Genomic DNA, 57,671 nt, shown 5'->3' on the forward strand with positions numbered 1-57,671 from the left:
TGGAGTGTTAAAGAACTATTGTTTACCGTTCCTTTACCAAGTGCTAAAAACACTTATTAGGGAGACTATCGCTAGCAATGGTGGCCTTATTCGGCGTGGATAAGGTGAACTTGGCTTTCGCTTTGGGAGCGCTTTATATTCTGAATAAGGTGCTTATGCTTGTTTGGAAGCAGTAAGTGTATCTGGTAACACCTTTTTGATCAAAGATCATTCCTAAGCGTTGCTTCTGTTTGGTCAATGTCTCGGTTAGGGGGTAATGCCTCAGAACCTGTGGGTTGCCTTGGATGAAATTGTCGTAGTCGGTTGGGGAGCAGGGTCATGTAACGTTTATGGGAAGGGGACACCTGCGAGCAGGTATTGGGTTTGAAAAAGGTGGACGGTTACTCGAAAGATAACTAGAGGCTAATCACAAAAGGAAGCAATTATTAGATCCGATTCACCAAAACAGAACCGGATCTACGGTGGGACGGAACGACAACAGCTCCGTAAGCGCTAATTATTTTGATATTGTGCTTGACTGCAAAAGTATTTTTTTACTGTAACCGCTATATGCGGTGTTTTAGCAAAATAGGCCGCTATTCTTTCTCATAAGGAATGCCATCGGCTGCAGGTGGGCGGGCACGCCCGATCACGCCTGCCAGGACGATCATCGTGGCAATGTAGGGGGCCATGAGCAGGAATTGGGAAGGAATCGCAATCCCCAGAATGGCTAAGCGTGAAGCCAACGCATCTGCAAACCCAAAGAGCAACCCGGCCCCAAAGGCGCCGAATGGATTCCAATTCCCGAAGATCATTGCAGCCAAGCCAATGAAACCACGTCCGGCAGTCATAACTTCATCGAAGCGACCGGCAGAACCCAAGGTGAAGTACCCCCCAGCAAAACCGGCCACCATTCCCCCTAGTACCACCGCCATGTAGCGTGTCTTGAAGACATCAATACCCAGGGTGTCGGCGGCTTTGGGATGTTCTCCCACGGCGCGCAGACGCAGTCCCCATCGCGTTTGGAAGAGGGCAATGTTTAAAATAACCAGCAGGATGAACATGACGTAGACGAAAATGCTGTTGCTGAAAAGCACCGGCCCCAGGATGGGAATTTCGCTAAGTAGAGGAATGGGGGTGCCGCCAAACGTAGGTGGATTGTTCAAGGCCTGATTAACTTGGAGGAACTTAGCAGATATATAAGATGTTACCCCGGTCGCGAAGATGTTAATTACTGTCCCGGACACGATTTGATTGGTCTTGTACTTGATGGAGAGCACGGCATGGACGAGGGCGAGCAATGCACCGGCGATAATAGCAGCCAATAATCCTATCCAGGCATTTTGGGTGAGGCTTCCCACCAAAGCACTTACCATGGCACCGGTCAGCATCATACCTTCGATGGCAATGTTGACCACACCGGCGCGCTCACACAGAATTCCAGAGAGAGCACCTAAGGTGATAGGGACGGAACGGCTGAGAGTGGTGTTGAGCATGCCAACTAGATTAAGAGATTTGCCGGCAGCAGCCCAAACCAAAAAACCAAAGACAAAAAGCCCAGCGACCAGACCTAACATCCAGTTAGTATAACGCCCGAATCCACGGGCAAGTTGAATCCCCCCCAAGATAGCGCTGACCACGGCTAACCCATAGAGGGTGGAAAGGGTATGCACCTGCCAAGGTGGAAGTTGCACCTGAGAGGTGGCCAGCGATAAACCAAAGGTCGTGGTCTGCTCCTGCGTCAAACCTGGGGTGAAGAAGAAGACCAATGCCAGGCCGAGCAGAATGAATAACACGCCCATCACCCGCTGGCGGGCGGGGGATACAATCTCGATTTTGCGATGAAAAGCGCTGCTTGTGGTTGCCATGGCTTAACCTCCCCACCCCTTGATGGTGATTAAACCTTCGCCTTCGGCCGGTTTGCGCAGGCGGTAAAGTGAGCGAATAATTGCCGGTGCCGCGATAAATGCCAAGATAACCGCTTGTAAGACCGAGATAATATCAATGGGAATGTCGGCGGAAAGTTGCATGCGAGTGGCACCGTTGCGCAGTGTACCAAAGAGCAACGAGGCTAGAACAACACCGACCGGATGATTATTGCCCAGGAGCGCCAGGGCAATGCTGTCAAAGCCATAACCAGAAGAGAAGGCCATGGCCAAAAAATGGTTGACGCCCAAAACCTCATTAGCACCAGCCAGACCGGCCAGCGCACCTGAAAGGGTCATGGCTAAAATAGTATTCCTGGTGACGTCCATGCCAGCATATTTGGCGCCAAAGGGGTTGCTCCCTACCGTGCGTAATTCAAACCCCCATGTGGTTTTGAAGAGGAACCAGTAGATAACATAGGCGAGGCCCAGCGCCAGGAAAAATCCCAGGTGAAAACGGATGGGGTCGTCAAAGAAGCGTGGCAACCAAGCTGAAGGTTGGATTTCAGGGCTGACGGGATTGTAAGAACCCGGACGTTTCATGGGGCCGGTCAGTAACCATTCGCTTAGACGAAAGGCAATATAGTTCATCATGATGGTGTTGATGACTTCATGTCCCCCGGTTTTGGCCTTTAACCACCCGGGAATGAATCCCCACAGGGCGCCTCCCAGAGCACCGGCCAGTAACGCCAGGGGCAAATGAATGATCATAGGTAATCCCACCAGTTTGTAACCGATATAGGTCGAGGTAATAGCCCCGATAAATAACTGACCTTCGGCGCCGATATTGAAGACACCAGCGCGGAACCCCAGTGCTACTGCCAAGCCGGCGAAAATGTAGGGTGTGGAAGTGACCAGGCTTTCCAGAAAGGGATTAAAGGCGCGGCGAATCTCCAACGCATTGCCTGATTGGAGTGCGTTGATCATGCGCACAGGATCCCCCAAGGCCCCTGTAAAGAGAGCGGCATAGGAACGGGCGACCACATCCCACATTGCAGCCAAGCCAGACCCGAAGGATTGTCCGAATCCAACGTATACTTCTTGGCTGGTCAAGATGATAAAGATTGCTCCAAAAATTAGGCCAGTTACGACCGCTAGCAAAGGAATAAGAACGCTTTGAGGAATGCCGCGTTTATGTTTTTCGGGCGGTTGTGGCGGGGTGTGGTTTAATTCGTTGAGGATAAGTTTTCCAAGATCCGGCTTCTGGGATGTTTCCTCAGGATTCAACGGACTCCCTCCCTGAATGGATTAGCCAATTTCTACCGGTTTACGCCCGATCCGCTGGCGGGCTTCCTCGGGTGGCACGCCGGCCATAAGTAAACCAATGTAATCTTTACTGGCTTCGGCGGCAGGGACGATGGCCACAATTTGCCCTCGGTACATGACCGCTACCCGATCTGAGAGTTGAAGGATTTCATCCAACTCCGTGGAGGCAAGAAGTACTGCTACCCCTTGGCTGCGTTTTTGTAAAATCTGTTGGTGAATGTATTCAATGGAACCCACATCGAGGCCACGGGTAGGTTGGGCAGCTACCAATAGGCGGATAGGGCGCGAAAGTTCACGAGCAACAATAACCTTTTGCTGGTTTCCCCCCGAAAGCGCACTACACAAGGTGAGCACATTGGGCGTGCGGATGTCATATTGTTTGACCAGGGCTTCAGCATGCTGGCGCACGGCTTCCCATTCCATGCGCCGACCCCGCGCAAAGGGGGGCTTATAGTAGGTGCGTAAAATAAGATTGTCCATAACCGGAAAAGGCAACACCAGACCATCACGTTGCCGATCCTCGGGGATATATCCAGTCCCAAGTTCGGTGATGACCCGTGGGGGGGCATTGGTGACATCCTGTCCCAAGAGGCGCACTTTTCCCTCCAGGATGTGCCGATGCCCCGTGATGGCTTCGATGAGTTCGGTTTGTCCGTTACCTTGCACCCCGGCAATGCCGAGAATTTCTCCGCCTCGAACGTTGAAAGAGACGTGATCTACTGCTAATTGGCCGAGTTCATCGGCGACCAGAAGGTTCTCTACCTCAAGGACGGGTTCGCCGGGTTCGCTGGGTGGACGCTCCAGTTCTAGTTTCACGTCACGCCCAACCATCATTGAGGCGAGGCGATATTGATCAGCTTCTTCGGGACGCACGCTGCCTACCACCCGCCCGCGGCGTATCACGGTGATCAGGTCGGCAATTTCCAGCACCTCGCGTAATTTATGTGAAATGAAGATGATGGATTTACCCTGGTCAACCAACGAGCGCATAATGACGAATAATTCATCAACCTCTTGAGGGGTGAGCACTGCGGTTGGTTCGTCTAAAATGAGAATGTCCGCCTTGCGGTAAAGCAATTTGATGATTTCAACCCGCTGTTGAACACCAACAGGCAGATCTTTGACGTATGCGTACGGGTCAACGGCGAACCCGTATTGCTCGGATATAGCACGCACCCGAGCTGCAGCCGCTTCACGATCCAAGAAACCGTCGAAGCGGGTGGATTCTTCTCCCAACATGACATTTTCAGTAACGGTGAATACGGGGATCAACATGAAGTGCTGATGCACCATGCCGATCCCTTGAGCAATGGCGTCTGCAGGGGAATGGATGATTGCCTTTTGTCCTTTGATGAAAATCTCACCCTCATCTGGTTGGTAGAGACCATAGAGGATGTTCATCAACGTTGTTTTGCCCGCGCCATTTTCCCCCAACAGCGCGTGAATTTGACCTTTTTCAAGAGTCAAATGAATATGATCGTTGGCTAGAACACCGGGGAAACGCTTGGTGATCCCACGCAATTCGAGAATCGGGGTCATTGGAACTCCAAGCCAGAAAGATTGTTACCATTTTACCATATTGTCAGAGGATTTTTTTCTGAAGATACATGAAACTTGTCTATTTTGATATAACAACATTTTGGCTCTGAGGAGAAATGAAGAGGGGCTGAGGATCCTCAGCCCCTCTCGCAAGCGCCTTGCTTGGATTACGGCGTGGTCTTGATTTTGCCGGCGATGATGTCGGCCTTGACCTGATCCAATTCGGCTTTCAATTGGTCGGAAACCACACCTGCAGGGAAGTTAGCAATTCCAACGCCTTCGTTCTCTAGCGTGCCGACATAGACCCCACCCTTGAAGGTACCATTCAACACCTGCTCAACAGCGGCGAACACAGCGTTGTCCATGCGCTTCATGATCGAGGTGAGGATAATGGGGGTGTATTGGGAAGCACTTACCGTCCAGTCGGTGTCCACGCCGATGATCCAGGCGTTACCTCGTTCCTGAACAGCGGCAGCCGTACCAAGACCAACCGGGCCGGCAACGGGCAGGATGATGTCGGCGCCTTCATCCATCAGGGTCAAGCCCATTTGGCGACCATCATCAGTGCTTTCAAAGTTGCCGGTGAAAAGACCAGTTTGTTTCTCGGGGTCCCAACCCAGTACTTCCACCTTGGTGCCGTGCTTCTCGTTGTAGTAGCGTACGCCCAGCGCGAAGCCATCCATGAAAACGGTAACCGGTGGGATCTGGATGCCGCCAAAGGTTCCCACCTTGCCAGTCTTGGTCACGCCCGCGGCGGCATAGCCAGCAAGGAAGGCTGCCTGGTCGGTGGCGAAGGTCAAGCCCAGGACATTGTTCAGCGGGGGATCGTAAGAGAAGTCTACGATGGCGAATTTCTGATCCGGGTTCTTTTCTGCGGCGGCTTTCGTGGCATCGCCGAGCAAGAAACCTACCGTGATAATGAGATCGCACTTCTCTTCAAGGAACGCATTGATATTTTTCTCGTAGTCGGTTTGTTGCTGGGATTCGAGGTATTTGCCCTCAACGCCCAGTTTAGCAACGGCGTCTTCAACACCCTTCCATGCGGTTGCGTTGAAGGATTTATCGTCAATTCCACCCACATCGGTGACCTGGCAGACTTTCACCTTCTTCGCTGCGGGAGTGGGGGTGGCGGCAGGTTGGCAGGCTGCCAAGACCAGCGCGAGCACGATCAGTGCGGAAAAAATGAGATATATCTTCTTTTGCATGTGGATTTCTCCTCCTTACCAAATTATGGGATTTTGTATTATGGGGAGACAAGTAAATGCTCTTTCCCTCCCCAAGGGCTGTTTTTAGTATATGCTTGATTATAAAAGGTCGCAAGTGACTGATGTCATGGATTAGGTCTTATCAAAGGGTATCGTCAATGGTGGTAACATCCAAATTCCAGTGCAGCATTCACCATAGCCAGAATATTCTGTGGCGGCACCTCGTTGGTGATGGAATGGACAGCGGCGAGGAGATAACCACCACCTTCCCCCAGAATCTCGATAACGCGCTTCACTTCCTGCCATACCTCATCGGGTCGCCCTGTGGAAAGCACGGTTTGGGTATCAATGCCACCACAGAAGGTGAGATGTTTTCCATAACGGCGCTTAAGGTCGCCCAGATTTCCCATTTGCCCTGCGCTGGTTTGAATCGGATTGAGGATGTCCACGCCGATCTCAACGAAATCATCCAAGAAGGCACTGACGTCGCCGTCGGAATGAAAGAAAATCTTTGCCGGGCTATGAGCTTTGGCAAAGGCAATGATCTCGGCGTGAATGGGCTTAAGGATGCGGCGATATAGGCGTGGGGAGATCAAAGGGCCATTTTGAGCACCGAGATCGTCACCGAGGATAAGGATGTCAACGTTTTTTCCCAACGCCGCGAGGAAATGTCCCAGATGAGTCAAGCATAACAACTTGATCTTTTCAAGCAGGGCTTGGGCCAAATCCGGGTGTTCGATCAGATTGACCAAAAAAGTTTCCATTCCTTGTAGTTGGCACGCGCGTTCCAGAGGGGCAATGAGCCAGGGGGCGGCAACAATGGCGTAGTAATTGTCTTGTGCAAGTTGGGCAGCCTCTTCAGAGAGATGGGCGTAACGCGAAGGATCATCCATGTCCGGCCAGTAAGGATAAGACAGGATATCTTCCGGGGTCTGGGCTTGGGCGAGGGGATGAATGCTGGGGTAGTAAAAGTCCGGTGCAATTTCGGTTTGTCCTACTCCCCAATCATCCCAGTAGGGGCTGCCCGGGGGACGGGCACGATTGCGCTGATATGTAGAGGCTGGGAAACGATCTTGAATACCTCTGACATCGCTGTGTAGGCGTTCGAGCACCACCTCTTCAATTCGTGGTGCACCCAGTTCGGGCCAATCGTAAAGATAGGCATTGATGGTGGGCGCTAATCCCAGATATGTTTTGAGGTTGAGATAGGCTTGGAATAAAATGCCGGTGGTGAGATCAGCTCCGATAAAAATCGGTACTCGATCCGGTGTCTCGTGGGCTAAAACGGTTAGCACCCGCTCACGTGGGGTCAGGGGCATGAAAACAGATCCTCCCCAATGGGATACACCGCAGGTCAGTCGGCTGGAACCGGTTGAGGGCGGTGGGCTTTAGCTTCACCGCGGCGCACACCCAGCATCATCAGCAACGCCATCAGCATGAAGATAGGAGCCACAATCATGATCAGGGCGTAATTCTCGCCGCTTAATTGAATGATCCAGCCATTGAGGTTGGGGCCGACAATGGCGGCAAGGGTGGAAAACAAGTAGTAAAGACCGGTGTAGGTGCCAATATGTAGGTCGTCGGTCATGTCCACCACCATGGGCAACGAGTTGATATTGATGAGCGCCCAAGCGATTCCCGCAACCATAAGCGACAACCCGGCGACGGGTACATTGCCGACCACAGGTAAGCGGAAAAGAGAGGTGTTTAGCACCGCAACCGGGGTGAAGAAAAGCACCAACATGACTGTGGTTAACAGGATAATCCCGCTGATAATCGTATTGCGGCGTCCTAAGCGACTACCCAAGAAACCCGCCGGAAGGGCAAAAAGGACAAACAAGAGGGAGAGTTGTCCCAAGAGACGCGCGCCATCCGCTTCTGAGATGCCCAAGTGGTTGACGGCGTAAAGGGTGAAGAAAGCTTCGATGGCATTATAGGCCACAAACCAGAAGAAGATTGCCAACAAGATGCGCAAGGCGCTCTTTTCTTCCGCTGCAATCACTTGACGTAGGCCATGCCACAGGCTGGGTTGGGTTTGGTCGGTGACCTCATACTCTTGGGGTTCGCGAATGAAAGCAAAGACCATGAGCGTAGCCAGGATCACCAGTGCAGACCCTAGCCAGAAGGGGTAGTTAGGATTCATCTCATAAAGGGTTGCGCCGACTAGAAAGGCGATAATTGCGCCTACGCCACCCATAAAATTGATGATCCCATTAGCCTGGGAGCGATACCGGGAAGGGGTGATATCTGGCATGAGGGCAACCACCGGAGTTCGCCAAAAGGCCATGCTGAGGATAAGGGTGATGGTGCAAGCCATAAAGAAGGGGAGAAAAGTTTGTAAGGGGATTAAACCGAAGGCTAAGGCTGAGATTGGGGCTCCGGCCAGGATGAAGGGCAAACGCCGACCAATCGGCGTGCGTAAGCGATCCGACCAGGCGCCGACCGGGGGCTGAATGAAAAGCGCGGTTAGGTTATCCAGCGTCATAAAAAATCCGATAATACCAGGAGGGATATGAAAACGATTGTGTAGAAAGATGGGGACGTAAGCGTTGTAAACGCTCCAAATGACACTGACGCCGAAGAAACCAAAGCCGAGCAAAAAGATTTTGCCGAAAGAGAAGCGCGGTTTCATGGATTTTGGGTTTCCTTTCCGGGTGAGGGGTATGTGGAATCGGGTTGGTCAGATGTGAGAAATGACGAACCTGCTTGTTGCTCTAACCGCTCAAGAAATTGGCGGTCAGCGTCACTGAGAGAGGCTTTTTGAAGTAAATCGGGGCGACGTTGCCAGGTACGCAAAAGGGCTTGCTCTCGCCGCCAGCGGGCAATTGCGGCATGGTTTCCGGAGAGAAGGATTTCCGGTACTCGCCAGCCGCGGAACTCGGCCGGGCGGGTGTACTGAGGGTATTCTAGCAAACCACTGGCAAATGAGTCGTCAATGGCGCCATTGGGGTCACCAAGCACGCCGGGGATCAAACGGCTGACGCTATCAATAATGACCAGTGCAGGCAACTCCCCACCAGTTAGCACATAGTCTCCGATTGAAATTTCATCCGTCACCAGGTGCTCACGAACTCGCTCATCTATCCCTTCGTAATGACCACAAAGGAGAGCAATTTGAGGTAGACTTGCTAATTCTCGCGCGATATCCTGGTTGTATGTGCGCCCCTGAGGAGATAGCAAGATTAATGGGCAGGATGGTGGAATCCCCAAAACGGTCTCTACGGCGCGAAAAATGGGCTCGGGCTTCATCACCATACCACCCCCGCCCCCAAAGGGGGTATCATCGGCAGTGCGGTGCTTATCCGTGGTGTAATCACGGATGTTGTGGATATGAACTTCGATTAAGCCACGTTGAATGGCCCGTTTGAGAATACTTTCCTCGAGATAAGGTTGAATGAGAGTAGGAAAGAGGGTGAAAACATCAAACCGCATAACCTGATTTTATATCTAGCCCCATAGAATGGGCAAGCCTAGGCGTGAGTTGAAGATCAATGCTTATTGCCCGTTCACTGTTCAATCCTTGACGTTAATTTTAGGGCAAGGTAAGATGAAAACATGTATTTGCGAGGAAGTCGTTTTAATCTAAATCGGCGGCGACGTCGTTCTAATCCGGTGCGAGTCGTGGTTTTGATGATTTTGGTGGGCGCAGCGCTGTACTTTAATCAGTTTGTGGTTCCCCAAACTCCACCGCTTTTCGTACCCACTCCAACCCCGACCCGTGCTCCTGAATCCTATGCCCAAGAGGCTGAACAACTGGTTAACCAGGGCAAGTTTTTGCCTGCAATTCAACTCTATCGTGAAGCGCTTTTCGTAGACCCGCGTAATCCCGCCTACTATTTGGCGCTAGCCCGCCTGTATATTTACACGAAAAACTACCAGCAAGCCCTCGAAACAGCAGGAAATGCCTTATTGCAGAATCCCAATAATGCTCAGGCGTTGGCTTTGCGCGGTTATGCTTTGGGGCTAATGGGTGATTATCTTCAAGCCGAGGCAGCACTCAATCAGGCGATTGAACTTGATCCGAATAACCCTGTTCCCTACGCTTACTTGGCAGAGGTGTTAGGGCTAAAGGTGCAAAGCGGTGAGGGAGATTTAGTGACCTTGAACCGCGCCATAGACCTTTCGCGCAAGGCACAAAGTTTGGGGCCAGATTTACTCGAAACGCATCGGGCACGAGGATTGGTGCTGGAGTTGACTGCCAATTATGCCGATGCGGCGCGTGAATTTGAGGCAGCGATTGCCCAAAACAAGTACATTGCAGATTTGTATCTTGCGCTGGGGCGAAACTATCGCGCTATACCCGATTATCCCAAAGCCATTCAAGCCTTTGGAAATGCTATTCCGTTGATGCCTACTGACCCCTTGCCTTATATGTACCTTTCGAAAACCTATTTGGCAACTGGTGAACTCACGCGAGCACTACAGTATGCCGAACAGGCGCTGAGCCATGCCCCTACCGATCCCTATCTCTATGGCAACCTGGGGGTGATCTACTACCGCACCCGGGATTACGTGCGTGCAATTCAATATTTACGCATTGCCGTGCGCGGGGGCACCAGCGAGGATGGAGAGGCTGTTCAGGGGCTGGCTTTGGATTATTATCCTATTTCGGAATATTATTACACCTACGGGTTGGCTTTAGCCCGTACGGGTGAATGTGAGGAAGCCGTGCAGATTGCTCGTGCCTTACTACAAGGTGTGAGCAACGAAGATGTTGCTGTGAGCAACGCGCAAGAAATAATTAATATTTGTGGCGGTCAGGTGAGTGGAGCGGCTGCACCTACGCCCTCTGCCACCCGGTGAAGGTGAAATAAGAATTATGGTGCTCAAAATAGAAGAAAAAAAGCCGCTATTTCGACGGCGGCGTCTCCAAGATAACCCCTACCGGGTAGTGGTTTTGGCTTTCCTGATACTAGGAGGAATGTTGCTCTTGCGTGCTTATGATGCACGTGCGATTCAGCCCTTATTTATGCCTACACCCACTCCCACGCGTGCGGCTAATTCTTACGCTTTGGAGGCCGAAACGCAGTTTTTAGCCGGTAACTTAGGTGCGGCTATTGAAGCCTATCAAAAGGCGGCCCAAATTGATCCTCAAAATGCGCGTTTGTATGCTGAACTGGCCCGCATCCAAACCTATTCATCCAGCCTGTTAACTACTGACGCCGAACGCAAAACGCGACTTCAAGAAGCCTTACAAAACATCAACAAGGCGGCAGAACTGAATCCGGATGATACTTTGGTTCATGCGATCCGTGCGTTTGTGCTGGACTGGAATGCCAACCCGGTGCTAGCAGGTGAGGAAGCGCCGCGTCTACTAGTGGAGGCCGAGCAGGCTGCTCTACGCGCGCTGCAATTGGATAGCCAAAATGCGCTGGCGTTAGCCTATTACGCTGAGGTGTTGGTGGATCAGCAAAAGTGGGGGCAGGCTGAAGAGTACATCCAGATTGCGTTGCAACGTGATCCATCTCTCATGGATGTGCATCGGGTGAGTGGATACGTACAGGAATCTTTGAGCAATTACGAAGGGGCAATCCAGGAGTATCTCCAAGCCATAAAGATAACCCCTAACTTTACTCCGTTATATATCGCCATTGGGGCAAATTTGCGTCAGCTGAAACGCTACGACGAGGCGCTTGAATACTTTGCGAAAGCCGTGGAAATTAACCAGCGCCTTGGAGTTAAGGATCCTATTCCTTATCTCTCAATCGCGAAAACCTATTCTCAAAAAGGGGAATTCTTTGCAGCGGCGCTGAATGTGCGGGCGGCGTTGGAGATGATCCCGGACAATCCGGATGTATATGGCCAGTTGGGGATGGTCTATTTCAAGTCACGTAATTACGAAAGCGCGATTCCAGCGCTGAAGTGCGCGGTGCGCGGATGCTCGGCGGAAGAATCGTGTGAGGTGCGGCGCTGTAACCCTGAGACTGACCGTCCTGTGGCAATTCAGAGGTTGCCACTTAGCGATAGCACCGTGGTGTACTACTACACTTATGGGGCAGCGCTGGCGGGAATGCATCGCCCTTCGAATAATTACTGTGCAGAGGCCATGCAAGTGTTGGCCGAGGTGCGGCAGGCTTATGCGCAGGACGCGGTGGTCATGGGCATTGTTGAGCCGAGTGAACGCATTTGTGGGTCATTTGGTTACACCCGTCCTTAGAGGGCGCCATTGAGTATCAGAGTTTTATAAGAATCGCTTAAAACCTCTTGACTTCTGCTCTGAAGATGAGTATGATACAGGGCGGTTTAGCACTCTCGAGCCATGAGTGCTAAAATGTCGGATCAATCAACCCAATTCTCGAACGGGAGGTATCTATGAGTGTCAATCTCAAGCCGCTTGGTAGCCGTGTCGTTGTTGAACCGATCGAAGAAGAAGAAGTAACTGCTGGAGGTATTGTACTGCCCGAAACGGCAAAAGAGAAACCGCAGAAAGGCAAAGTACTTTCCGTTGGCCCGGGTGATCGGGATGAATCGGGCAAGCGCATTCCGTTGGATGTCAATGTTGGGGATACGGTGCTGTTTGCCAAATATGCGGGCACCGAAGTGAAGGTTGAGGGCAAGAAACTCCTCATCCTGCGCGAAAGCGATATTCTGGCCATTATCGAAACCAAATAATCTTACATGAAAGGAGCGTGCTATGGGAGCAAAGCAACTGGTTTTCTCGGATGATGCACGGCGTCGTCTGAAAGCAGGTATTGATATTCTAGCGAACGCAGTAGTAACTACGCTGGGTCCGAAAGGGCGTAACGTAGCTTTAGATCGCAAATTCGGTGCACCCACCATCACCCATGACGGCGTAACCGTTGCGAAGGAACTGGAACTGGAAGATCCCTTTGAGAATATGGGTGTACAACTGCTCAAGGAAGCGGCAACCAAGACCAACGATATTGCGGGTGATGGTACGACGACCTCCACATTACTGGCTCACTCAATCGTTACCGAAGGTCTAAAGGCTCTCGCCGCGGGTGTCAATCCGATGCTACTCAAGCGTGGGATTGAGGCTGCTACGAAAGCCGTCTCGGAGGAAATTAAGAAACAGGCCATTGCGATTAACTCGAAAGAGGATATTGCCAACGTAGCGACTATTTCAGCCCAGGATCGCACCATTGGCGAACTGATCGCTGAGGTCATGGACAAAGTTGGCAAGGATGGTGTCATCACGGTCGAGGAGTCCAAGGGCTTGGAGTTCGAAACCGAATATGTTGAAGGTATGCAGTTTGACCGCGGCTACATCTCACCCTATTTCATCACCGATCCGGAGCACATGGAAGCGGTGGTGAATGAACCCTACATCCTCATCCATGATAAGAAGATCTCTGCCGCGGCAGATATTGTTCCAATCCTGGAGAAACTGGTTCAAATCGGCAAACGCGATCTAGTCATCATCGCCGAGGACGTGGACGGCGAGGCACTGGCGACCCTGGTGCTCAACAAGCTCCGCGGTATGCTCAACGTGCTGGCTGTCAAGGCGCCTGGTTTTGGTGATCGCCGCAAGGCCATGTTGCAGGACATTGCCATCCTCACCGGTGCGACCGTGATTTCGGAAGAAACTGGCCGCAAGTTAGAGACCGCGACCATCGCCGATTTGGGCCGCGCCGAGAAGGTGGTGGCGGATAAAGACAATACCACCATTGTGGGCGGCAAGGGCGATGAGAAGATGATTAAAGCCCGCATTGAGCAGATCCGTGTTGAGATCGAGAAGACCACCAGCGACTATGATCGTGAGAAACTGCAAGAACGCTTGGCGAAACTCGCCGGTGGTGTAGCGATCATCCGCGTGGGTGCCGCGACCGAAACCGAGTTGAAAGAGAAGAAGCACCGCGTTGAGGATGCCCTCTCGGCAACCCGTGCCGCGGTTGAGGAAGGCATCGTGCCGGGTGGCGGTGTTGCCCTGATCAATGCCATCCCTGCGCTTGACAACGTTAAGATGGAATACGAAGATGAACAGATGGGCGTCAACATCGTCCGCAAGGCATTGGAGATGCCGCTGCGCAAGATCGTGGAAAACGCGGGCAAGGATGGCTCGGTGATCCTGGAGGGCGTCCGCCAGGCCCAGAAAGCGCAGAACAACAAGAATATCGGTTACGATGTGCTGCGCGAGGAGTACATTGATATGGTCAAGGGCGGTGTCATTGACCCGGCCAAAGTCACCCGTGGCGCGTTGGAGAATGCGGCTTCCATCGCGGGCATGATCCTGACGACCGAAGCGTTGATCACGGATGTGCCGGAGAAAGAAAAGCCCTCAACACCGCCGATGCCCGAATACTAAACCGTTTGGAGTGGAACGATGGCCGTGGCGCATTCGCTGCCACGGCCATTTTATTTCACCGTTTGCGGGTATAATCAGGACGATGTTGCGCAGATTGGGTTCTCTATTGATTGTGCTCGGATTACTGGGCCTAAGCAGTTGCCGAAACAGCCCCAACCAGGGTAGCGCCACGCCAGTTGAGTTGTCACGTCCAGAGGCCACCTTTACTTCTGTTCCAACCCCAACGGTGACGCCTGAACCCCTGGCGTTGCGGGTCAACGGGGTGGGGATAACCCTCCGCGAGTTTGATGCTGAACGCCAGCGTTTACGAGCGGCTGCTGAGGCGTTAGGCCAGGTGTTCGATGCTTCGATCGAACGCGAAAAATTGGTCAACGAGTTTGTAAATGAATTACTCTTGGCACAGGCGGCGTATGCAAGTGGTTACCGGGATGATGAGGCCGTTCTCGAGGCTAAAATCTCGGCTCTGAAAACTACGTTGGGGGGCGAGGTGGCCTGGCAGAAATGGTTGACCGCTCATGGGTATTCGGAGGTGGATTATCGTCAGGCCTTGGCGCGTGCCCTGGCGGCGGCATGGCAACGAGATCAGATCATAGAGGCTGTGCCTCAGACCACCGAACAAGTTCACGTGCGTCAGATCCTGACCCGCGATCAATCTACTGCGGAGGCTTATTATCGTCAGTTGCAGGCTGGTGGCGATTTTGATACTCTGGCCTTCCAAATCGATCCGGTGACTGGAGGGGATCTGGGGTGGTTCCCACGCGGTTATATGACCCGACCCGAATTGGAAGCGGCAGTCTTCGCCCTTGAACCGGGACAATATACCCCTGTGATTCAGACTGACCTGGGATTTCACATTCTTAAACTTATTGCCCGAGATCCTCAACGCCCGTTGAGCGTTGATGCTCGACGCGTCCTTCAACATCAGACCTTGCAGCAATGGTTAGACGAACGGCGTCAGACGGCAGAGATTGAAATCTGGGTGCCATAGTTTCAAGAGATTGGGGAACGACTGTGTTGCCTGAACGATCACCGCGGGATCCAGACCTTTTTTGGAATGTGCTAACCTTACTAGTGTGGTTGGGTATTTTCGGTGTGATCCTTTTTGTTGGTTTGATTTATATTAATCCCTATTCGCCGCTTAACCCGTTTCCACCTCGTCCTGTACCCACTTTGTTAGTCCTTCCTACGCTAGAAGTGTCTCTAGAATCCACCTCGAATTTAACCAAGACACCCACAGCGACATTAGTACCTACTGAGGTTCAAACTTTCACCCCAACGCTCCAGCCGACTCTTGTCGAGGGTACCCCATTGCCCGAAGTAGCCTCTACAGCGACGCCAACACCTTCATATGGTTATGCCTTTGCGGTGCAAAATCAACCGAATGTAATTGCGGCTTCACTTTATCACCCTGAGCGCATTTGTGATTGGATGGGTGTGGCTGGGCGCGTCTTTGATCTTCAAGGCCGCCCAGCGGTGGGTATACGGGTTTGGCTGCGGGGTTATCTAGGGGGTAAGATGGTCAATTTATTCAGTCTGACCGGAACGGCAAGTCTTTATGGGCCTTCGGGTTATGAGTTTACGTTAGCCGATGCGCCTATAGCCTCGCGAGGGGCTCTGGCCATTCAATTATTAGATCAGGCGGATTTGCCCCTTTCACCCCAAATTACATTTGATACTTATGATGATTGCGAGAAAAATTTGATCTTAATTGACTTTAAACAGATGCGTTAAAACTTTCCAGGAAAATGTCTTCATCATTGGCGATTAGCCCCTCTGAAAGCGAACTGCTTGGCAGAGCCATGACACCGCCGGGTGCGAAATAAGAAAAATCGAAATGCACTGGCTCGCCTGCGTCTTTGCCCGGGATCGGCATCAGGCGGGCAGTGAGCGGTTTGCGAAGGCGGGCTGAAAGAAAAGCCAGATCAGCAAGTAGAGCAGTGAGTTGAGCCACAGAGGTGTTGCCCGGTAGAGGGACGGTATCCAAGCCGGTGCCGCAAACTGCCGAGAACAGAAGAAGGTCTTTTATCGTGAGTGTACCTTCGAGGGCGCGCTGGGCCAGCGTGGTATCTTCCAGTATCGGGAGCATGAGTCCATTGAACCCACTTTGCGGCCAGCGCCCTCGGCTCAGGGTTTCGGCGAGGAGGGCGGCGGCACTCAACGAGCCAATGCTTCCCAAACGCGAAGCACCTATGTGTTCCAAGGCAGCACCAATGGAGCAAGAGGGGGAGGGAAAGGGCGCGGGCGAGAAGTCGAACCCCGCAAAAGCAACCTGGGTGTCAAGCACGGGGGTTATCAGGGTTGTAAGGTTCGTGGCAAAGACCTCAAAACGTTCTAGAAGCTCCTGCCGTTTTTCATTCCAAGTGAGGGGTTGAGAGACGATTTCTAAGACCACATCTGCGCTTTCGATGGCCAACGCTAGTGCGGGAGAATGACCTGCCGCATGATAGGCAGCCGGAAAGAAGGGCGTTCCCGAGTGGACGTTTGCCAGAGCGGCGAAGCGAAGATTGGTGAAACCGTCGGGGGTTAACGTAGCAGCTTGGCGGATGATTTCACCGCAGGCACGCAATGCTTTAAGGGACACACCCAAATTGGGATCTGCGATTTGGGCTGCCACGAAGGTGTGAAGGGATTGTTCAAGTACCGGAATGACCAGAGCATATGAAATGGGGTGCGTGACCAGTGCCGGGCCAATGCCAAGATAATCGAATCCCTGATGTATGGCTTCTTCTTCCAATTCTTTGATCTGATGAATGGCCTGTTGGGTGTGGGTCGGGTCAAGCCAGAGCGGGAAGGGGGTTGTGGCGATGCGGCAGGTTTGGACTTCAATGCCGGCTTCTTGCAACCGTTGTTTGAGGCTTTGGCTTAGATGTCCTAGATGGCGTAATGTCGAAACGGGTTCTTGTAAGTTGGGGTCGAAAAAGCAGGTGATCGCACGAACCTTCATGATGTTTGCCTCTGACGAACGACTTCGAAGAGCAATATGGCCGCGGCTACCGCTGCGTTTAAAGATTCACTCTGGCCAGGCATGGGAATAGTAAGCCGGGCGTCTGCGTAGTGGTGTGCCTCAGGGCTGGGGCCTTCGGCTTCGCTACCAATAACCAGGAGTAACGGCTGGCGCAGGTCGTAATCCCAACAAGGGATACCTCCTTGCGCTTCAGCCAGTAAAACGCGTGCAGGTTGAGGAGTGCGTTGCTTGGCCAGCACTTCGATTTCAGGCCATTTTAACTCATGAACAGGAAGATAAAAATGGGCGCCCATGGCTGCGCGTACCACTTTGGGTGCGAACAAATCTGTGGTTCCTGAAGTGGTGATGACCACGTCCACCTTGGCAGCCCAGGCGGTGCGAAGCAAGGTACCAGCGTTACCGGGATCTTTTATTCCGTCTAAAACCAGTCCAAAATCCCAATGGGTAGGAAAGGCAAGATAGTGAATGGGGAGCACGCACAAGATGCCTTGAGGGGTTTCAGTATCCGCAAGGCTTGCCATTAGGTCTGCGCTCACCTTGTGCAAGGTCACCCCTTGGGAGCGGAAGTGATCTAACAAGCGTTGGCCGCGTTCACTAAGTTGTTCACTGTAAAGCACGTATTGTGGATGCCACCCGGCCCTGACAATTTCTTCGCATAGGCGAACACCTTCGGCCACGAATAAGCCCTTTTCCTCCCGTTCATGCCGGCGTTCAATTAAAGCGCGTACTTCACGGAAGCGTGCATTATGACGGGAGTGAATCACCGGCTCTGGTTGAGACCGATTGGGTATTTCGCCAGGTTTCAAAGGCTTCAACGAAAACCTCGAGGGTAGGGGCATCGTAGAGGGTGATCCGAACTAGCCTGAGTGGAGATTGAGGATTCTGAAAGAAGTGGTCGTGAATGGTTTGAAAAAAGACCTGGGCTGCAAACGCTTTGGGTACACCGAAGATCCCGGTGGAGAGGGCTGGGAAGGCTAATGATTGTAGCCCCAATGTTTCAGCCAGGTGCAGGCTACCCTGGATGGCGGCACGAAGTTTTTGAGCTTCTTCGCCTTCCCCCCATACCGGTCCAACAGCGTGGATAATGTATCGAAATGGCAGTTGCCCGGCGCGGGTGTAAGCCGGGTTGGCATGGGTGACCGGGCCATGCTCGTGCACCCAGGCATCACTTTCTTCTTGAATTTGCGGTCCCCCTTTGCGTAAGATAGCACCTGCCACGCCACCTCCGTGTTGAAGCATGGCATTGGCGGCATTAACAATGGCCTCTACATCTTCAGCAGTGATGTCACCTTGGGCAATTTCCAGGCATTGCCCACCGGGAAACACATACCGAGCTTTGATTTGGGATCCCATTCTTGTGCCTCGCTGTGGTAAAAAATTATAGCACAGCGGACAACGAAAAACGCGGGGTAGATTGCAGACCCCACGTTTTCTTACCTGCCTTCTTCATTTTGGCGGTTACAAAGCGGCTTGTGCTTTTGCCACCACCGCTGCGAAAGCCTGTGGGTCGCGGACGGCCAAGTCAGCAAGGGCTTTGCGGTTGAGGTTGATGTTGGCCTTCCGTAAGGCATAAATTAACCGACTGTAGGTAGTACCGTTCAACCGTGCGGCAGCGTTAATCCGCGCGATCCACAACTTGCGTAAATCACGCTTGCGCTGTCGCCGGTCGCGATAGGCATACCACAGGCTCTTGAGCATTGCCTCGTTTGCCCGTCGAAAGAGACGATGGCGAGTGCCAAACTGACCTTTGGTGAGTTTGAGCACTTTCTTGTGTCGCAGATGGCTGTGTGGACCACCTTTTACACGCATAACACTCTCCTTTGCGAACCCCTGGGCGCCGGTGCTTTAGCACCTGTTGCGAACACCCAGCAGCCGCACGAATAGATGGAATTAATCGGTTTTCTCGAGGTACGGTGCCAAGCGATGGATCCGCTGAATGATCTTCTTGCCCTGGACCGGGATCATTTCGGTGAAGAGGGCTTTAGTGCGTTTGGAGGTGCGACGACGCAGGTGGCTTTTACCACCCTTGGTCCGTACCAGGGTACCTGATCCGGTTAAACGGAAACGCTTAGCAGTTGCTTTATGGGTTTTGAGTTTAAACTTCTTTCCTAGTTTTACTTTGCGAGGCACGGCTCACATCTCCTCTCACAAAAAGATAAGGCAGGTAACAATGCGCGAAGGCACATTATACCAGAAAAAAGCCATCTTGTAGGGAAAAAGAGAAATTCAGGCGCTCGCAGTGTCCTTGGCCTCGACTTGGGGGTTGGGGGTGCCCTCAGCCCCGGATGTTGGGGTAGTCTTCTTCTTCCCACCTTTGGCCGGCGCCAGCACCATGGTCATGGCTTTGCCTTCAAGGGTGGGCATTTGTTCAATAACCGAAACATCGGCCAATTCGGCTGCGATTTCCTTAAGATCCTCTAATGCAATTTCAGGATAGGTGATCTCTCGCCCGCGGAAGCGGATCGTCACGCGGACCTTCATGCCCTCTTGCAGCCAGCGCCGCGCATCCCGGGTTTTGAAGCCACGGTGATGTTCGTTGGTCTTGGGGCGCAAGCGGATTTCTTTGACCTCAATCTTGGTCTGGGCTTTGCGGGCTTCACGTTCTTTCTTGGTTTTTTCGTAGAGGAACTTGCCGAAATCCATCACCCGGCATACGGGTGGGTTGGCGGTGGGGGCGACTTCGACCAGATCTAATTCGGCTTCGCGCGCTATTCGGAGCGCCTTTTCAATGGGCACGACCCCCAGATTCTCGCCATCGGGCCCAATCAGACGCACCTCTGGGACGCGAATCGCCTCGTTTACGCGGTAATTTGTCGTGCTAATGGTTCTCTCCTTTCTCCTCGCTGGAATTTTCGGGTAATCAAATCAGTCCGTAGCAACGGACCGATTGTAATTAGATATTACCATACCTGTTTTGAGCGTGTCAACTAAAATTTGCAGGGAACTTGACCCCATTAAGTTCCTTCTACTGCTCGAGCCAGATGGTCACCGGACCATCGTTCAGAATATTCACGAGCATATGGGCGCCAAAAACGCCTTGTTGCACGGGGATCCCATAGGATTTCAAGTGTTCTGCAAAAGCCTCTACCAGAGGACGAGCCACATCAGGGGGGGCAGCCTGAGTAAATGATGGGCGATTCCCTTTTCGCGTATCGGCATAAAGGGTGAACTGGGAGACGACCAGCGCTTCCCCTTTAACCTCCTGGATAGAAAGGTTCATCTTGCCGGCGTCATCTTCAAAGACGCGTAAAAAAGCAATCTTACGTGCCAGAGCGGCGGCTTTCTCGGTAGTATCCTCTAGCCCCACGCCCAATAGAATGGCGAAACCGGGCCCAATATGGGCCACGGTTTGGCCCTCTACCCGTACACTGGCTTCACGCACGCGTTGGAGCAATGCCCGCATCAGGGTAACCCTATGGCTTCACGGACTTCCCGGATGGTTTGTTCGGCGATCACGCGCGCTCGCGCGGCGCCCTGGTTTAAGATGTCCCAAATCGTATCTGGGTTTTGAGCAAGACCAGCCCGTTTTTCTCGGAACGGTGCCAGGTGCTCGTTAAGGTTGTGGGCAAAGAGACGCTTACAATCTACGCACCCGATGCCGGCGCGGCGGCATTCGATATTTACCATTTCGATTTCCTCAGGTTTGGAGAAAACTTTGTGCATGGTGAAGACGTTGCACACATCGGGATTGCCAGGATCGGTGCGTCGCACCCGTTGTGGGTCGGTGACCATCTGCATCACCCGCTGCAGGGTTTCTTCAGGTGTTGCGGCGAGTTCGATATGGTTGTTGAGGCTTTTGCTCATCTTTTGTTGGCCGTCTATACCAAGGACTTTGGGCACCTCGGTCACTTTCATCTCTGGCTCTATGAGCACCTGGGTGTTGTAGCGGTAATTAAAAGAACGCACGACTTCGCGCGCGAACTCGATATGAGGAGCTTGATCTAACCCTACAGGTACCAGATTGGCTTTGTAGAGGGCTATATCAGCGGTCATCAGCACCGGGTAGCCTACCAACCCGTAATTTATGTTGTGGGGTTGTTGACGTGCTTTTTCCTTAAAGGTAGGAAGGTCGGTCAGTTTTCCTAATGGGGTGACCATTGAAAGGTAGGTGTGCAGTTCCATGACCTGTGGCACGTGTGATTGCACGAAGATGATGCTTTTTTCAGGGTCAATCCCGGCAGCCAACCAATCCAGCGCCATCTCATAGGTGTTCTGGCGCAGTTCTCGCGTGGTTTCTAGTGTGGTCAGGGCGTGGACATCTACAATGCAATAAATGCAGTCATAATCCTCCTGGAGCGCTACATAATTGCGGATAGCGCCCAAATAATTGCCTAGGTGTTGGCGGCCTGTGGGGCGAGCCCCAGAAAAGACACGACCTTTTTTCTGATTCATCCTTGTCCTTCCTGTAAAAATTTTTTCACCAAAGTTAAGATTTCACCCGGTTCGGCATGTCGCCCGGTCTTTAGTTTGGAATAAAGCAGATGATCATTCACCGTGACCTCGAACCGTCCACCGTCTGAAGGGATGACTGTGATGGACTCGATCTCGGGTTCGAAATTCTTCAACAACTCAGCCATCAGACCGATGGCGCGATCTGTGTAGTGTCAAACCGCGCAATATTCGATGTTAATCCTCAGCAACATTGTTCCTTCCCTCTTTCTTTGGATTTAGTGTGGCAAAAATTATAATCCAAGCGCGGAGTTTGGTAAAATGCAAGAGCGATGCACTGGTTACCCGAAGGTATTCCTTGGTCGAAGCGTGTATTGGATTTGTTGTTGGTCCTTTTGGGAATGGTTATTGCATTGCCCCTCATGGGATTGATCGCCCTGGCCATTTTGCTGTTCGATGGTCCGCCTATCTTTTTTTGTCAGCCGAGGCCCGGTTATAAGGGACGGATCTTTAAGTTATATAAATTTCGCACGATGCGTGAAGCCTATGATGCCAACGGTAACCTTCTCCCGGATGCGCAACGCCTGACGCCGTTGGGGCAGTTTTTACGGGCAACTTCACTGGATGAGTTACCCGAACTTTTTAATGTCTTACGGGGGGAGATGAGCCTGGTGGGGCCGCGCCCGCTTTTAGTGGCTTATCTGGAGCGTTATACCCCGGAACAAATGCGACGACATGATGTTTTACCGGGAATAACCGGCTGGGCGCAAGTCAATGGGCGTAATGCACTCTCTTGGGAAGACAAGTTCCGTTTAGACGTCTGGTATGTTGATCACTGGTCATTGTGGCTGGATCTAAAAATCCTGGCTTTGACGGTCTGGAAAGTCCTGCGGCGCGAGGGAATCAATCAGCCAGGACAGGCAACCATGGAAGAATTCATGGGGTCTTCTGCGCAGGGTCAAGGGGGCGTCAAAGGATAGACCCAACCGGCTTGAAGGTCTTTAATAACTTGTTCGGCTAACTTTTGCCGTCCCGGGGTTAACCACTGGGCATTGATGTCTCTTAATATGATGGGGACTGTGATGGTGGTGGCTTGTTTTTCTATCAACGCGGCTTGCCATGCCGTTTCCAGCCCTTGCTCAAGGTCAAACATGACCGTGACGGCCCAATTCGATGGCGGTTTCTGAGGCAGCGCGGTGCCCAGCAATCTCCAGCCGGTTGATTCAAGCACCGGCAAGTAGTCAGGGGTAAGCAGATCCGCGGGGATAAACAGTGTCTCCAGGCGATTCTTGTTCAGGTCAGCCAATGTGGTTTGTAACGTATCTGCCGTAGCATTAGGAGTGAGACTCGCAGAGACAGGGAAGGTTACGATAGGACCATAAGCGGGCACACAGCGTCCACATAAATAGAAAGCACCGTTGCGGAACGCCTGAGCCGCGGTATCTGCATTCAAGGGAAGTAAGGCGCCAGCGCGAAAATCGGGTGCAATCAGCACTGCAAGATAACCGGCCAAAAAATAAAGGTGATCGTCGCGCAGAAGCACTTGGGTGAGGTTAGGTGATTCCGGTAAGGGGGCGTTGGCGATAAAGATAAATGGAAGATCAGGATGTTGGGCGACAAGGGCATTGACATCGAAAGTTGGGGAAAGAAGAACGACCAGGGCTATGCTTGAGTCTCCAGCGTTGAATTGAGCGTTGCGCTGAACTTCGACCTCCCACCCTTGGCTGGTTGTCCGTTCGTGGATCCAGGCAATGACACGATCTTCCCAAGGAATGCCCTCACTGATGATTATCACCTTTGCACGTGGAGAAGTAGTCGGGGTGGGGGTTAAGGGCATTTCAGTAGGAGATGGGGACGTAGGTGCTGTTCCGGTGGGGATGAGTGATGGCGAGGATACCGTGGGGGCGCATGCTATCAGGGTAGCAAGTAAAACGAACAGGATTATGGAGGCGAGTTTTGGGTTGCGCATAGTGCTTATTTTACTGCAAAGATCGTCAGGGTGCTCTGTATTATAATAATCGCATGATTGAACTCAGTATCCCTGGTTGTGGAACACTTCAATTGGAGCACCTGGTCTGTGATGTTAATGGAACCCTGGCCCTGGATGGTCAATTAATCGATGGGGTGTATCGCAGTTTGAATCTATTGCGCGACCGCCTAGCCATCCACTTGATCACAGCTGATACCCATGGTCGGCAAACTGCGATTGATCACCATCTGAACCTCAAAGCCGTGCGCTTGACGCCGGGGAACGAAGCGGCTCAAAAGGCGGCTTTTGTTCGCCAGTTAGGCGCAGAGCGCGTTGTTGCCATTGGGCAAGGGGCGAATGATGCCGAGATGTTACGCGAGGCGGGTCTAGGGATTTGTGTTTTGTCGCGCGAAGGGGTGGCTGTTCCCGCATTGCTGGCGGCAGATGTTGTGGTGCCGGATATTCTGACGGCGCTTGAACTTCTGGAACGCCCGATGAGACTTGTGGCTACGTTGCGCCAATGAACCTGCCAACGAGCGAACCGCTTCCACCAGAACCCGAGCCTCAGGCCGTAGGACCTCAACCTTCGCCGCGCACTCGGTTTACACCCAAAGGACGGGACTGGGAGGCGCGGTTGGAGAGTTTACAACATCAGTTAAGCGCAGGCTTTGATTTCTACCTGGCAGCTCTGTTGTGCGCCTTATTGCTTGGGGTAGCCTTTGTGTCCGACACCCCCATTGTGTATTTCATGGCACTGTTGGTCAGTCCATTTCTCGGGCCGGTGTTCGGGAGTCCTCTGGTCGTCTTTGGGGGAACGACTGCGTTTCTGCTCAATACGCTGGGCGGTTTGCTCTTTATAGGGGCGGCGACTCTGGGAGCGGGGGCTGTTTCGGGGTGGCTTCAGACCATGCTCTCACCTGGCTGGCAACCTGCTTTGATCGGCTTTTATGGGCGCTGGGGTGGGTTAGAGTGGGTTATTACTGCCCTGGGGAGTGCATTAATCACGTTCTTGCTGGCCCAGGCACCTCGTCAACGTCCTTTGGTGGTTAACCTGGTGCTGGCTTATGGTCTTTTATTGCCTCTGGGGGTCGCTGGCTACGGATGGGGAGGACACAAACCGGAGCTCTTTACAAGTGGCATACGGACGGCCGGCTTGCATCTCTTCACAGTATGGTTTGTATCCTGGTGCACGTTTCTGGTGTTGCGTTGGCGCCCCCGCATGTGGGGATATGGTTTAGGGGTGATTCTATTGGTAGGAATTGTCGGGCTCTCCAACATATTTCCCAGTGTACCAATTCAAAACCATCAAAAATCTGTTTTGGCACCAACGGGGACGACCGCCGTTATACTGCAACCTACTGCAACCTTCTCACCCCGCCCGCTGGCAACTCAAACGCCACTTCCTCCCACGCCCACCACGCAGGCAACCTTAAAGTCCTCACTGACCCCATCGGCGACCTTTACGTTAGTACCTACCCCGGTATGGGCACGGGTTGCAGCACGGGTTGGAGGGGGAGCATTTGTGCGCGAATCACCAAATGGGCAGGTACTAACGTCATTACTGAATGAAACCCTGGTGCAGGTGATCTCTGATCCGGTAGCGGGAGAAGGGGGAGTTCTATGGGTTAAGATTCGCACCCAGCAGGGGGTTGAAGGTTGGATCATGCAATCCTTGCTTGCTACGGCTACGCCCATGCCGGCATGGTAAATTCACAAAATTCTGACATTGGGAGAGGTATAGAACGATGACAATACATTTTGGTACCGATGGTTGGCGAGCAGTCATCTCGGACACCTTTACCTTTCATAATTTGCGCCTGGTGACACAGGCCATTGCGGATGCAGTGGCTTCAGATCAATGGCTTAACGGCCTGGGGGAAGGGATAAACGTAGACCCTAAAACCATGGTGGTAGGCTTTGATACTCGTTTTCTTTCGGACCGTTTTGCACAGGAAGTGGCACGGGTGTTAGCGGCGAATGGGTTTACGGTTTATCTCAGCCAGGCCGATGCGCCCACACCGGCGATATCTTTTGCGGTGCGACATTTGGGAGCTATTGGTGGGGTAATGATCACGGCTTCGCACAATGCCCCCCGCTATAACGGGGTAAAACTTAAGGCGGCCTTCGGCGGCTCGGCTTCACCGGAACAGTGCCGGCGGGTTGAAATTTATCTTAACGATAACGAGGCACAGGGACGCGGACCTAACTTGATGGATTATGAACAGGCGCGCCAACTCAAACTAATTCAACGTTTCAATCCAATACCAGCTTATGGGGAACATTTGCGTCATCTGATTGATTTTGATGCCATTGCCGAGAATCCGCAGCGCATTGTGGTGGATTCCATGTATGGCTCGGGGCGGGGGGTTATTCGCAGTTTGCTTCAAGGAACAGGGTGTGAAGTATTTGAAATTCGGGGTGAAATGAACCCCGGTTTTGGCGGTGTGCATCCGGAGCCGATTGCACGTTACCTGGGCGCTTTGGCCGGCGCGATCAGTACCGGGGCAGGTAATTTTGGCTTGGCGACCGATGGCGACGCGGATCGCATTGGTGCTATGGATGAGCGGGGCAATTTTGTGGACCCGCACAAAATCATGGCGCTGTCATTACGCTATCTGGTGGAAAAGCGTGGTTTGCGGGGAGCCGTGGTACGTACCGTTTCAACAACTCGCATGATCGATCGCTTGGCTGCGCGGTATGGACTGCCGCTCTATGAGACACCGGTCGGTTTCAATCATATTGCTGATCACATGTTGCGCGAGGATGTGCTCATCGGGGGTGAGGAATCGGGAGGAATTTCTTTTAAGGGGCATATCCCCGAAGGCGACGGGATCCTAATGGGACTACTGATCGTGGAAATGGTCGCCCAGTCGGGTGGAACGCTGGTCGAACTAGTAGACTCTCTGCTCCAGGATGTTGGACCTGCGTATTACGAGCGCAAGGATATGCGTTTACGTCATCCGGTTTCTAAGGAAAAGATGACGGCGCGGTTGAGAGATGAAGCCCCGGCCCAAATTGGGGGTGAGTCAGTAGTGCAGGTCAGTACCTTAGACGGGGTCAAGTATATTTTGGCAGATGATTCCTGGTTGCTCATTCGCCCTTCGGGGACTGAGCCGGTGTTGCGTGTTTATGCGGAAGGACGATCTCCGGATATGGTGCGTGCTCTTCTCGCTTATGGAGAAAGCGTTGCAAACCAAATGGCTTAAATCAAGAAACTCAACGGATCATTAAAGCAAGGCAGGGGTGTTTATATAAACCCCTGCTTTATTATTCGGTGGGAAAAGGGGATTCATTGGGAAGGAGAGAGCGCTCGAATTTCCCTAGCGAGTGGTCGAGAAGCGCAAGCGGCGGGTGATAGCAATCACAATGATGAACAATGCTGCAAGTCCGAGCAGGCCGGGTAATCCCACTTCATCCGCAAACCCTGTAGTTGGCAAGGCGGTGCTGGTCGGGGTGGGGCCTACGGCTTGAGGCGTGCCGGTTGCCGCCTGCGCCACCTGCGTCAGGAAGGCTGCCACGGTAGCTGTACGGGCCATATTCTCAGGTGAGAGAGTGTTGGTCGGCACCGGGGTAGCCGTAGGAACGATAATCACGGGCGTTGCGGCAGTGGTAGGCGTGGGCTGGGCGAGCAGGGTTTGCTGCAGGGTGAAAGCCTGCGCGGTTTGGGTGGCGTACATTGCCGTCAGCGTGTTTTGGGCGTTGATTTGTGCAGCCTGTTCTTGTAGGCGGGCACGGTTTTGGTTAGCGGAAATGAGGGCAAAAACGATCAACCCAATCACCGCCAGAACGAAAATTCCACCGATGACTGCAGCGGCGATAATGAAATTACGGTTGGGGCCCCGGCTACCACCTTCGGGTTCTTCCTCAGTGGGTGGTTCCTCAAAAGGATTCTCGGTGTTGGATGATCCTTGGTTGTAGCCCTGCTCTTCATCCTCAAAATCGCTACGAAAGTCCATAGTTCACCTCTCCTTTTATTATACTTTTCAGGCAATGATGTCTAAATTGAATAATGGCACGGTAACTTTTTGGGAATTCTCCAGTTCCACCTCTACGGCGGGAATGCGTTGACCACTACGTAGCACTAATGCACTATTGGGCTGAATGATTTTGCCAATGGCCCCTGCATAAGGGGGGAGGGTTAAGCGAACCATTCTTCCTGGAGCAACCTCAACCGCTTCTTCAGGCTCTTTACCCTCAGCAGGAAGTGGGATCACGATTTCGGGTTTTTCACTCAGTGCCGGATTCCAAGATGCTTGGAGGTAGACCTCACGCTTCTGGTTGGTGTTCAAGAGTTGAAATGCCAAGCGGTTAATCGGGATTTGCCCAATGCCTTCAAGGAGGATGAGCGGCACATTGAGGCTGGTGGCTAAGGGAAGCAATGGGGCGGATAAACTGCCTAGAATTATCCCGCGCACTGGGATTTCTGCCGCGGATTTTATGGCTTCGGCCTGGTAACAGGTTCCTCCTACGATAACACTGCCCCGTAAGGTCATATCTAACATATCGGCTTTGAGGGGTGCATCAGGGGTTTCGGCAAGCATTGTGAGCACCCCGTGATTGTTTTGCTGATTGCCCCAAACCCCTTGGATGAGTGCACCGTGGGTCTCTACAATGGCACCGCGTTCGGGAAAAACCTCGGCGATTTGGCCTGGCAGCCCGGCCAGAAGCCGATAGGGCTGGGATTGAGTCTCAAGCAGGATTTGACCTTTATAAATGGCTACCACCTGACCTGCAACCGGAGCCCGTAAAATGCGGGCGAAAAGGCCGCGGGTTTGGGCTAAAATATCCCCTTTTTCAACCCGTTCGCCTATCTGACGTTCGATTAGCCGCTCTGCCTCAGAAACACGTTGAACGCCAAGAGCTTTGCGCACATCAAGGAGCAAATGTTGGCCGGGCGCAGGGGTTTCAGCAATAACGTCGGTAGCTTCGACCATTTGGCTTGGGCGTACCAACACTCGTCCCTTGCCGTTCAACAATCGCAGCCGACGCAGGTGAGCAAGTGGGAGGATATGGTGAGCAGGTAGTACCATGGTCATTGGTATTCTTCCATGCAAGGTTTGTGCCAAATCATGAACCCAGCGCTGCCATCCAACGCTTGAGCAAATCGCGGCGGCGGGCGGAGTCGGCGGGGAGTTCCAAAGGACGTCCGCGGGCATCAATAACTGCACCTAATAAACCGCCAGTAATCCTAAAACTGCGCGTGGTATCCTTGCCATCCGGGGTCAGGCGCAAGGGTCGCAGGGGACGCAGGTGTAAACGGGCCCGCTGCCCGTTCGGAATAGGGAGGGGTATCACAGTACCCTGCCGTACTTCTATGGTTGAAGTTTCACCGTTTTCTAATTCGTAACGCACATTAAGGACAGGGGTGCCGTAGCGAGCTGCGCTGATCGGTGCGATGACCGTGCCTAAGTTTAGTAGGGCATTGCTTTCAAGCGTTTGGATGACCAGAGTAGGATTGAGGGGTGCAATGGCACCCAAAGCCGTCACCAATCCATAGGGATCGAGGATAAATGTGGTGACGCCAATTGGCTGAAGTCCATCTAAAAGGGTCAGAAGTGCTTGTGCCGGGGAGAGAGCTTGGGTTAACGCATAACCGCTAACGAGAATGGGCTCAAACCCATATATCCCTTCTTCGGTTGAGATACGCCTAGCAACTAAAGCCAGTATCTGGCGCAGCATAGCCTGTTCGATGGCCTGGTATTCCAGATCATGGGGAGCAGAGGCCGGATATAGCGTTCGATGCCATAAATAATCTCTGACTATTTCGTCGGGGGCATGCATGGGAAGCCAGCGGGTAATGCTTTCTAAAGGGGTTTGCTCCAGCGCAGCAGCTAGCCCATAACCCGAGCCGTAAGGTAGGGCTATCGTGGAGAAGTTGTCTTGCCGGGCAACGGCTACGCCAGTTGTGGCCGATCCCAAGTCAATCCCAAGAACTCCCTGTGAGGCTCCGGTCAGCTTACTGAGAAATTGAACCATCCGTCCAAAAGCCCGCAAACTGGGCTGGGGGGTAATTGAACTGATGGTGCTGTAGGATTGCAGGCCACCTAGTTGATGTGAACGGCGAAGGTAGACAATTTCCGAGAGTTTTTCTTGCGCCGGTAATAGATTTTCTTGGTCAATGTTGGGGCGCACATTAGGGACAACGTGGGGGCGCACGAAGGGCTCTAAGCGGTCGGTCACTTGCTTGGTGATAGCGTTGTTTCCGGCGTAAAGTACATCCGGCCGGCTCTCGGGGGAGAGCAGTTGAAGGGCTAAAACCAGCAGGTCTACCAGTTTTGCTATTGAACGCGTCGCGCCTTGATCCGTTCCCCCGGCGATGAGCACCAGATCTGGGCGAGCGCGCAGGATTGCATCTATTTGGGCTTCGGGTTTGCGCCGATCATTCAGGCCGATCTGCTCGACGATTTGGCAGTAAGTGGATTCGAGAGCTTTGCGGGCACTGGCTAATGAAACATCTTCCAGAAGTCCCATCGCCACCACACGTAACGGCTGACCCGCCGAAAACGTGAGCACAAAGCGATCCACTCCCGAGCCGTCATCCTGAGCAGGTAGGATTAAATGGGCTTCCTCCATCAAATGCCGCCCGGTGATCTCTTCAAGGCGTGTGAGGGCCAGGAAGATGCTTTCGCTAATATCAAAGAAGGGTGTCCCAATTGTGCTTCTCACTTGGGCGGTTGCAATGATGCGGTAACGCTCTTCAACCACGTCGAAGAGCAGCGCGCGGGTGAACACGCTTCCAATGTCAACGGCAAGTATGGATTCGGCTTCAACGATGGAGGAACTCATAAGCCAGCATCTCAGGGTAGTAGAGTGTTAAGAAATTGAAGGATGAAATCTAATCTCGTAATGAGCACAGTGAGTGAGGTCTGGATGACCCCGGCAAAGAAGGCACCCAGGGTAATAGCGATAAATGCCTGACCGATTTTCGCCGCTATCTCGATCCATGGAGGACGCGATATGGATTTGCCGGGTACGCGGCGAGCAGTGAATTGAAAATACAGCAAGGTGGTGATGGTGCCGAAGAGCAGTATTACCCCACCCGCCCATCCAATGGTTTTTTGCTGGAGGGATGAAAAAGAAAGCCCTGCTGCCCGAACTTGACCAAACAAAGTGCCAAAAAGTGCCCCGTTGATAATAACTGCTGCGCCTACTCCAACTAGGAAAGCCAGAGGGAGGGTACCCAGGAAAGACAATCGAGGCATCAAGCGTGTCAAAAGCAGGAGACTCAGCACCCATGGGATGGCGATAATCCCCCAAGAGGCATTGGGGTTGCTCAAAGGGGAAATTAACTTTGGAATGAGAATGTGATTTATAAGTACCACCGCTAGGTATCCGGCTGAAACCCCAACGAAGGTGTAGATGGCGATTCGAAAAAGTGGGTTATCCCCAATGGCATATGAAAGCACGGCCAGAGTCAGTAGAAAGGCGACCAAAGTCCAAAGCGCATCGGTCATAGGGCTTCAACGCCTCGAGGTAGTTTTGGAAGCCGGGAAGACAGCCTGTAGTGTGGTGGTCAATCCTCCCAGCAGGATCAGCAAAGCAATCGTGAGGGTACCCATTTGATAGGCACTCCATAGGGAGAGATTTTCTCCCCCCACTTTTTGTGTCAGGCGCGTGTAAGTCATGCTTCCTACCAATCCGCTGATCAAACCATTTACCTGCCCTGACTGCACATAAGGAGTAAGGTACGGTGCGGCCTGGGCGCTGGTTATAACAAGCAGGGGACGTTCCGAGAAAAGCGGACGGACTTGTTCGAGCCATGCACGGGCACGCTCGCCGCTATCGGTCACTAAAAGAATGGCGTCAAAATCCTGCAAACCGGTTATTCCGAGGAGGGATAAGGCATTTGACGCCGTCTGTCCATCCAGGGTGGTGGTCACGGCTAGTTGGGGTTGACGCGCAAATGCGGCTAAACCAGTGGCTTCGCCGGCTAAATAACCCAGATTGAGACTTTGTTCTGAGAGGACATATTCAGGCACTTGCTGGGCGGCTTGTTGAGCAAGGGTCAATGCAAGCACGGAGGCATTGGATTGCGTGGTAATGAAGACCAGCCGCGCGTTTTGACGCATGAGATCAACAAGAACATTAACTGACGCGGTGCGAATCTCCGGGAGGAAGCCGGCATCCACCTCTACCCCTACCAGCACCCGTGGCGCAGGGTGTGTTGAAGCCAGGGTATTTACCGTGGTCGCAAATGTCACCGCTTCTGCCGGGAACAGCAAGGGTAATGGGCTTATCGGGACTCCTGAGATCAATCCAAGCAGCAGAATTACTAATAGCAGTAGCGTTACAGCCAGACGCAGAGCCGGGCTGGTCGTGGAGACCGGTTTTTGCACCCGAAGCGAGATAGGGGTACTTTCAGCAGAGACCAGGCTTTCCAGGAGGGCTACATAGGCACGCTGTTTTTCACTGATGTTCAAGCGAATGGCATGGGCCGGGGGACGTGAATAACGTAGGGCTTCGGGTTCACCGGGCAGAACGCCCTGATAACCTGCTAATGGCCCACTGGTTTCGATCCGGGTGTCCTCTTCCCTTTCCTGGGCCGGTATTGGCGCAACGGCTTCAACCGGACGCATAGCTTCTAGCCATTCGGGTAGTTCAGCGGTTGGCGCAACTGTGGCTTCCACGCTCTCATCGGTGGGAGATTCGGCCAGCCATTGCGGTAATTCGCCTTCGATGAAAGGCGGAACCACTTCTTCTGGTGTGAGCGTGGTTTCGGTGGGGACTTCCTCGATAAAAGCGGGCGTCGTTGGAGGAACTTCCTCTTCGGTCAGGGTTTCCTCGAGATTGAGTTGATCTAACCAGGCAGCATATTCCTCCTCGTTAAAAGGAGATATCCCCAAAGGCGGTTCATCAGGTTCTCCCTCAGCCGAGAGTAATGCCATGGAAAGGGCTTCTTCAGCGGTTGGCGGAGATGACATGGTGGGGAGAGGGGTTTGTTCCTCGGGAGTAAAAGTAGGTTCTTCCTCGTACCAGGCCGTGAGGTCTTCGGGGATTTCGGTAAAGGGTGGAATAACTGCAGAAGAGGGTTCACCTTCTAGGTTCTCAACCTGGCTTGCTGCACTTGTTTCTGGTTCTTGCACTCCAGGTACCGCTTCTGGGATTTCAAACCCTTTGTCCTCGGTGGAAGCACTGGGCAGGCCTGTGATCCACTCTGGTCCCCCTTCTACCTCTGGGGACACATCTGCAAAAAACTGGGGCGTGGATTCTTCTCCAATCTCAATCGGCGTTTCAGTTGTTCGTGATCCTTCTTCTTTCTCCTGCAGAGCTTTCAACCAGTCGGGCAGTTCGTCCTCGGGCTGACCGGTAGAAACGACTTCTGAGGAAACCGTTGGGGCCAGGGTTGTTTCTTCTTCCGGCTGGCTTTGCCCTTTCCGGGCAGGAAAAGGTGCACTTTCAGATTGTTCGAGAGGCAAAGAAGATTCGGCAAGGGTTTCTTCTCTTTCCACACCTAGAGATAAAATTTCTTCCAGGTCGGGCGCTAAAAATCCCTCTGCTTCGCTTTCGGGCCGAAGGGGCTCTTCTGGGGATGACGATTCGCCCGCTTGCCGTAGTGCGAGTAACCAATCTGGCAATTCTTCTTCCGTTGATTCGGGACGGGTTAATACTACATCGGCTTCTCTTAACCAGTCCGGTAAGTCAATCGGGGAGCTTTCTGATGGTTCTGCTCCAGACTCCTGATCGGGGTGTAAGAGCGCTAAGCACCATTGACAGCGTTCGTTTTCGCTGGGATTGACAGAACCACATTGTGGACAGATAACGGTATCCATCATAAATTCACTCGCTGTATGGACGATCTATACCGAGCAGAACTCGCAGCCCTGTCAACAGGCTGCCTAACGCAATGCCGAGAAGGATGCCGCGTGCACCTGCTCCGGGTAGTAGATTGAGTGCGCCTAAGATTCCTCTTATGAAGGAAGGAGCGGTATCGCTTAAGAAAATACCACTTCCCGCAAGCAGAAAGATAATCGTGCTGGCCAGGAATAAACCGCTTATCCAGGAACGGCGGGTTGCCATTAGGCGTACTGCGCTGATAGCAAAGGTTATGGTAAGCAATCCCACCAAACTGGCCTCGATCGGGAGTTGGATGGCCGTTATCAGAGGTTGAATGCGGGCATCCCCTGGTCCATAAAGCAGGCCGATCACCAGGGTAGGGATGAAACCCAGAATAAAGAAGAAACTGTAATAATCGCGATTACGAGGTGCACTGAGTTTCTGCCAGTGCACTCTGAAGAGGTTTAGAATGGCTACCAAGCCGGCTACTGCCGCCAGGATAAGCGCCCAATCCAAAAACAGGATGTGTAGGGGGTCAAGAAACGGGAGAGGGAAAAGGTAACCCAGCAGGACAATAACGCCCACTCCAATGGCAACCGCGGTGGCGATAGGTGATCTCATAGCCATCCCAGTCCCCCTAAGAGAGCACTCAGAATAAGGGCGACGATCACACCCCAACGTAAAATATCCTGGACGCGGACACTAGCGAGGTGAGCAGGACCGGTTTGTAGATAGGCCGGCGCAGCGAAGAGCTCTTCGCCGATAAGGGGTTGCTGGGCGGCGGCGAAAAGCACGGCTTGAGCGTCCAGTGAATCGCTGGCTGCAAGGGTAAAAGCTTTATTGCGTGTGGCGGCTTCACATAACAGGCCAATCTCTGGGCCGTAATGTCCAATCATCAGGTGTGTGGATACATCTTCATCATAGGCGATGGGAATTGCCCCAGCGATATAGGCAAGAGAGGTGACCCCGGTCAATCGTCCGCGGTTGGGATCGTATAAATCCAACGCATTATTTAGACGATACGTTGCACGCAGCGTGCTCTGGCTTAATAATGCCAGACTCCCTTCGCCGCTTGTTGCCAAGGGGGGCCGGTCGCTTATAGAACTGACTGCTGTAATGCGACCCAGGGCTTGAAGCCCAACCAAAGCAGAAGCGCTGTGAGGTTGGGTAATTCCTGCATTCCCCAATGTAAGGTGAAGGCGCGTCCCTTCTTCGACCGAGAGTCCAATGGCACGGGAGAGAGCAGAGAATGCTGTTAGTGGGCGCAAACCCCAGCGTGGCCGCCGTTTTAATTGCAGGCTAAGAAAGAGGAGCAATCCCACGCTGAAAAGGATAATAATTAGTGCCATCACGGTCAGGGACGAGATCATAGTTGAGTTTCCTCGGTCAGAAGGTGCATAAACGTCCGATAGGAATCTTCATCTTCAAGAACGTGAATAAGAGCTTGCCACAACGTGGCATGAGGGGAGGAGGTTAATAGCGGCAGACTTCCTTGCAGAACTTGGGCTAATACCCCTTGCAGGGGGCGTAAACCTTCCAGCAATGTGGCAATAAGTGGCGCTACCCCCCAGCGTTGGAGGTGCTTCGCCCAGGCCACCCAAGGGTGGGTCTCGTGTGCCATGCCATCAGTATAGCACAAATTGTTGGATACCATATGGTGTGGCATGCGTTCATCTAGCAGGTAATAAAGGCATCCACAAGATTTGGTCTTTACAATTTTGATAGTAGTGAAAAATCTCGCGTTTTAGCGTCGGCAGATCAGGCCAAAAGGTGCTCAACTGAGACCGATAGCAAGTGATCGCTTCGATCCAGGCGTCGAGCGCCTCTGGTGGAAGGTTGAGGGGTAAAGGACAATGCGTGGTGGTAGGACGCAATTCTGTTTGGCAGTCCCGCAGCGCATAAGGAAAGTCGGCATAATACCATAACAAGGGTAGGGCTAATTTTTCTGCTGCTGTGCGGGTGAGGCGATGATCAATGTGACCACCCAGGGCTAAGGGGCAGACCAAGATGTTCGATTCCGACAATAATGCTTTCAGTTGTATCCGTAAAGTATCAACCCAAGGTTGCTCAGAAGGGGGAAGTGAGGGTTGGAAGAGGTCATCATCTCCATTGACGATTGGGTTACCTCGCTCTGGATCATAACGATAAATACAATCAGGGATGGGTAGGTAACGCGGAAGGGCGCCAATGCGTTGGCAGGCGTTTTGATCTTCCTGGCGCCGCACAGCCACAGCCTCGGGACCTGTTTCCCACCGTTTATGGAGGCTTTGGGCGTAAGGAGTAAGGGGGCCTGTGGGGGGATCGCCAGCACAAACTGTCCAGATCTCTACTTTTTCCCCTTGTTGAATCTGCCACCAGATCCACCCGCCACATGAGAGTACAGCATCATCTAGGTGGGGTGAGAGGTAAATCCAGCGCATGGAACTCAGTGTGGAAAATTTTATCATGATCTACAGGAGGTTTTCACGGGTATAATAATGCGTAGGAAGGAGTGGCCATGGGGTTGTGGGATTTTTTGGCGCGAAAGCCTTTTTCCAGAGAGCATCAGCCTGAAATTGAACGATTGATTGAGGAGTTAACCCAGATTGGTCAGCGGGACGACTTTCTGGCCGAACGTCCTGGGGGCGCTTTCAATGCTTACTGCCGTCATCGTCGAGCGTGCGAAATAGGGACGCGATTGCATGATTTGGGGGGAGTACCGTTAATGGAATATGTCCTAAAGCGGGTGCGAAAGCGCCTGGGAGCTACCCTGGCGACCCATTTGTCATACGCCTGGGCAGATATTGGTAAGTGGATACCTTAACCCTTGACGGATTGGTGAAGCACGGTAAACTAAGAGACGCATTGGGGAGTAGCTGCCCAAGGTTTGGGGTGGGTTGTCGTCAGGACGAAGCCGCGGCTTCCGGTGACCCACATAATCAGCGAGACCATCACCGCGATAAGGGATGGTCTTTTTTGTTTGCAATGAAAGATTTCATTGAGGAGTTGGAATAATGAGTAGCGAAGAAAAAGCTTGGTATCAGTTATCCCCTTATGAGGTTGCAGAGCATCTCAACACCGATATGCATCGTGGCTTAAGCCGTGAAGAGGCTCAACGTCGTTTTGCCGAGGTGGGACCTAATGAGTTGGTTGAGCGAGGGATGAAGAGCCCCTGGCGTATCCTATGGGAACAACTCACTGGTATCATGGTCGTTATCCTGATCATCTCAGCCATTATTTCGGTGTTTTTACACGAGTACATCGATGCCTTGGTGATCCTGGTTATTGTAGTACTCAACGCGTTATTGGGTTTTACTCAGGAATACCAGGCAGAGAAAGCTATGGCTGCCTTGAAAAAGATGGCGGTGCCCAAAGTTAAGGTGCGTCGTTCGGGACACCTGGTTGAAATCTCGGCTCGCGAATTGGTGCCCGGCGATGTGATTCAACTAGAGGCTGGGGATGCCGTGCCAGCGGACGCGCGGTTAATCGAAGCGGTGAATCTTCGGGTTCAAGAGGCAGTATTAACCGGTGAATCGGAGCCGGTGGAAAAGCAGGTGGAACCGATTATTGCGGAGCACTTATCGGTTACCGATCAACGCAATATGGTGTTTATGGGCACCATGGTGACCTATGGACGGGGTACGGCGCTGGTGGTCCGAACCGGGATGCGTACTGAACTGGGTAAAATCGCCGATATGATCCAATCGGTCGGGCAAGAACCAACCCCTCTGCAGAAGCGTTTAGAACAATTGGGGCGCGGGTTGGCGCTCGCGGCTTTGGGTATTGTGGCGGTTGTGTTTGTCTTGGGCGTATTACGAGGTGAGTCCATTCGGGTCATGTTCCAAACGGCCATTAGTATGGCTGTTGCCGCTGTTCCCGAGGGGTTGCCGGCAGTGGTTACGATTGCCTTAGCGCTAGGTGCACAGCGCATGCTTAAGCGCAATGCCCTGATCCGTAAGTTGCCTGCGGTAGAAACCTTGGGTTCGGTAACGGTAATCTGCTCGGATAAAACAGGCACGCTAACCGAAAATCGCATGACGGTAACGGTGATTGATGTTGCCGGGCACCGCGTGGATTTTCAGGAAGAGGTGAATTATTACCAGCCCGAGTCGAATCTTCATCCTCATCCTCTCTTAATCGGCCATCCTTCGGTGGCGCTGATGCTATTGGGTGGAGCCCTGTGTAATGATGCTACGCTAGAACCCGCCGAAGAGGGTGGACGCCATGGGTTTGCGGCGGTGGGTGATCCTACGGAGGGGGCTCTGGTTATTGCAGCGGCTCAAGCCAATCTGCTAAAACAAGATTTGGAGTCCCTTTTCCCCCGCGTGCAAGAATGGCCATTTGATTCGGAACGCAAGCGGATGAGCACGTTGCACCGAATTGAGCATGTTAAAGAGTGGCCGGTAGCGTTATCTTCTTTGCGTGATCATCTATCACGAACATGGGAGCGTCCGGTTCAGTTTCTTATGTTTACCAAAGGGGCGGTGGATTCCTTATTGGAGGTGTGTGATCGCGTTTGGGTCAATAACCAAATCCAACCTCTGGATGAGACCTGGCGGGAGCGGATTGTGCGCGCCAATAACACGATGGCCCAAAGTGGTATGCGCGTTTTGGGGGTGGCTTTTCGCCCCTTCTGGGAAGGGAACGAGGGTGATTCCTCAAGCAAGGCCGAAGAGTCTGGCTTAATCTTTGTCGGCATGTTCGGTTTGATTGACCCGGCTCGTCCTGAGGTTTTCCGGGCTGTACAGGTGGCAAAAACGGCCGGCATTCGTCCGGTGATGATCACCGGTGATCATCCTCTAACGGCTTTGCATATTGCCCGTACGTTGCGCATTGCCGAGGATGGTCGGGTCATGACCGGACGAGAATTAGCCCAAGTCTCGGTAGCCGAATTGGAACAGCAGGTCGAAGATATCCCGGTGTTTGCCCGGGTTTCCCCCGAGCACAAGTTAAAGATCGTGGAAGCCTTGCAGAATCGCGGTCATATTGTGGCTATGACCGGTGATGGTGTCAATGATGCGCCAGCACTGAAAAAGGCCGATATTGGCGTGGCCATGGGAATTACGGGCACCGATGTATCCAAAGAAGCGGCGGATATGGTGCTGTTGGATGATAACTTTGCCACCATCGTGGCCGCGGTAGAAGAAGGTCGGCGCATCTACGACAATATCCGTAAATTCATCAAATATACGCTGACCTCTAACATGGGTGAAATCATGGCAATGCTGTTAGGCCCATTTGTGGGGCTTTCTCTCCCTCTCACACCGTTGCAGATCTTGTGGATTAACCTCGTGACAGACGGTTTGCCCGGTTTGGCCTTGACAGTCGAGCCAGCCGAGCGCGATGTCATGCACCGCAAACCATTCTCACCGAAAGAAAACATCTTTGGGCGTGGCTTGGCCACCAGCGTTTTGCTGGTCGGAATTGAAATGGGGGTGACCTCCCTCTTGGCAGGCTTGTGGGCACTCTCCACCGGACGCACCGAAACCTGGCAAACGATGATCTTCACAACTTTAACCCTAGCCCAAATGGGGAACGTTTTAGCCATTCGTTCGGATCGCGAACCCTTGATTCGATTGGGGATTTTCTCCAACCCCTTGTTGCTGGCGGCGGTTCTATTGACCTTCGTGCTTCAGATGGCAGTGGTTTACGTACCGTTTTTGCAAGATATCTTTCGCACTCGCCCCTTACCTCTGGTAGACCTTTTGGTCAGCCTGGCGCTAAGTAGCGTTGTTTTCTTAAGTATTGAGGCGGTAAAATGGGTACGGTTGTGGCGCTCACAAAATCGCTAAATTGATACCGAGGAATCGCCTGTCTATGGATTGGTCGCTTTTTCCGCTCACAACCCGATTGGAGAAGGAGGGGTTGCAGATAGGGGGGTGTCAGATTTCGGATTTGGCCAAGATCCACGGCACCCCACTTTACCTCTATGACGCTGCAACATTGCGGGGACATATTCAGAGGTTGAGGCAGTTGGTGCATGAGTATTATCCAGGTGACGCTGTGGTGACCTATGCTGCAAAAGCCTATTTTGCACCCGCTCTGGCGCGACGTTTAGCCGCTCGGGGGATCGGGGTAGATGTGGTTAGCCAGGGTGAATTACAGGTGGCGTTAAAGGCTGGCTTTTCGCCCTCGGTGATTCATCTCCACGGCAACAACAAGGCCGAGGATGAAATTGCCACTGCGTTGGAAGTTGGGATTCAAGCCATTGTGGTGGATAGCCTAGATGAACTGGAATGGGTGGAGCAAATGGCACAAGATCGGCGCTGCCGGGCTCATATCTGGTTACGAATTACACCGGGCATTGCGGCGCATACCCATCCTCACATTCAAACGGCACATGCCCAAAGTAAGTTTGGCCTCTATCTCGATACCGGCGAGGCGTTAGAGGCAATTCGAAAGGCCCGAGCAAGTCACTGGTTGCATTTGCGCGGTCTTCACACCCATTTGGGTTCACAAATTTTTGAGGTTAAGCCTTATCGTGAAGCCATCGAGGCGCTGTTTGCGTTAGCGGAGCAAGCCAATTTCGTGCCCGAGGAATTCAGTCCGGGTGGAGGGTGGGGGGTACGCTATCGTTCGGAAGATCCCCCTGATGATCCCTTACCGTGGATTCGTGTCGTGGGCGAGAGCGTTGAGCAAGCGTGCGAACAACGTCACTGGCCATTGCCGCGTCTGGTCATTGAGCCGGGGCGGTGGCTGATCGCTCAGGCTGGTGTAGCGATTTACCGTGTGGGCTCGCAAAAGCGAACTGTGGATGGGGTGCAAATTATCGCTGTGGATGGGGGAATGGCCGACAATCCCCGCGTGGCTCTGTATGGGGCGCGCTATACGGCGGTTCCCCTTGGGTATGAGGAATTCTCGGGAAAATACCATCCCAGCCGCGTGGTGGGACGCTTTTGCGAGTCGGGGGATATCTTGATCGAGACCATTGATCTTCCTCCCCTGCGTCGCGGTGATTTGCTCGCCATTCCCGTGGCCGGAGCGTATCAGCTGAGCATGGCATCTAACTACAATATGATGGGACGCCCGGCTGTGCTATGGTTGGAAGAGGGACGGGTTGAAATGCTTCAGCCGCGCGAAGATGTCCTTAATTCTTCCTGGTGGAACGGGTAACCAAAACCGGGGTGGGCAATTCCCACCCCGGAAATTCTGGAATTAAGGTGTATAGTCGAGGCTCAGCACTCACTGTAACCGCAGGCATAACACTTGCGGCAACCTTCTTCATTAACAACCGCTGCCTGACCGCACTCAGGACATAGATCGCCAAATTCTAACAGTGGCTGATTTTTGAGAAGGAATTCATCCGACTCCGGGGCAGGAATAAAGAGGGTGGGGAGTGTACTGCCCTGGGACTGAGCTTTGAGCCGTTCTTCACGTTGGCGGAGATATTCATCGAGAATTTGGCCTACACCGTCGGGGAGCGAGCGCACCCGGTTAGGTCCAAAGCCTAGTGACCGTCCTCCGCCGATGCCCAGCAACTGGTCTGCGGCCTCGCGTAAACGGCGTGCGGGTTCTATTGGCGAGGCTAGGCGCAGGATATAAGACAGCAAACGGCCAATGGCTTCAGAAACGGCAGCGGTATCCGAACCGGCCTTCGCTGTATTGACAAAGACTTCAAATGGTTGTGCATCACCGTTTTCGTTGATGGTAATAAATGCCTTACCCAGGGGTGTCTGGATCGAGTAAGTGAAGCCGGGGAGGTAGCGTGGGCGGGGTTTCTTAAGGTCGTGCCAAATAGGAAGTTGCTGTGGGGTTTCAGCTTTACGAGGTTCCTCAGCCTGTTTCTTCTTTTCGGCGGTTGCCAGAGTCTCCAAGACGACCTTCTCGCGCGATCCGGTCACATAGACGGTCAGTCCCTTGCAGCCCAGTTTCCAGGCCAACATATATGCCGTAGCCACATCCTCTTCAGTGGCATGTTCGGGGAAGTTAATTGTCTTCGAAATGGAATTATCCACAAAAGCCTGCAGGGTGGCTTGCATTCGCACATGCTCTTCGGCAGTAATATCGGATGCCACCACGAACACGTTGCGGATAGATTCGGGCACGTCGGGGATATTCTGGCAGGTGCCCTCCTTGAGTACTTTCTCAAAAATCTCGCGGCGCTTTTCTTCGGGGATGCCAGCGTCGAGCAGAGCTTTTTCAAAGCGTGGGCTGACATAGGTTAGTTGTAAATCCTTCCCATTGTCATTGACATGGCGAATATATGCCAAGGCGAATACCGGCTCACAGCCGTAACCTTCGCATCCGGCCACGGTTGCAATTGTGCCAGTGGGGGCAATGGTCGTCTGAGCGGCGTTACGAATGCCGTACTGACGAATTCCGGCAACAACCTCGTTCCAATCGAGCGCCGGGCGTTCCCAATCCCGTTGGTATGGGGTCAGGGGTTTAGGGGGTGTCCAGGTCAGGTTTTCCGGGTCGTAGATACTGCCCTTGATAGCGGGGAAGGGGCCGCGTTCGCGAGCCAGTTCAATGCTGGTTTTCATGGCATGGAAACGGATGAATTCCATGACCTGAGCCGCAAATTCCTGGCCCTCATCCGAGCCATAGCGCACGCCAACATGGTACATCAGATCGGCCAGCCCCATAATTCCCAAGCCGATACGGCGTGCCCGGTGCGCCGCCTCTTTGAGTTGAGGGACAGCAGGAACGTAGGCATTAGCATCTACGACATCATCTAAGAAGCGCGTGGCGGTTACGACCGATTGGCGCAGGGCTTCCCAATCTACCGTGCCATCCGGGCCACAATGTTCGTTCAGATTGATGGAACCCAAGCAGCAGTTTTCGTAGGGGCCAAGCCATTGTTCACCACAGGGGTTGGTAGCTTCCAGAGGATAGAGATGGGGAACAGGGTTAGACCGATTGGCGGTATCTAGGAAGAGAACGCCGGGCTCGCCGTTGTGATGGGCCTGTTTGACGATTTTGTTGAAGAGATCACGGGCACGCACACGCCGGTAGGTCACAATAGGCACACCGGCGGCTTCGAGTTGTTCTAAGGTGCCGCGCACTTCACGGTAGCGGGGGGAACGCACATCGGGAAAGCGCAGTTCCCATTCTTCATCGTTTTCTACGGCATGCATGAAAGCATCGGTGATCCCAACGGATATGTTAAAGTTGGTGATGGCGTTCTCATCGGTCTTGCAGGTTATGAATTCTTCTATGTCAGGATGGTCTACGCGTAATACCCCCATGTTTGCACCGCGCCGTGTTCCTCCCTGGGCGATCTCACCAAAAGCGTGATCATAAACGCGGAGGAAGCCGACCGGCCCGGTAGCTTGGCCGGCGGAAGATTTGACCAGCGCCCCTTTCGGGCGCAAGCGGGAGAATGAAAAACCATTGCCGCCGCCAGTTTGCTGAATGAGTGCGGCGTCGCGTAACGTTTGAAAGATGCCATCGGGTTCGCGTCCCATGTCATCGCTAATCGGGAGCACAAAGCAAGCTGCTAGTTGCCCTAACGGGGTACCTGCACCGGTGAATGTGGGTGAGTTTGGGAAGAATTTCTTCGAGGTCAGCAGGCGATAATAATCCCGTGCCACCTGCATGACATCGTTGCCCCATTGCTCCTCGACTTTAGCCACGTGGTAGGCAACGCGCCAGAACATTTCTTCCACGGTTTCCACCGGTTGCCCATCTTCACCCCGGCGCACATAACGACGAATCAGCACCTGGCGGGCGTTATCGGTAAGATGGACTGCTGGTAAATCCTTGGGTAGGGGAGGGGTCGGCAACAGGCCGTTTTTGGTGGGGGTGTGATTTTTGGTAACCATGGGAACTCCTTCATCCTTCTAAAAGTCGGTCAATCTCTTCGCGGATCGCTCTTAAGTCATTAAGGTTAAGATAGACAATGGCATAGCGGATATAAGCGATTTGATCGAGTTCCTTCAGCCCTGCAATGACCATATCGCCGATCACGCGTGAAGGCACTTCAGCTCGCCCCATTTGCTGGAGGGAAGATTCGATTTCACCGACCAAACGCTCGATTTCTGCTGCTGAGACGGGCCGCTTAGCACAGGCGATGCGGATGCCTCGCACCAATTTTTCGCGATCAAATTCTTCCCGCGTTCCATCTTTCTTGACCACCAGCGGTGTGGCTAAGATGGGCCGTTCATAAGTACTGAAGCGCTGATGGCATTTCTCACATTCGCGGCGGCGTCGGATTCCACCACGCTGGTCGTGTGTGGTATCCAGGACACGGGTGTATTCGTTTTGGCAGTAGGGACAGCGCAAGGGTCAACACCTCCAAAGAGAAATCCAAGGGCAACTGATAGTAGGGAGTCGATGAGTATTACAATGACCGGATGCAGGACAAAACAATTTACAATGGTGTCTTAATCACCACCCTTTGGGGTACGGGAAACTTTTACGACTCGTCATTTGAGCGAATGAGAACCCCTATATATGGGGGTTCTCTTGTGTATATGCCGTATATTTACTGGCGCTATTTTAGCATAACTTAGCGAGTTATGCAATATGCAAAAGGCATCTGTAACCTTAAAATTCCTAATCCGGCTGGGGATCATATATGGGGGATCTGTTGGGGGATTATCTGGTGGTTAGGGTCTGGATAAGTGGGATTTTTTCCGTAATTAGGGGAGAGATTATACCTGTATAAAGGGGTTAGACGAAAGGCTGCTCGCCGGAGGAACGAGCAGCCCTAACAAGAAGGAGCGACAAGCAGGCGTAAGAGAGCAAACTGAAGTTAAGGTCTGGAAAAGACCTTTTCCTTCAGCCGATGCCGGTTATGGTCGGCATACGTCGTTTATAGGATAAGGCGATCAAGAACAGGGCGAGCCTGCTTGATCCACTGGCTTACCGCTGAATGCGTTTCCGCAAAAATGCGGGAACGTTTAGATCATCAGTGTTGATGACATGAGGTTGAAACTCCGTCGGCGAGGGCGGTTGTTGGGTGGGGGTGGAAGGCCGCGGCTCAGGGCGAGTAGGTGTAGGACGGGCCGGAGCCTGACTTTCCTCAGTGCGGTTTGGGCGGGGTTCCACCACTGGGGCACGCATGGCGGGCCGGTCAAACCCCGTGGCAATAACTGTGATGCGAATTTCATCCCCCATATTCGGGTCAATGACAGCACCGAAGATGAGGTTGCAGTCGGGATGAGCCGTTTCCTTGATGATTGCGGCGGCCTGATTGACCTCGAAGAGGGTGAGGTTCGGACCGCCCGTGATGTTGAACAGGATACCCCGAGCGCCGTCAATGGTAATGTCGAGCAATTGACTGGAGATCGCCTGCTCGGCAGCCACACGAGCGCGATCTTCGCCTGTAGCACGGCCAACAGCCATTAAGGCAGCACCACCTTCGGACATGATGGCTTTGACATCGGCGAAGTCTAGATTGATGAGACCGGGCACGGTAATCAGTTCTGAAATGCCCTGAATACCTTGGCGCAGCACATCATCGGCGATACGAAAGGCATCCACAATGCCGATTTTCTTATCCACAATTTGAAGCAACCGATCGTTGGGAATGACGATAAGCGTATCGGCGTGCTCTTTCAGTTTAGCGATACCGGCTTCTGCCGCTTGGGCGCGCTTGCTGCCCTCGAAAGCAAAGGGGCGAGTAACTACACCAATGGTAAGTGCACCCACTTCTTTGGCGATTTGGGCCACAACGGGCGCTGCACCGGTGCCAGTACCTCCCCCTAAACCAGCAGTAACAAAGACCATATCACTGCCTTTGAGGACATTGTAGAGTTCCTCGGCTGATTCCTCGGCGGCTTTGCGGCCCACCTCAGGATTGCCTCCGGCACCCAGACCGCGGGTGAGTTTATCCCCAATGCGGACACGGGTGGGCGCCTTGGAGAGCAGAAGGTCTTGGGCGTCTGTGTTGACGGCAATAAACTCGATTCCGGTCAAACCTTCTTCGATCATGCGGTCAACGGCGTTGCATCCGCCGCCGCCGACCCCAACGACTTTGATACGGGCAAATGTTTCGGGTAAAGGATTGTTGATTGTTTCCATGGTCGTTTCCTCCGGTGACTTAATGGTTTGGGCCTGTTGAATATCTGGGTTGTCGCTCCTTGGATTCACAGGTTTTTAGGGTAAAAGACGCCGTAAGAAGTTTTTCAAAGTTTCTGTGTTTATGCCACCTCCTCGAAATGGGGTATGTTTACGTGCTATGGGGGTTGCTTTGCTGAGCAAAAGGGCCCAATGGAGCAAACCTACGCTGGTAGAATAGGCGGGAGACTGTAATTGATCGGTCAAACCAACCAAGTTTTCTGGTTTGGCCACTCGCACCGGCAAGCCTAAAACCGAACTTGCCAGGTTTCGAATACCCGGCAAGAGGGCGGTTCCGCCGGTTAGAACCATACCTGCGGGTAGTAGCCCATCGTAGCCGGAACGTTTGATTTCCTCCAGTACGAAGAGAAAAATTTCTTCGACTCGGGCTTCAATAATGTGCGCCAGTTCGCGCCGGCTGACTTGCACCGGATGTTCCTGACCAAAGGTGCGCAGGGTCAGGTTTTCATCTGCACCAACTTCGCTCTCGACGGCGTGCCCGTATTGTTTCTTAACCTCTTCGGCCTGGGGCAAGGGAAGGCGCAGTCCATGAGCGATATCGGAGGTGATGTGGTTGCCCCCCAGTGCCAGTACCATGGTATGCCAGACATCGCCGTCAATATAAATGGCAAGGTCGGTTGTCCCCCCACCAATATCGCAGACGATCACGCCCATCTGACGCTCAGTTTCGGTTAGAACGACTTCGCCTGAGGCCAGAGGGTTGAGGACAAAATGAGATACCTGTACCCCGGCAGCCTCCACACATTGGCGAATGTTCTCAACGGTGGATTCGGCAGCGGTAATGATATGGGCTTCTACTTCGAGGCGATAACCATGCATGCCGATAGGATTACGGATGCCATCCTGTCCGTCTACCACAAAACCGCGTTGGATCACGTGGATGATTTGGCGGTTATGAGGAATGGCAATAGCCTGGGCGGATTCCAGCGCACGCGCAATATCTTCCTCATCAATGATGCCGCCTGAGATTCCCACTACACCACGGCTGTTGACCGATGCCACATGGGAGCCAGCCAGGCTGACCAGGGCGGAGGTGATTTCCAATCCGGAGGTGCGTTGGGCTTTTTCAATCGAACGAGCGATAGCGGTTGAGGCAGCTGCTAAATCCACCACGGCACCCTTGCGAATGCCTTGGGATGGTTCTATGCCTACGCCAAGGATGCGCAGATTGCGTTCACCCTCGACTCTGGCAACCAGGGTGCATACTTTTGTGGTACCGATATCAATTCCTACAACAATTGGTTCGTCCATAGCCGCACTCCGGAAGGCTTACTTATAGAAGGGGGCCTGCAGATGTTCTAGGCTGATCACCTGAGGGTGTAATCCTCGTTGCTGAATTTGTTCCAGGATGATCTGATATAACTGCATTTTGGCTTCGAAGTCATGCAAAGAGTTTCCGATCAGCACTTGCCAACCGTTGGGATCCTGCCATCCAAATCCGTTTTCGCTGTCATAGACCAAAGGAATATCGGGAGAAAGGCGCTGGCGTAAATTTAGAATGGCTTGGATGAGCTGGGTCGAGGTGGATTGTCCCCACACCTCGGTGGGATTGGAAGGTGCAAGTTCCTTTCCCTTGGAAGGGCCGACATTTGAGAGAGGGGGCAAGGTATTGGCTGAAACAATGGGAAGATCACCGACTTCACCCCGAGGGCGGATCAGGATGCCTTCAGGATCAATCCAGTAGGTATCATTGCCCACTTGCCAGGCCAGAACGGGCTGTCGTTCGGTGAGCGTGATAAGGATGCGGGCAGGGAGAATGACCCGAATACGGATATCCTTAAGTTCAGGAAAAGCACTTTCCAACTGAACCTTGATGGCTTGAGGATCGATCGTGACCACAGGTTTTCCGCTAATGGCTAAAACCGCTTGAAGGTCAGCGGGGGTAAGGCGTTGTAAACCAGTGACTTCAATCTGATGAACCTGGAAAGTGGGGGCATTAAGAAGGGTATAAAGGATAAGCGCCATCAAAACGGCAATTAAGCCCGAGAGGAGACGCCAGCCCGGGTTAACCAAAGGGATAGCGGGCAATCGCAGTTCGGCGCCGGTGGCATTAAGAGAAAAGTAATATTGACGGCGCACCTTACTGGTTGGAAGCGGGCGACTGGGAGAAGGTGATGAGGCAGCCATGCCGCGCGCGATTACCGTTGGACGTTGCTCGCGGCGGCTTACCGATTGTTTGGCACGTTGAATGCGTTGCTGTGTTGTCTGTGCGCGGCGTTGGCGTACCAAGTCGGCGCGGCTGGGCGTTGTCTTCTCCGAACCTTTCATTCTCCCCTCCGAAAGGTGTATTGCGTGCGCTCTCGTTTGGCCTGACGTTCAAGTGCAAGGTTAATCAAGCGATCCAGAAGTTGCGAATAAGGCAAACCACTGGCTTCCCACAGTTTGGGATACATGCTGATCTCAGTGAAGCCGGGGATCGTGTTGATCTCGCTGATAAAAACCTCTTGGGTGCGCGGATCGAGCAAAAAATCTACCCGCGCCATCCCGGCGCAATCCACGGCGCGATAAGCCGCCACGGCCAAACGGCGTATTTCCTGGCTCAGGGTTTCGGGCAAAGGCGCCGGGATTAGCAACTGGGTCGCGTTATTAAGATATTTTGAAGCATAAGAATAAAACTCTTCATCTGGCACAACCTCACCAGGCACAGAGGCGATGGGCTGTTCATTCCCAAGCACGCTGACCTCGATTTCACGGGCGCGGTCAATGCCTCGTTCCACTAAAATACGCCGGTCATAACGTGCGGCTTCTTCCAGGCCGGCCATGAGTTCGGCACGGTTGTGGCATTTGGTAATCCCGACCGAAGATCCCAAATTGACCGGCTTGGTGAAAAGAGGATAAGGGGCCAGAGCTTCAGCCTGTTCCACCACACGTGAACGGTCAGTCTCGATCTCAGTGCGGGTAAAAACCAAGTAATCCACGACAGGTAGATGATGGGCTTGCATAACCTGTTTGAATAAAGCCTTGTCCATTCCCAGCGCTGAAGCCGCAACTCCAGCGCCCACATAGGCGATTCCGGCCAGTTCAAGCAATCCTTGGAGCGTTCCGTCCTCACCAAAAGTGCCGTGCAGCACCGGGAAGATAACATCTAAACTTTGGTAAGGCTCCAGGACAATGTGATCACCTTGAGCCTTGCGCAGGTAAAGACGATGATGCCCAGGCTCGGGCAGCAGACAAACGCGCATCAGGTGCTGTGTTTGGTGTTGTTCAAGGGCTTCCAGGACGTTCTCACCCACTACCCACTCGCCTTCCAACGTTATACCAATTTGAATAACTTCGTAGTTGTGGGGATCGAGTGCTTGAAGGACGGAACGGGCTGAGCGCAATGAGACCTCATGTTCACCCGAACGACCACCGAAAATCACGCCAATTCGTTTTTTCATGGTAGTGCCTCTATCCTTGAGCGTTTGTGTCTTCATCGAGCCAATCACCAATGCGTTCAATTTCTAATTCCAATGCGACACCAAACGTTTCATAGACTCTTTGCCTCACCACGCAGATCAGGTGCCAATAATCACTGGCAGTAGCGTTTTCGTTGGTGACGAAGAAATTTGCATGTACCGGGCTGACCTCCACGCCACCAACCCGGGTGCCTTTTAATCCAGCCTGTTCGATCAACCGACCGGCGTAATCGCCAGGGGGATTCTTGAAAACCGAGCCCATGCTGGCACCGGGGGGTTGGGTGCGTTTACGATAGGCGATAAATGCGTCCATTTGTGCCTGAACTGCTTCCCGAGTGCTCCGACTGAGTTTTAAAAGGCCGCTTAAGATGACGGCGTTTCCTGGTTCTCGCTTTAGTGCGCTGGTACGGTAGCCGTAAGCAAGGCGCTCGCAAGTCCAGGTTTCCTTTCCACGTTCACGATGCAAGATTTCTGCCAAGATCAATGTTCCAGCCACGTCTTGTCCGTGAGCACCGGCGTTACCGTAAATGGCTCCACCCAACGTACCAGGAATGGTTGCTGCCCATTCCAGGCCGCTTAATCCGTGGCGGGCAAGAGTACGGGCAATAAGCCCCAGATTAGCTCCCGATTCAGCCCACACAGTTGGCGGCTCTTGTTCGGCTTGAATTTCAAATCGCTGAGCGCGGTTGAGAATGACCACCCCGCGTACGCCGCGATCACTGACCAGCACATTAGCGCCGCTTCCCAGGATCGTAAATGGCACCTCGAGCGCCCAAAGGTCGCGCACCGCCGCTTCCAAATCTTCGGCGCTCTGCACGGTCAGGACGAAATCGGCCTTTCCACCGACGCGCGCTGCGGTGTAATTAGCCAGCGAAACGTCCTGGCGCAACTGTTCACCAAAGCGGTTACGCAGTTGTGCGATCTGATCCTGAGACAGTCGGTTGGTAGTAAGCATCATCATCTGTCGCAAACCTACAGTGCCTTGATACAAGCGATAAGGCGTTCGAGAACTTCGACCTGATGCGATGACGAGGAAGAGGGTGTACTTCCCGGTGCTGTGGGGAGGTTGCCCTGGGTCTGGTTGGTGGTAAGCCGTTCTTTATTCTCACCAGGGTAGTGGTTTGCCGGGATGGGAAACGGGGAAGGACGACTATCGGGACGAATGGACATTGGACTCCTCACTTTCTTGGCGCCAGTCTTGGAGCAGGCGATAACCAATTTGGTTGGCATCCCCTGCGGATAGAATAATCACTACGTCCTCTTTTTTCAGGTGATCCTTAAGGTATTGCGTCACTTCATCCAGACTCGCTATGAACAAGGCTCCAGGGTGCGCTATGGTTTGTACTACTTGTGCGGCTGAAAAAGCCTGTTTAGGCTCGCGGGCGGCATAGATTTCTGTGACGATCACATGGTCAGCATCGCCGAAGGCTTGGGCAAATTCTGACAACAGAGTCTGGGTGCGAGAATAGGTATGCGGCTGCCAGACGGCCCACAAACGGCGGTTTGGATACCGCAGACGGGCGGCAGAAAGGGTAACGCGAATTTCGCTGGGATGATGCGCATAGTCATCAATAATGGTGATTCCCTTGTGTTCACCCAAGATCTCAAACCGCCGTGCAGTACCGCTATATTCACCCAGAGCATCAGCAAATGCTTGAGTGTTTATACCAAGGCGATGGGCAACAGCCAGGGCAGCAAGGGCATTGAGTACGTTGTGTTTACCCGGCACCTGTAATGAGACCCGTGCTAGAGAGTAAGAGGCTTCACCTATGGGGTTGAAAATGACCTCAAACGATAATCCACCGCGGTTATTGGGTTTTTCGCTAATCGCCTGATAATTTGAGGATGAAAGATAGCCAAAAGTCCATACCGTGAGCCCCTGAGTTTTCAGGATTTCGGCGAGACGTGATGTGTTGGCATTTTCGGTGCAGAGAATAAGGCTGCCCCCTGGACGCAGGCGCCGCGTGAAGGCTTCAAAGGTGGCATAGTATTCTTCAGGGTTTGGGTAGCAATCCGGGTGATCATGTTCGATGTTGGTAATGACGATGAGATCTGGATTCAGGCCCAGGAACATGTGGTCATATTCATCGGCCTCAACTACAAAGTGGGATCCACTCCCGGCGTGGGCATTTGTTCTAAGGGTTTGAATAATACTGCCGACGATATAGGAAGGATCCAAACCTAACTGGGTTAAGCCCCACGCAATCATCGCCGAGGTAGTGGTCTTTCCATGGGTGCCCGCCACGGCAATACCAATGGAATTTTCCATCAGACGGGAAAGTAAATGCTCACGTTTGAGGACGGGAATACCCTGAGCTTGGGCGGCCTGAATCTCCGGGTTATCCATGGGTATGGCGGATGAGCGCACGATCAGGTCTGCTCCATAGATATGGCTGGGATGGTGTCCGATAAAAATTTGAGCGCCAGCCTTCGCTAACTGCTCGGTCGTTATCGAAGCCGAACGATCGGATCCACTGACGCGGTAACCGCGTTCCAGCAGGAACCGTGCTAAGGCCGAGAGGCCGCTGCCACCAATGCCGACGAAATGAACGTGACGCATCATCAGATAAACACCACCAAAACGAACACAAAGGCTAATGCGATAGCAATATAGATGATCGGCGGGGTCAACAGAGCGGGCGGGAGATAGCGCAGCATGTTCAAACTTGTTTGCCCGGCTGCCGTGTTGGGATCTGGGGGGAGGATAGCCGTCCAGGGATAATTGGCCACATGCATGTAATACCAAGCGGTGCCCCAAATTAGATAACCGTTGATGGCACCAAAAAAGAAGCCTAAGAGGATGTCTTGAAGATGCTCACGGGCAAATCGCCCGGTAGCGGCGAGTTTAGGAATGTTGGGAGTTTGATACCCAAAAAACACAAGAGCGCTTAGGATGCCAACTCGAACCCAGAAGAGATTGGCCGGTCCGGAGTTTGTCAGGATATCGCGCACGAAGGGAACAAAGGTTTCCAAAACCGTGTTAATGAAGATGGCCAAGATCACGCTAAACGAGACGATGAGTTCCCTGGCCCACCCCCGCATAGCGCCGATAAGGGCGAAAAGAATGACAAACATATAGAAGAAGACATTGAGACTGATCATTGCACCTCCTTATGCTTTCGGGGTGCGGACGATTGGGCGGCCAAGGTTCTAATAAGGTCGGCTAACTTGGTGGCGGCATCGGGTGTGGCCAGAGCACGCATTGCGATTGCCATTTGCTGTAAGCGCTGGGGATGGCCGAAAAGGTCCTGCAATGTGGGTAACAGAGTCTTTGATAGTGTGGCGTCGTCCAAGGTGACCGCTGCTCTATTTTCGGTCAAATAAGCAGCATTGGTGGCTTGGTAACGCCAGGCATAAGGATAAGGCACTAAGATAGCGGGTAGGCCGAAGAATGGCAACTCACCTAGTGTGGATGCACCGGCGCGGCACAAGATCAAATCGGCGGCGGCGAAGGCTGCCCCAATATCTTCGTGCAGGTAGGGAAAAGCATGGTAACGTTGTTTAAGATTGACAGGGACACGGGCGATTTGCTGTTGCACCTCGGGCCAATCGGTTTGGCCCGTGATATGGATGACTTGAGTCAAATTGAGCAGGGCTTCAAGATGGGTCAGTACAGCGCGATTGATCGAACGTGCACCTTTGCTTCCTCCCATCACCAGAAGCACAGGCTTCTCCTCATCTAGCCCAAACCTTTGGCGCGCCTGATTACGCTGCCATCCCATAAGTTCGGTGCGGATAGGGTAACCTGTGACCACAACATTTTTGGCGGCAGGAAAATAATGGCGCGAACGCGGTGTGGTTACAGCGATGGTGTGTGCGAATCGGCTCATGAGGTTTAACGCCAACCCTGGCTCAATATCGGGCACAAAGACCAGGCTGGGGATGGAACGACCGGTAACTGCCATGGGCACACCCACGTAGCCGCCGGTAAAAAGTAACACATCCGGTTGATAAGCGCGTAGTATGCGGCGGGCAGCCAGGGTGCCGCGTATTAAACGCAGAATATTGCGCGGTAACTGCCGCCACCCTACCCCATGGACACCGGCAGCAGGAATGCCCTTAAAGGGAATCTGTGCACGCTGAACTAAGTCGCGTTCCATGCCACCTTCACTCCCAACCCAAAGCACGTTCTCGGCTTCATTGCCCAAGGCCTGCAGGATGGCGAGGGCGGGATACACGCCGCCGCCGGTCCCCCCGGCGCAAACTAACAACCGCACCGTAAACCCTCCTTTCTGAGGTTTCTTTCTCCCGCGCGGAAACGCGGGCGACACTCATTAACAACCCTACCCCGGTTAGGGTGGTCACGAGGCTAGAGCCACCAATACTGATAAAGGGTAAGACGTTTCCCGTTGCAGGTAAGAGATTAAGCATAGCGAGGATGTTCATTAGGGCTTCCAGCGTGATCCAGAGTGAAATGCCAGCAGCAATGAGAGATCCGGCCATATCCGGAGCGCGCCGGGCAATAAGCAGCCCACGCCATAAGATCACCAAATAACCAGCGATGAGGAATAATGCACCGATCAATCCGGTTTCCTCAACGATGACGGCGAAAATGCTATCATGATGAGGAAGGGGGAGACTGGTGAGTTTGGTAGTGCCTTCGCCAATACCCACGCCAAAGATGCCTCCTCGCACCACAGCCTCTTGAGCGCGCTGGATGTGATAGGAGGCTGCGAGGGGATCTTGCAAACCAGCAATGAAGTCGCGGATGCGTGTTTGGCCTGTTGATGAGAAATTAGTAACTAAGAAAGCCACCACAACGATAACAGCGATGATCAAAATGATTTGGCGAATATCTACACCGGCCAGGAAGAAAAGTAATCCACCGATTGCCAAGATGGTTAGCGCAGTGGAAAAATCGGGCTCCAACAAGATTAATCCAGCGACAAGGCCGATAATGCCGATCAAAGGTAAAAGTCCAAACGTGATTTTATTTAGTACATTTCGTTTGGATTGGAGCCAAACCGCCAGATAGAGAATGGTGACCAGTTTGGCCAATTCTGCAGGCTGGACGGATCCCCCAAGCAACGTGCGTTTGGAGTTGTTGAGGGTTTGCCCGAAAAACAGCACGGCCAGCAGCATAAGGGTGGTGAACCCCATCATAAACAGAACCAGGGGGTAAAGCCGGCGGTAGTCAATATACATCACAACGGTGGCGATGACCGTGCCGACAAAAGCCCACTTAATTTGGTTGAGGAAGAAATAAGAAACACTGCGGCCCTCGGTCTGATTGGCAGAGGGCATCCAGGATGCGGAGTAAACCATCAGCAGGCCAAATCCCAGCAAGAAAGCTACAGCCAGGAACAGAGGAATGTCCAGGCTTAATCGCAGTGGGCGTGGACGGACGATTGGCGGAGTGGTAGAACTTACGGTAGTTGCTTCACCCATTGGCGGAACGCCTCCCCTCGTGCTTCAAAATCGCGAAAGGCATCGAAACTGGTGCATCCAGGTGAGAGAAGCACCACGTCACCCGGCTCGGCCACCCGAGCCGCAACCCGAATGGCTTCTTCTAATGTTGCACAGTAATCTAAGGTGTAAGGACGCTGTCCGGTTTTTTGGGTTCCGAGTGCACGCAATATCTTTTCTGCAGCCTCACCAAAGACAATGACGTGATCCACGCGTTCGTGAATCAGGCGGGCTAACTCTTCCCAGGGTAGGTTTTTATCGCGTCCGCCCAACAGCAGGACCAAAGGTTCGTCGAATGCGCGAATGGCAGCAGCGGTACGTTCCGGTGCGGTAGCGATGGAGTCGTTGTACCAAGCGATTCCGCGCCATACTCGCACCAATTCCAAGCGATGGGGAACACCTGTGAACTCGCGGATGACCTCTCGAGCAGATATCATGTCCCATCCTGCCACCATGACAATAGCCAGGGTGGCTAATATATTGGCAACGTTATGGTCACCGCGTAAACGAATTTCCGCGCGCGGGAAGAGGGGTTGAATCTCACTCCCATTCCACCAGCAGAGCCTATCCCCTTCTAGGCATGTGCCGACTTCGCCCCGTGGTGGACGGTTAAATCCGAACGTAATAAGTTGCCCCTGTACCTGATTGCGAAGAGCCCATGCACCTTCATCCTCTCGGTTGAGAATGGCGAAGTCTCTTGAATGCTGGTGTTGAATAATATGGGCTTTGGCCGCCTGATAGGCCTTAAAAGTACCGTGGCGATCCAGGTGGTTGGGGGTAATATTCAATATAGCGGCAATATGAGGCGAACGCGTCATAAGTTCTAACTGAAAGGACGATAATTCCATGATGGCAATGTCATGCGGCTGCATTTCATCGAGGTAAGAAATGAGAGGGTTACCAATGTTGCCGCCCACCCAGGCCCGGCGCGGGGGTTCCAAAGCCCGTTCGGCAATTTTTCCCACCAGGGTGGTGGTCGTGGTCTTACCGGCCGATCCGGTAATGCCAATGACCGGACAAGGGGTTTCTTCGAGAAAGATTTGTGAGTCGTTAGAAAGGGGAATGCCGCGATGAATTGCTTCCTGCACAATCGGCAGCGTAAGAGGCACTCCTCCGGAGAGACACACTAAATCGACTTGATCGAGTAAGGAAGTAGGATGTCCACCGAATACCCACTGAATACCGGGTAAGTCGCTGAGTGCTTGTCGGGCTGTTTCCATGTGCTCTGCCGGGCGCTGGTCGTTAAGAGTAACTGCAGCACCGCGTTGAGCTAAATAACGTGCCAGCGCCAGACCCTGCCGCGCCGCGCCCAAGATGAGAACCCGTTGACCTTGCCACCGCTGTGCCATCATACTAACGCCAGTGCTACTCCAAACATTGCAAAAAGAAGGCTAACCAACCAGAAACGCTGGACCACTTGCGTTTCACTCCAACCGCCCAACTCAAAGTGATGGTGGAGCGGTGCCATGCGGAAGATGCGCTTGCCCTTGGTGGCTTTGAAATAGGCGACCTGAATGACTACACTGAGCGCCTCGCTGACCGGGATAATGGCAATGATCGGCAACAAGAGCCACTGACCAGTCATCAGCGCGACGACGCCAAGGGTGGCGCCCAAAGCCAGTGAGCCGGTGTCGCCCATGAACAACTGGGCGGGATGGACGTTCCACCACAAGAAGCCGAACAGCGCCCCAACCAGCGTAAAGCAGAAACGCCCCAAAAAGACCTGTCCCTGGAGCAGGGCAATGCCACCATAGGCCGCAAAAGCCGTAGCAGCAATTAGCCCGGCTAAACCGTCCAAGCCATCGGTGAAATTAACCGCATTCGACGCGCCTACAATGATGAATACGGCAAGGGGAATGTAAAGATTACCCAGTGACAATGGTTCTTGAACACCGGGCCAGAATAGTTCAGGTACTTGCAAGAGATATTTCAGTGCAAAGGCTACCACCAGCGCTAAACCAACCTGGAGCAAAAACTTGGTACGGGCGCGCATTCCCAAACCACGGCGTGGACCACGGATGCCCTCCCAATCATCGATCGCTCCGAGCAGGGCGTAAGAGAGCATGACTAAGAGGGGGAGCAACACCGAACGGCCTAGTACAGTCACACCGATCAAAGAAGCAGCGTTGAGCAAGATGGTCACCAAGGCTACGGGGAGGATAATAAGCACGCCGCCCATGGTCGGGGTGCCCATCTTGGTGAAGTGCCGATCAGGGCCTTCGACTCGGATGAGTTTCCCGATGCGGAAATGGCGCAGTACCCGCAGGAGGGGCGGCCCCCAGATCACTGCCAGCATAAAACTCAAACCACTCAGCGCCAAGGCGAGGGACGTTTCTCTCATGCGGCTTCCTCCAGTGCGGCAACGATGCGATCCATGCGCAGGCCGTGAGAACCTTTAACCAGAACCACGTCCCCTTCTTTCAGGATCTGACGCAAGACCTCTACTGCCTGCGTGGTATCTTCCACCTGAACAACCCGAGTTGAAGGCAGCCCGGCCTGGAGAGCGGACTCGGCGATTAGGCGTGCTCGCTGGCCTAAGGTAATTAGATGATCGGCTACCTCTGCGGCGCGAATCCCGACCAAGCGGTGACTTTCTGCTTCATAGGGGCCGAGTTCAAGCATATCACCCAGCACGGCAATCCTACGCCCTTCAATCTCGTTCAAGAGATTTAAGGCTGCCAACATAGATTCGGGGGCAGCGTTGTAGGAATCATCCAGCACCAGTGCGCCATTAGGTAAGCGAACGGCGACTAGCCGCAGTTGGTTACGCGCCTGTTGCAATCCTTGGATGATCTCTTGCCACGAAAGGCCGCAGACTAGCCCGGCAGCGGCGGCACGTAACGCGGTTTGTACGGCATGACGCCCTAGCATCGGTACCCGCAGGTGCAGGGTTTCTCGCCCCAGGTGCAATTGAAATCGTATTCCCTTCAACCCTTGGCTTTCGATATTGTCGGCCCAGAGATCAGCCTTGGGGTCAAGGCCATAGTAGAAAATGCGCGCCCGCGTTTTATCAGCCATCCAACGCACCCAAGGGTCATCGTAGTTGAGAATGGCGACACCTTCCGGTGCCGGTGGCAGGGCTTGAACCAGTTCGGATTTTCCTCGCGCAATGGCTTCTTGTGAACCTGCCCTTTCGGCGTGCACCGTGCCAATGTTGGTAATAATCCCGATTTGGGGTAGAGCGAGATCGCATAAAAAGGCGATTTCCCCTGGTACGTAAAAACCCATTTCAAGCACAGCACAATCGTAACCGGCCCCCAGGCGTAAAAGCGTGAGCGGCAATCCGATTTCATTGTTGAGATTGCCGGGATTTTTTAAGGTGCGATAACGCTGGCTCAGGACTTCTGCCACGACTTCTTTGGTGGTGGATTTACCGACTGAGCCGGTGATCCCGATGACGCGGGGTGAGAATTTACGTCGCCAGAAGCGGGCAATGTCTTGAAGCGCCCGTAAAGTATCCGGTACCCGAATCATAAAGGGTGGTTCGGGGATAGAAATCTCGGTTGGGGCTAAAGCCTTGGTCAGGTCGAGGGAGGGACGAGGCACAGTGATCTCGTGCTGAATGAATGCCAATAGCGCACCGCGGC

At 53.1% G+C, this 57,671-nt stretch carries 54 protein-coding genes (1 of these 54 running past the window's edge); 13 read left to right on the forward strand and 41 right to left on the reverse strand.

The features are described from left to right. Nucleotides 1-575 precede the first annotated feature (575 nt). From AC01YT_RS03670 to trmD, 7 genes are all read right to left on the reverse strand, one after another. Nucleotides 576-1,847: an ABC transporter permease gene (locus AC01YT_RS03670; RefSeq protein WP_476672857.1), complete on the reverse strand. Its 1,272-nt coding sequence runs from the start codon at nucleotides 1,845-1,847 to the stop codon at nucleotides 576-578. 3 nt (nucleotides 1,848-1,850) lie between these two features. After that, a complete protein-coding gene (locus AC01YT_RS03675) occupies nucleotides 1,851-3,131 on the reverse strand; it encodes an ABC transporter permease (RefSeq protein WP_476672858.1) in 1,281 nt (426 codons plus the stop codon). A 21-nt stretch (nucleotides 3,132-3,152) separates the two neighbouring features. Then, nucleotides 3,153-4,709, reverse strand: coding sequence for an ABC transporter ATP-binding protein (locus AC01YT_RS03680; protein ID WP_476672859.1), 1,557 nt, complete (start codon nucleotides 4,707-4,709; stop codon nucleotides 3,153-3,155). A 167-nt stretch (nucleotides 4,710-4,876) separates the two neighbouring features. Beyond that, on the reverse strand, nucleotides 4,877-5,914 hold the full coding sequence (locus AC01YT_RS03685; RefSeq protein WP_476672860.1) for a BMP family lipoprotein: 1,038 nt from the start codon (nucleotides 5,912-5,914) through the stop codon (nucleotides 4,877-4,879). Between the two features lie 155 nt (nucleotides 5,915-6,069). Next, a complete protein-coding gene (locus tag AC01YT_RS03690; protein WP_476672861.1) occupies nucleotides 6,070-7,233 on the reverse strand; it encodes a uroporphyrinogen decarboxylase family protein in 1,164 nt (387 codons plus the stop codon). A gap of 35 nt (nucleotides 7,234-7,268) precedes the next feature. Next, nucleotides 7,269-8,546 carry an SLC45 family MFS transporter gene (locus AC01YT_RS03695; RefSeq protein ID WP_476672862.1) on the reverse strand — a complete coding sequence of 426 codons (1,278 nt, stop codon included), beginning with the start codon at nucleotides 8,544-8,546 and terminating at the stop codon, nucleotides 7,269-7,271. Then, the gene (gene trmD / locus AC01YT_RS03700) at nucleotides 8,543-9,346 is read right to left on the reverse strand and encodes a tRNA (guanosine(37)-N1)-methyltransferase TrmD (RefSeq protein ID WP_476672863.1); all 804 of its coding nucleotides are present in this window, start codon (nucleotides 9,344-9,346) and stop codon (nucleotides 8,543-8,545) included. The genes AC01YT_RS03695 and trmD overlap by 4 nt, the downstream gene beginning before the upstream one ends. Nucleotides 9,347-9,469: 123 nt before the next feature. On the opposite strand from trmD, the gene AC01YT_RS03705 reads away from it, so the two are divergent. The 6 genes from AC01YT_RS03705 (at nucleotide 9,470) to AC01YT_RS03730 (ending at nucleotide 15,911) form a co-directional block, all read left to right on the forward strand. Further along, nucleotides 9,470-10,717 (forward strand): tetratricopeptide repeat protein, encoded by a 1,248-nt coding sequence (locus tag AC01YT_RS03705; RefSeq protein WP_476672864.1) that lies wholly within the window; start codon nucleotides 9,470-9,472, stop codon nucleotides 10,715-10,717. Nucleotides 10,718-10,733: 16 nt separating this feature from the next. Next, entirely contained in the window at nucleotides 10,734-12,071 is a 1,338-nt protein-coding gene (locus AC01YT_RS03710; RefSeq protein WP_476672865.1) for a tetratricopeptide repeat protein, read from the forward strand. A 155-nt stretch (nucleotides 12,072-12,226) separates the two neighbouring features. Continuing rightward, nucleotides 12,227-12,526, forward strand: coding sequence for a co-chaperone GroES (gene groES, locus AC01YT_RS03715; RefSeq protein ID WP_315625984.1), 300 nt, complete (start codon nucleotides 12,227-12,229; stop codon nucleotides 12,524-12,526). Nucleotides 12,527-12,548: 22 nt separating this feature from the next. Further along, entirely contained in the window at nucleotides 12,549-14,180 is a 1,632-nt protein-coding gene (gene groL, locus AC01YT_RS03720) for a chaperonin GroEL (protein ID WP_322805673.1), read from the forward strand. An 82-nt stretch (nucleotides 14,181-14,262) separates the two neighbouring features. Then, nucleotides 14,263-15,168 carry a peptidylprolyl isomerase gene (locus AC01YT_RS03725; RefSeq protein WP_476672866.1) on the forward strand — a complete coding sequence of 302 codons (906 nt, stop codon included), beginning with the start codon at nucleotides 14,263-14,265 and terminating at the stop codon, nucleotides 15,166-15,168. Nucleotides 15,169-15,194: 26 nt separating this feature from the next. Next, nucleotides 15,195-15,911, forward strand: a complete 717-nt coding sequence (locus AC01YT_RS03730) for a hypothetical protein (RefSeq protein WP_476672867.1) — start codon at nucleotides 15,195-15,197, stop codon at nucleotides 15,909-15,911. On the opposite strand, the gene AC01YT_RS03735 is transcribed toward AC01YT_RS03730, so the two are convergent. From AC01YT_RS03735 to AC01YT_RS03775, 9 genes are all read right to left on the reverse strand, one after another. Further along, nucleotides 15,895-17,124 (reverse strand): DUF711 family protein, encoded by a 1,230-nt coding sequence (locus tag AC01YT_RS03735; RefSeq protein WP_476672868.1) that lies wholly within the window; start codon nucleotides 17,122-17,124, stop codon nucleotides 15,895-15,897. The genes AC01YT_RS03730 and AC01YT_RS03735 overlap by 17 nt on opposite strands. Beyond that, a complete protein-coding gene (locus tag AC01YT_RS03740; RefSeq protein WP_476672869.1) occupies nucleotides 17,121-17,960 on the reverse strand; it encodes a TrmH family RNA methyltransferase in 840 nt (279 codons plus the stop codon). Before AC01YT_RS03740 ends, AC01YT_RS03735 begins: the two co-directional genes overlap by 4 nt. Continuing rightward, a complete protein-coding gene (locus AC01YT_RS03745; protein WP_476672870.1) occupies nucleotides 17,890-18,498 on the reverse strand; it encodes a macro domain-containing protein in 609 nt (202 codons plus the stop codon). The genes AC01YT_RS03740 and AC01YT_RS03745 overlap by 71 nt, the downstream gene beginning before the upstream one ends. Nucleotides 18,499-18,603: 105 nt before the next feature. Then, the gene (gene rplT / locus AC01YT_RS03750; protein WP_476672871.1) at nucleotides 18,604-18,954 is read right to left on the reverse strand and encodes a 50S ribosomal protein L20; all 351 of its coding nucleotides are present in this window, start codon (nucleotides 18,952-18,954) and stop codon (nucleotides 18,604-18,606) included. Nucleotides 18,955-19,035: 81 nt separating this feature from the next. Continuing rightward, on the reverse strand, nucleotides 19,036-19,275 hold the full coding sequence (locus AC01YT_RS03755) for a large ribosomal subunit protein bL35 (RefSeq protein WP_476672872.1): 240 nt from the start codon (nucleotides 19,273-19,275) through the stop codon (nucleotides 19,036-19,038). A gap of 96 nt (nucleotides 19,276-19,371) precedes the next feature. Next, entirely contained in the window at nucleotides 19,372-19,995 is a 624-nt protein-coding gene (infC, locus tag AC01YT_RS03760; protein WP_476672966.1) for a translation initiation factor IF-3, read from the reverse strand. Between the two features lie 115 nt (nucleotides 19,996-20,110). Continuing rightward, nucleotides 20,111-20,548 carry a D-aminoacyl-tRNA deacylase gene (dtd, locus tag AC01YT_RS03765; protein WP_476672873.1) on the reverse strand — a complete coding sequence of 146 codons (438 nt, stop codon included), beginning with the start codon at nucleotides 20,546-20,548 and terminating at the stop codon, nucleotides 20,111-20,113. Beyond that, the gene (gene trpS / locus AC01YT_RS03770) at nucleotides 20,548-21,537 is read right to left on the reverse strand and encodes a tryptophan--tRNA ligase (protein WP_476672874.1); all 990 of its coding nucleotides are present in this window, start codon (nucleotides 21,535-21,537) and stop codon (nucleotides 20,548-20,550) included. The genes dtd and trpS overlap by 1 nt, the downstream gene beginning before the upstream one ends. Beyond that, nucleotides 21,534-21,782, reverse strand: a complete 249-nt coding sequence (locus AC01YT_RS03775) for an Rdx family protein (RefSeq protein ID WP_476672968.1) — start codon at nucleotides 21,780-21,782, stop codon at nucleotides 21,534-21,536. Before AC01YT_RS03775 ends, trpS begins: the two co-directional genes overlap by 4 nt. A gap of 84 nt (nucleotides 21,783-21,866) precedes the next feature. On the opposite strand from AC01YT_RS03775, the gene AC01YT_RS03780 reads away from it, so the two are divergent. Continuing rightward, nucleotides 21,867-22,514 carry a sugar transferase gene (locus AC01YT_RS03780; protein ID WP_476672875.1) on the forward strand — a complete coding sequence of 216 codons (648 nt, stop codon included), beginning with the start codon at nucleotides 21,867-21,869 and terminating at the stop codon, nucleotides 22,512-22,514. Here the strand turns inward: AC01YT_RS03780 and AC01YT_RS03785 are convergent. Then, a complete protein-coding gene (locus tag AC01YT_RS03785; RefSeq protein WP_476672876.1) occupies nucleotides 22,493-23,503 on the reverse strand; it encodes a hypothetical protein in 1,011 nt (336 codons plus the stop codon). The genes AC01YT_RS03780 and AC01YT_RS03785 overlap by 22 nt on opposite strands. A 53-nt stretch (nucleotides 23,504-23,556) precedes the next feature. On the opposite strand from AC01YT_RS03785, the gene AC01YT_RS03790 reads away from it, so the two are divergent. Genes AC01YT_RS03790 through AC01YT_RS03800 form a run of 3 tightly spaced genes read left to right on the forward strand, consistent with a single transcriptional unit; the run spans nucleotide 23,557 to nucleotide 26,709 of the window. Continuing rightward, nucleotides 23,557-24,027, forward strand: coding sequence for an HAD family hydrolase (locus AC01YT_RS03790; protein ID WP_476672877.1), 471 nt, complete (start codon nucleotides 23,557-23,559; stop codon nucleotides 24,025-24,027). Continuing rightward, a complete protein-coding gene (locus AC01YT_RS03795) occupies nucleotides 24,024-25,211 on the forward strand; it encodes an SH3 domain-containing protein (protein WP_476672878.1) in 1,188 nt (395 codons plus the stop codon). The genes AC01YT_RS03790 and AC01YT_RS03795 overlap by 4 nt, the downstream gene beginning before the upstream one ends. Nucleotides 25,212-25,248: 37 nt before the next feature. Further along, the gene (locus tag AC01YT_RS03800) at nucleotides 25,249-26,709 is read left to right on the forward strand and encodes a phosphoglucomutase/phosphomannomutase family protein (RefSeq protein WP_476672879.1); all 1,461 of its coding nucleotides are present in this window, start codon (nucleotides 25,249-25,251) and stop codon (nucleotides 26,707-26,709) included. A 114-nt stretch (nucleotides 26,710-26,823) separates the two neighbouring features. Here the strand turns inward: AC01YT_RS03800 and AC01YT_RS03805 are convergent, their stop codons facing one another. From AC01YT_RS03805 to AC01YT_RS03845, 9 genes are read right to left on the reverse strand one after another with little or no spacing between them, the layout of a single operon-like run. Further along, complete coding sequence (locus AC01YT_RS03805; RefSeq protein WP_476672880.1) at nucleotides 26,824-27,459, reverse strand: EGFR-like transmembrane domain-containing protein; 636 nt, start codon at nucleotides 27,457-27,459, stop codon at nucleotides 26,824-26,826. Between the two features lie 27 nt (nucleotides 27,460-27,486). Beyond that, complete coding sequence (locus AC01YT_RS03810; protein WP_476672881.1) at nucleotides 27,487-28,539, reverse strand: hypothetical protein; 1,053 nt, start codon at nucleotides 28,537-28,539, stop codon at nucleotides 27,487-27,489. Nucleotides 28,540-28,570: 31 nt separating this feature from the next. Continuing rightward, nucleotides 28,571-30,289, reverse strand: coding sequence for a glutamate mutase L (locus AC01YT_RS03815; RefSeq protein WP_476672882.1), 1,719 nt, complete (start codon nucleotides 30,287-30,289; stop codon nucleotides 28,571-28,573). Between the two features lie 11 nt (nucleotides 30,290-30,300). Further along, nucleotides 30,301-30,957, reverse strand: coding sequence for a hypothetical protein (locus tag AC01YT_RS03820; RefSeq protein ID WP_476672883.1), 657 nt, complete (start codon nucleotides 30,955-30,957; stop codon nucleotides 30,301-30,303). 6 nt (nucleotides 30,958-30,963) lie between these two features. Next, entirely contained in the window at nucleotides 30,964-33,276 is a 2,313-nt protein-coding gene (locus tag AC01YT_RS03825; protein WP_476672884.1) for a hypothetical protein, read from the reverse strand. A 4-nt stretch (nucleotides 33,277-33,280) separates the two neighbouring features. Further along, entirely contained in the window at nucleotides 33,281-33,904 is a 624-nt protein-coding gene (locus AC01YT_RS03830) for a hypothetical protein (protein ID WP_476672885.1), read from the reverse strand. Next, entirely contained in the window at nucleotides 33,895-34,647 is a 753-nt protein-coding gene (locus tag AC01YT_RS03835) for a DUF6754 domain-containing protein (RefSeq protein WP_476672886.1), read from the reverse strand. Before AC01YT_RS03835 ends, AC01YT_RS03830 begins: the two co-directional genes overlap by 10 nt. Then, on the reverse strand, nucleotides 34,644-34,943 hold the full coding sequence (locus AC01YT_RS03840) for a hypothetical protein (protein ID WP_476672887.1): 300 nt from the start codon (nucleotides 34,941-34,943) through the stop codon (nucleotides 34,644-34,646). The genes AC01YT_RS03835 and AC01YT_RS03840 overlap by 4 nt, the downstream gene beginning before the upstream one ends. A gap of 4 nt (nucleotides 34,944-34,947) precedes the next feature. Further along, nucleotides 34,948-35,697, reverse strand: coding sequence for a PIG-L deacetylase family protein (locus tag AC01YT_RS03845; RefSeq protein ID WP_476672888.1), 750 nt, complete (start codon nucleotides 35,695-35,697; stop codon nucleotides 34,948-34,950). A 77-nt stretch (nucleotides 35,698-35,774) separates the two neighbouring features. Between AC01YT_RS03845 and AC01YT_RS03850 the strand changes: the two genes are divergently transcribed. From AC01YT_RS03850 to lysA, 3 genes are all read left to right on the forward strand, one after another. Next, nucleotides 35,775-36,080, forward strand: a complete 306-nt coding sequence (locus AC01YT_RS03850; RefSeq protein WP_476672889.1) for a hypothetical protein — start codon at nucleotides 35,775-35,777, stop codon at nucleotides 36,078-36,080. Nucleotides 36,081-36,270: 190 nt separating this feature from the next. Beyond that, the gene (locus AC01YT_RS03855; protein ID WP_476672890.1) at nucleotides 36,271-39,048 is read left to right on the forward strand and encodes a cation-translocating P-type ATPase; all 2,778 of its coding nucleotides are present in this window, start codon (nucleotides 36,271-36,273) and stop codon (nucleotides 39,046-39,048) included. A 25-nt stretch (nucleotides 39,049-39,073) separates the two neighbouring features. Then, complete coding sequence (lysA, locus tag AC01YT_RS03860; protein ID WP_476672891.1) at nucleotides 39,074-40,369, forward strand: diaminopimelate decarboxylase; 1,296 nt, start codon at nucleotides 39,074-39,076, stop codon at nucleotides 40,367-40,369. A gap of 62 nt (nucleotides 40,370-40,431) precedes the next feature. Here the strand turns inward: lysA and AC01YT_RS03865 are convergent, their stop codons facing one another. The 15 genes from AC01YT_RS03865 to AC01YT_RS03935 all read right to left on the reverse strand — a co-directional run. Beyond that, nucleotides 40,432-43,020: an adenosylcobalamin-dependent ribonucleoside-diphosphate reductase gene (locus tag AC01YT_RS03865; RefSeq protein WP_476672892.1), complete on the reverse strand. Its 2,589-nt coding sequence runs from the start codon at nucleotides 43,018-43,020 to the stop codon at nucleotides 40,432-40,434. A 10-nt stretch (nucleotides 43,021-43,030) separates the two neighbouring features. Beyond that, on the reverse strand, nucleotides 43,031-43,480 hold the full coding sequence (gene nrdR, locus AC01YT_RS03870) for a transcriptional regulator NrdR (RefSeq protein ID WP_315626018.1): 450 nt from the start codon (nucleotides 43,478-43,480) through the stop codon (nucleotides 43,031-43,033). 582 nt (nucleotides 43,481-44,062) lie between these two features. Then, nucleotides 44,063-45,223, reverse strand: coding sequence for a cell division protein FtsZ (gene ftsZ / locus AC01YT_RS03875; protein ID WP_476672893.1), 1,161 nt, complete (start codon nucleotides 45,221-45,223; stop codon nucleotides 44,063-44,065). Between the two features lie 75 nt (nucleotides 45,224-45,298). Next, complete coding sequence (ftsA, locus tag AC01YT_RS03880) at nucleotides 45,299-46,531, reverse strand: cell division protein FtsA (protein ID WP_476672894.1); 1,233 nt, start codon at nucleotides 46,529-46,531, stop codon at nucleotides 45,299-45,301. Between the two features lie 18 nt (nucleotides 46,532-46,549). Further along, complete coding sequence (locus tag AC01YT_RS03885; protein ID WP_476672895.1) at nucleotides 46,550-47,548, reverse strand: cell division protein FtsQ/DivIB; 999 nt, start codon at nucleotides 47,546-47,548, stop codon at nucleotides 46,550-46,552. Beyond that, complete coding sequence (locus tag AC01YT_RS03890; RefSeq protein ID WP_476672896.1) at nucleotides 47,545-48,660, reverse strand: D-alanine--D-alanine ligase family protein; 1,116 nt, start codon at nucleotides 48,658-48,660, stop codon at nucleotides 47,545-47,547. Before AC01YT_RS03890 ends, AC01YT_RS03885 begins: the two co-directional genes overlap by 4 nt. A 10-nt stretch (nucleotides 48,661-48,670) precedes the next feature. Next, a complete protein-coding gene (murB, locus tag AC01YT_RS03895; RefSeq protein WP_476672897.1) occupies nucleotides 48,671-49,639 on the reverse strand; it encodes a UDP-N-acetylmuramate dehydrogenase in 969 nt (322 codons plus the stop codon). Nucleotides 49,640-49,650: 11 nt separating this feature from the next. Continuing rightward, nucleotides 49,651-49,848: a hypothetical protein gene (locus AC01YT_RS03900; protein ID WP_476672898.1), complete on the reverse strand. Its 198-nt coding sequence runs from the start codon at nucleotides 49,846-49,848 to the stop codon at nucleotides 49,651-49,653. Beyond that, nucleotides 49,829-51,241, reverse strand: coding sequence for a UDP-N-acetylmuramate--L-alanine ligase (gene murC, locus AC01YT_RS03905; RefSeq protein ID WP_476672899.1), 1,413 nt, complete (start codon nucleotides 51,239-51,241; stop codon nucleotides 49,829-49,831). The genes AC01YT_RS03900 and murC overlap by 20 nt, the downstream gene beginning before the upstream one ends. Then, complete coding sequence (locus AC01YT_RS03910) at nucleotides 51,241-51,780, reverse strand: hypothetical protein (protein WP_424911734.1); 540 nt, start codon at nucleotides 51,778-51,780, stop codon at nucleotides 51,241-51,243. The genes murC and AC01YT_RS03910 overlap by 1 nt, the downstream gene beginning before the upstream one ends. Then, nucleotides 51,777-52,895 carry an undecaprenyldiphospho-muramoylpentapeptide beta-N-acetylglucosaminyltransferase gene (murG, locus tag AC01YT_RS03915; protein ID WP_424911733.1) on the reverse strand — a complete coding sequence of 373 codons (1,119 nt, stop codon included), beginning with the start codon at nucleotides 52,893-52,895 and terminating at the stop codon, nucleotides 51,777-51,779. The genes AC01YT_RS03910 and murG overlap by 4 nt, the downstream gene beginning before the upstream one ends. Next, nucleotides 52,816-54,066, reverse strand: coding sequence for an FtsW/RodA/SpoVE family cell cycle protein (locus tag AC01YT_RS03920; protein ID WP_424911732.1), 1,251 nt, complete (start codon nucleotides 54,064-54,066; stop codon nucleotides 52,816-52,818). The genes murG and AC01YT_RS03920 overlap by 80 nt, the downstream gene beginning before the upstream one ends. Then, nucleotides 54,045-55,436: a UDP-N-acetylmuramoyl-L-alanine--D-glutamate ligase gene (gene murD, locus AC01YT_RS03925; RefSeq protein ID WP_476672900.1), complete on the reverse strand. Its 1,392-nt coding sequence runs from the start codon at nucleotides 55,434-55,436 to the stop codon at nucleotides 54,045-54,047. The genes AC01YT_RS03920 and murD overlap by 22 nt, the downstream gene beginning before the upstream one ends. Further along, a complete protein-coding gene (mraY, locus tag AC01YT_RS03930) occupies nucleotides 55,433-56,425 on the reverse strand; it encodes a phospho-N-acetylmuramoyl-pentapeptide-transferase (RefSeq protein WP_476672901.1) in 993 nt (330 codons plus the stop codon). The genes murD and mraY overlap by 4 nt, the downstream gene beginning before the upstream one ends. Further along, nucleotides 56,422-57,671, reverse strand: the 3' portion of a protein-coding gene (locus AC01YT_RS03935) for a UDP-N-acetylmuramoyl-tripeptide--D-alanyl-D-alanine ligase (protein WP_476672902.1). It continues 175 nt past the right edge of the window; 1,250 of the gene's 1,425 nt are visible here — the last part of the coding sequence; the start codon falls outside the window, past its right edge — the gene reads right to left on this strand; the stop codon is at nucleotides 56,422-56,424. Before AC01YT_RS03935 ends, mraY begins: the two co-directional genes overlap by 4 nt.

It is taken from the genome of Thermanaerothrix sp., assembly GCF_056331585.1.

Coding starts and splice junctions, on each gene's coding strand:
- AC01YT_RS03670 (WP_476672857.1), bottom strand. CDS start 1,847: ATGGCAACCACAAGCAGCGCTTTTCATCGCAAAATCGAGATTGTATCC.
- AC01YT_RS03680 (WP_476672859.1), bottom strand. CDS start 4,709: ATGACCCCGATTCTCGAATTGCGTGGGATCACCAAGCGTTTCCCCGGT.
- AC01YT_RS03685 (WP_476672860.1), bottom strand. CDS start 5,914: ATGCAAAAGAAGATATATCTCATTTTTTCCGCACTGATCGTGCTCGCG.
- AC01YT_RS03690 (WP_476672861.1), bottom strand. CDS start 7,233: ATGCCCCTGACCCCACGTGAGCGGGTGCTAACCGTTTTAGCCCACGAG.
- AC01YT_RS03695 (WP_476672862.1), bottom strand. CDS start 8,546: ATGAAACCGCGCTTCTCTTTCGGCAAAATCTTTTTGCTCGGCTTTGGT.
- trmD (WP_476672863.1), bottom strand. CDS start 9,346: ATGCGGTTTGATGTTTTCACCCTCTTTCCTACTCTCATTCAACCTTAT.
- AC01YT_RS03705 (WP_476672864.1), top strand. CDS start 9,470: ATGTATTTGCGAGGAAGTCGTTTTAATCTAAATCGGCGGCGACGTCGT.
- AC01YT_RS03710 (WP_476672865.1), top strand. CDS start 10,734: ATGGTGCTCAAAATAGAAGAAAAAAAGCCGCTATTTCGACGGCGGCGT.
- groES (WP_315625984.1), top strand. CDS start 12,227: ATGAGTGTCAATCTCAAGCCGCTTGGTAGCCGTGTCGTTGTTGAACCG.
- groL (WP_322805673.1), top strand. CDS start 12,549: ATGGGAGCAAAGCAACTGGTTTTCTCGGATGATGCACGGCGTCGTCTG.
- AC01YT_RS03725 (WP_476672866.1), top strand. CDS start 14,263: ATGTTGCGCAGATTGGGTTCTCTATTGATTGTGCTCGGATTACTGGGC.
- AC01YT_RS03735 (WP_476672868.1), bottom strand. CDS start 17,124: ATGAAGGTTCGTGCGATCACCTGCTTTTTCGACCCCAACTTACAAGAA.
- AC01YT_RS03745 (WP_476672870.1), bottom strand. CDS start 18,498: ATGGGATCCCAAATCAAAGCTCGGTATGTGTTTCCCGGTGGGCAATGC.
- rplT (WP_476672871.1), bottom strand. CDS start 18,954: ATGCGTGTAAAAGGTGGTCCACACAGCCATCTGCGACACAAGAAAGTG.
- dtd (WP_476672873.1), bottom strand. CDS start 20,548: ATGCGGGCATTGCTCCAACGCGTGCGTGAAGCCAGTGTACGGGTAGAG.
- trpS (WP_476672874.1), bottom strand. CDS start 21,537: ATGAATCAGAAAAAAGGTCGTGTCTTTTCTGGGGCTCGCCCCACAGGC.
- AC01YT_RS03780 (WP_476672875.1), top strand. CDS start 21,867: ATGCACTGGTTACCCGAAGGTATTCCTTGGTCGAAGCGTGTATTGGAT.
- AC01YT_RS03785 (WP_476672876.1), bottom strand. CDS start 23,503: ATGCGCAACCCAAAACTCGCCTCCATAATCCTGTTCGTTTTACTTGCT.
- AC01YT_RS03790 (WP_476672877.1), top strand. CDS start 23,557: ATGATTGAACTCAGTATCCCTGGTTGTGGAACACTTCAATTGGAGCAC.
- AC01YT_RS03795 (WP_476672878.1), top strand. CDS start 24,024: ATGAACCTGCCAACGAGCGAACCGCTTCCACCAGAACCCGAGCCTCAG.
- AC01YT_RS03800 (WP_476672879.1), top strand. CDS start 25,249: ATGACAATACATTTTGGTACCGATGGTTGGCGAGCAGTCATCTCGGAC.
- AC01YT_RS03805 (WP_476672880.1), bottom strand. CDS start 27,459: ATGGACTTTCGTAGCGATTTTGAGGATGAAGAGCAGGGCTACAACCAA.
- AC01YT_RS03810 (WP_476672881.1), bottom strand. CDS start 28,539: ATGACCATGGTACTACCTGCTCACCATATCCTCCCACTTGCTCACCTG.
- AC01YT_RS03815 (WP_476672882.1), bottom strand. CDS start 30,289: ATGAGTTCCTCCATCGTTGAAGCCGAATCCATACTTGCCGTTGACATT.
- AC01YT_RS03820 (WP_476672883.1), bottom strand. CDS start 30,957: ATGACCGATGCGCTTTGGACTTTGGTCGCCTTTCTACTGACTCTGGCC.
- AC01YT_RS03825 (WP_476672884.1), bottom strand. CDS start 33,276: ATGATGGATACCGTTATCTGTCCACAATGTGGTTCTGTCAATCCCAGC.
- AC01YT_RS03830 (WP_476672885.1), bottom strand. CDS start 33,904: ATGGCTATGAGATCACCTATCGCCACCGCGGTTGCCATTGGAGTGGGC.
- AC01YT_RS03835 (WP_476672886.1), bottom strand. CDS start 34,647: ATGATCTCGTCCCTGACCGTGATGGCACTAATTATTATCCTTTTCAGC.
- AC01YT_RS03840 (WP_476672887.1), bottom strand. CDS start 34,943: ATGCCACACCATATGGTATCCAACAATTTGTGCTATACTGATGGCATG.
- AC01YT_RS03845 (WP_476672888.1), bottom strand. CDS start 35,697: ATGCGCTGGATTTACCTCTCACCCCACCTAGATGATGCTGTACTCTCA.
- AC01YT_RS03850 (WP_476672889.1), top strand. CDS start 35,775: ATGGGGTTGTGGGATTTTTTGGCGCGAAAGCCTTTTTCCAGAGAGCAT.
- AC01YT_RS03855 (WP_476672890.1), top strand. CDS start 36,271: ATGAGTAGCGAAGAAAAAGCTTGGTATCAGTTATCCCCTTATGAGGTT.
- lysA (WP_476672891.1), top strand. CDS start 39,074: ATGGATTGGTCGCTTTTTCCGCTCACAACCCGATTGGAGAAGGAGGGG.
- AC01YT_RS03865 (WP_476672892.1), bottom strand. CDS start 43,020: ATGGTTACCAAAAATCACACCCCCACCAAAAACGGCCTGTTGCCGACC.
- ftsZ (WP_476672893.1), bottom strand. CDS start 45,223: ATGGAAACAATCAACAATCCTTTACCCGAAACATTTGCCCGTATCAAA.
- ftsA (WP_476672894.1), bottom strand. CDS start 46,531: ATGGACGAACCAATTGTTGTAGGAATTGATATCGGTACCACAAAAGTA.
- AC01YT_RS03885 (WP_476672895.1), bottom strand. CDS start 47,548: ATGAAAGGTTCGGAGAAGACAACGCCCAGCCGCGCCGACTTGGTACGC.
- AC01YT_RS03890 (WP_476672896.1), bottom strand. CDS start 48,660: ATGAAAAAACGAATTGGCGTGATTTTCGGTGGTCGTTCGGGTGAACAT.
- murB (WP_476672897.1), bottom strand. CDS start 49,639: ATGATGATGCTTACTACCAACCGACTGTCTCAGGATCAGATCGCACAA.
- AC01YT_RS03900 (WP_476672898.1), bottom strand. CDS start 49,848: ATGTCCATTCGTCCCGATAGTCGTCCTTCCCCGTTTCCCATCCCGGCA.
- murC (WP_476672899.1), bottom strand. CDS start 51,241: ATGATGCGTCACGTTCATTTCGTCGGCATTGGTGGCAGCGGCCTCTCG.
- AC01YT_RS03910 (WP_424911734.1), bottom strand. CDS start 51,780: ATGATCAGTCTCAATGTCTTCTTCTATATGTTTGTCATTCTTTTCGCC.
- AC01YT_RS03920 (WP_424911732.1), bottom strand. CDS start 54,066: ATGGGTGAAGCAACTACCGTAAGTTCTACCACTCCGCCAATCGTCCGT.
- murD (WP_476672900.1), bottom strand. CDS start 55,436: ATGATGGCACAGCGGTGGCAAGGTCAACGGGTTCTCATCTTGGGCGCG.
- mraY (WP_476672901.1), bottom strand. CDS start 56,425: ATGAGAGAAACGTCCCTCGCCTTGGCGCTGAGTGGTTTGAGTTTTATG.